The organism is Caulobacter segnis (genome assembly GCF_031454995.1).
Classification (GTDB): domain Bacteria; phylum Pseudomonadota; class Alphaproteobacteria; order Caulobacterales; family Caulobacteraceae; genus Caulobacter; species Caulobacter segnis_E.
The window spans coordinates 1,073,805-1,128,769 of the sequence record NZ_JAVDRV010000001.1; the positions used below are offsets into that span (position 1 = coordinate 1,073,805).

The following is a 54,965-nucleotide window of genomic DNA, read 5'->3' on the forward strand; positions in this document are numbered from 1 at the left end:
CATGCCCATGGTCACCACCAGCCGGGCGCTACGGCCTTTCAGCTTGCTGTTTCGGCCGCGTGGACCGACCTGGAAGCCGAAGCCGCCACGATAGACCTGCTCAAGCAGCGCCTTCAGCCGCGCCGGAACCCCGCCCAGCCACAGCGGGAAGACGATCACAAGGTGCTCGGCCCGGATCATCGCGGCCTGGACCTCCTGAATCGCGTCGGACGGCGGCTCGGCGAAGGCGGCGGCGGAGGTCAGGACCGGCGCCTCGACCGCGCCCAGATCCAGACGCCGCGCCTCGTGGCCGGCGGCCGTCGCGGCGGCGGCGTAGGCCTCGCACAAAACCGCGCAGAAACGGTCCGCGCCGGGATCGGGATGACCGTTCAGGATGAGGATGCGCTTGGCCACGGGGACAACTTGATCCGCCGCCAACGCGCCGCCTTGAGACTTGTCAAAAGGCCTACAGCACCGAGCAACTGGTGATCTGACTGAAGGCCTCGAGCGCCGCCGCGCCGACCACGCTGGTGCCGAAGCGATCCAGCTCGGGCGACCAGACCGCCACCGTCGCCTTGCCGGGGACCACGGCGACAATGCCGCCGCCGACGCCGCTCTTGGCCGGCAGGCCGACGCGATAGGCGAAGTTGCCGACGCTGTCATAGATCCCGCAGGTCAGCAGCAGGGCGTTCAACCGCCTCGTCAGCCGATCCGGGAAGATCGTCTCCTCGGCCACCGGCGAGAAGCCGCCCGCCGCCAGCGGAAGGAAGGCTCGCGCCAACTGCCGGCAGCTCATGGCGAGCGCGCACTGACGGCTGTAGGCGGCGACCACCGCCTCGGGCTCGTGCTCGATCGTGCCCTGGCCGCGCATCAGGCTGGCGATGGCGCGGTTCTGCCAGGCGTGGGCCAGTTCCGACGCCGCCACGGCGGGATCGATCTCCAGCCGCTCGCCGCACAGGAAGCCGCCGAAGTCGCGGACCAGGGCGGCCGGATCGCGGGTGACGTTCATCAGCACGTCCGTCACCGCCAGGGCCCCGGCGTTGATGAACGGGTTGCGCGGCACGCCCCGCTCGGCCTCGAGCAGGGAGAGATGGTTGAACGGCGTGCCCGACGGCTCCTTGCCGACCCGGGTCCAGATCTCGTCGCCGATCCGGTTCAGAGCCAGGCCCAGGGCCAGGACCTTGGTGATGCTCTGCAGCGAAAAAGCCTCGTCGGCGTCGCCGATCACGTGCTCGCCGCCGTCGACCGTGCGCACGGCCATGCCGAACTTGGTCCCCGGCACGCAGGCCAGCTGCGGGATGTAGTCGGCGGGCTTGCCCTTGCCGAAGTGCGGCTTCACCAGCACGGCCACCTCGGCCAGCACATCGGGGATCGAGAGCGCCTTCATCCTCGTCCCCGTCCAGCTCAGGCGAAGGCCGCGAAGTAGCGGTTGATCAGGGCCTCGTAGGCGCCGGCCAGCTGGCGGACCTCTTCGACCGGAACCCGCTCGTCCACCTGGTGCATGGTCGAGCCGACCAGGCCGAACTCGACCACCGGGCAAAGCGCGCGAATGAAGCGGGCGTCGCTGGTGCCGCCCGTGGTCGACAGCTCCGGCGCGCGGCCGGTGGCGTCGCCGACCGCGGCCACGATCACGTCGGTGAACGCGCCCGGCTCGGTCAGGAAGGCCTCGCCGCTGATCTTGCACAGCGCCTCGACCCGGCCCGAAAAGCCCTCGGCCGCCTCGCGGCACTCCCGCTCGATCCAGGCCGCCAAGTCCTTGCCCTTGTGGGCCGGGTTGAAGCGGATGTTGATCCGCGCCTTGGCCGAGGCGGGGATGACGTTGGTGGCGGTGTTGCCGACATCGACCGTGGTCACTTCCAGGTTCGACGGCTGGAAACCGGTATAGCCCTCGTCCAGCACCCGGCTCTGCAGGCGCGAGAGGATGTCGACCATCACCGGGATCGGGTTGGCGGCACGATGCGGGTAGGCCACGTGCCCCTGCTTGCCGTCCACGGCGATCCAGGCGTTGATGCTGCCGCGCCGGCCGATCTTGACCATGTCGCCCAGCAGGTTGGCCGAGGTCGGCTCGCCGACGATGCAGTGGTCGATGATCTCGCCCTCGGCGGCCAGGGCCTCGACGACCTTGACGGTGCCGTCCTCGGCGACGCCCTCCTCGTCGCCGGTGATCAGGAAGCTGATCGAGCCGGGATGGTCGGGGACGTTGGCGACGGCGGCGACGAAGGCGGCGATCGCGGACTTCATGTCGACCGCGCCGCGGCCAAAGAGGATCCCGTCCTTGATCTCGGCCTCGAAGGGACCCGCGGTCCAGGCCGCGCCATCGCCGACCGGCACCACGTCGGTGTGGCCGGCGAAACAGAGGTTCGGCCGCGCCGTCCCGCGCCGGGCGTAGAGGTTCTCGATCTCGCCGAACTTCATCCGGCGGCAGGAAAAGCCCAGGGCCTCCAGCTGGCGCTGCAGCGTGTCCATCGCGCCCGCGTCGGCCGGGGTCACCGACGGGCGCCGGATCAGGGCCTGGGCGAGTTCGACAGGATCGATGCTGACGGAAACGGGCGCGGGGCTGTTCATGATCCTGCCTTTAGGCTTCCCTCCGTCACGACGCAAATCCAGCAAGGCGCTTCCCCAAGCCTTTTCCTCAAAGACACGACCATGCCCAAGATCGATCTCGCCTCGGCTCCCACCCGCATCGGCACGGCCTATCCGCCGCCGTTCAACGAACCTTGCCTGCGCCGTCATCGCACCAAGCTGGGCGACGCGGTCGGGCTCTCGCAGTTCGGGGTCAACCTGCTGCGCCTGCCGCCGGGACAATGGTCCAGCCAGCGCCACTGGCACACCGCCGAGGACGAGTTCACCTGGGTGGTCGAGGGCGAGGTGGTGCTGGTCGAGAACGACGGCGAGACGGTGCTGAAGGCCGGCGACTGCGCGGGCTTCAAGGCCGGCGTCGCCAACGGCCACCACTTCCAGAACCGCTCGGACCGCGATGTGCTGCTGCTGGAGATCGGCTCGCGACGGCCCGACGAAGACGGCTGCGACTATCCCGATATCGACCTGGTCTTGCGCGAGGGCGAGGAGATCTACCGGCATCGCGACGGAACGCCCTACGACACCGAAAGCGGTCGCAAGCGCTAGGCCCACGAGGCGGCCTCGAACACGGCCAGCTGAGCGGCGAAGGCGCGCTGGAAGGCCGGACGAGCCTCGGCCCGGGCGACATAGGCGGCGAGGTTCGGATAGTCGGCCAGCAGGTTGGCGCTCGCGGGGCGGCGCAGCACCGTGACCATCATCAGGTCGCCGGCGCTGAACGGGCCGTCCAGCCAATCGGCGTCGCCAAGCCGTAGGGAGAGGTCCTCCAGTCGTCGGCGCACCTCCTGCTCCAGGGCGGGCTGGCGGGCGTCGAACCAGGGCTTGTCGCGCTCCAACAGGAAGGCGCGCTCGCGCTCGACGATCGGCGGCTGAACGGTGCTGACGGCGGCGAACATCCAGGCGATGGCGCGGGCCCGGGCGTCGGGCTCGGCCGGCAGCAAGCCCGGGTGACGCTCAGCCACCCGCAGGACGATCGCCCCGGACTCGAACAGCACCAGGCCGTCCGCTTCGTAGGTCGGGATCTGGCCGAAAGGCTGCAGCGCCTTGTGGGCGGGCTCCTTCATCTCGGCGAAGGTGACCAGCCGGACGTCATAGGGCTGGCCGACCTCCTCCAGCGCCCAGCGCGCCGGCATGTCGCGCGCCAGCCCGCGTCCCCGGTCGGGCGAGGCCTTGAAAGCTGTGAGGATCGGTTTCATCGGCGCGTCTCCCTGGCTCTTGATAGGCCAAGGACGCGCGCGCTACGAGCGTGCCGACAGGCGTGCGCGAGCCTCGGGCGGAACCTTCACCGCATCGATCGGTTGAGGCTCGCGTATCGCAAGCGGTGGGGATGTTTATGGGCGTTTCAACGCGCGTCGCGGCCTTGACCGCCATGCTTCTGGCGCCGATGGCCGCCCAGGCGCAGGACATCTACATGGGCACGGTGGCGGTCGAGCGGGACGCCGTCGTCCTGACGCGCTGCGATCTCGTCCAGAACCGCTATGTTCTGCGAGACCGAAAAGGAAAGCGCGCGCGCCCCGTCGCCGACCTGCGCGAGCGCCTGAAGACGCTAAAGGCGCCGGTTTATGTCGAAGCGATCGGCGACTACGCCGAGCAGGGCGACGACAACGCGCTGGACGTGATCAGCCTCGAGAACATCGAGGCCGGGAAGTCCTGCCACCTGTCGGACGCTCTGAGGGGCCCTTAGGCCGCGCGGCGGGCCTTCTTGACCTTGGCGATGGCGCGGTCGCGGCGCAGGCGCGAGAGGTGGTCGATGAAGAGGACGCCTTCCAGGTGGTCCATCTCGTGCTGGATGCAGACCGCGAACAGGCCCTCGGCCTCCTCGACGACCGTCTCGCCCTGGTAGTTCATGTAGCGCAGGGTGACCTTGGCCGGGCGCTCGACCTCGTCGAAGTACTCCGGCACCGACAGGCAGCCTTCCTCGTAGACGAACATGTCCTCGGAAGTGGCCAGGATCTCGGGATTGACGAAATAACGCGGCGCCGGTTCCTCGCCCTCGCGGGCCAGGTCCATGGTGATCACCCGCACGGGCTCGCCAACCTGTACGGCGGCCAGGCCGATGCCGGGCGCGTCGTACATGGTCTCCAGCATGTCATCCATCAGGGCGCGCAGCTCGTCGGTGACGATCTCCACCGGGGTGGAAATCTTCTTCAGGACCGCCAGATCGGCGGCGTTATCGACGGTGAGGATGCGACGGATAGCCATGATCTTCGTCAGGTAGGCGCGTCATTTCCGAGGGTCAAGGTGGGAGATTGCCCCACGGCGGGCTCGGCGCTCAACTTCGTGAGAGGACGCACGCCCTGATCGATCGCGGCGGGCTCGTCGATCTTCTTGCCCTCATGGTCGACGGAAAGGTCCTCGAAACGCCGGGCCTGGGTCAGGACCTGGCTCTCCAGCGAGCCGACGAACTGGTTGTACTTGCCCACCGCGCTTTCCAGCGCCTTGCCCATGGCGCCGGCGTGGGCGCCCATGACCGAGACGCGCTTGTAGAGCTCGCGGCCGACCTCGACGATGCGGGCGGCGTTCTTGGCCTGGTCCTCGGCGCGCCAGCCATAGGCCACGGCCTTGCAGAGCGCGAACAGGGTCGTGGGCGTAACCAGCACCACGCGGCGGTCCATAGCCTCGGCCATCAGCTCGGGCAGGCGGTCCAGGGCGGCGGCCAGGAAGCCGTCGCCGGGCACGAACATCGCCACGAAGTCGGGCGAGCCCTCGCCGGCGAACTGGTCCCAATAGGCCTTGGACGACAGGCTCTGCATGTGGGCGCGGACGCTGGCGGCGTGGCGGACCATGGCGGCCTCGCGCAGGACTTCGTCGGTCGCCTCTTGTGACTCGAGGAAGGCGTTCAGCGAGCACTTGGCGTCGATCACGAACACCCCGCCGCCGGGCAGGGTGACCTTGACGTCGGGACGGCGGCGGCCCTCGTCGCTGTCGACGCTGAACTGCTCCTGAAAGTCGAAGCGGCTGTTGAGGCCGGCGGCCTCCAGCACGTTGCGCAGGGTCTGCTCGCCCCAGCGCCCTTGCACGCCGGCCCCGCGGCGCAGGGCGGCCGACAGCTTGCGGGCCTCGGCCTGGGTGGCGGTGGAGGCCTCCAGCAGGGCCGCGATCTGGGCCTTGAGGCCGCCGGTCTCCTCGGCGCGGACCTTCTCGACGGCGTTCACCTGGGCCTCGAACTTGGCCAGGGTCTCGGCGACCGGCTTTAGCTGAGCCTCCAGCCGAGCCTCGGCCAGGCGCTCGCGGCTCTTGGCGTTCTCGTCGGCGCGCTTGATCAGCTGCTCGGCGATGGCGTTGGCGCTCTGGGCGGCCTGGGCCTTGATCAGCTCGATCTGGGTGGCGCTCTGGTCCTCGAGCAGGCGGTGGCGCTCCTCGGCCTGGGTCAGGCGCTCGTTCAGCAGCCAGGTCTCGGCCTCGGCCTTGGCGGCGCGACGCTGCGCGGTCACGGCCCAAAGCCCCAGCGCCACGGCCGCCAGGGCAAAGACAAGGGCCAGGATCGGATAAGGATCGGAGAAGTTCATGCTCCGTTCCTACCGGGAGTCGGCGGCGGCATAAAGGCCGCCGCCGCGCGCGATCACTCGTCGCCGTCGGCGATGTCGGCGATCAGGCCGTTGATCGGCTCCTCGTTGAAGCTGGTCACGTTGTGGCCCTTGTCGTGCACGCCGACCTTGGCGACGTGCGGGGTTTCGACTTCGGCCTCGGGGGCCTTGTCCTCGGGCGTGCTCATTTAATCCATCCCTCCACTGTCGCATCGGCGGTCCCGACGCGATGGGGCCAAGCTTGGCGCGGGAAAGCGTGACTGTCAGCCGGATTTCCCACCCGCCGACGTGATTTCGTCAGGCTGGCCGGCGAGCGCGCAGGGCCTGGGCGATGGTGCCGTCGTCCAGCCAATCCAGGTCGCCGCCGACCGGCACGCCTCGGGCCAGCATGGTCACCGGCACGTTGGTCTGGGCCAGGCGGTCGGCGATGTAGTGGGCGGTCGTCTGGCCGTCGACCGTGGCCGGCAGGGCCAGGATCACCTCGGCCACCTCGCCGCCCCCGACCCGCGCGACCAGCTCGCCGATCCGCAAGGCCTCGGGCCCGATCCCGTCCAGCGCCGACAGCAGCCCGCCCAGCACATGGTAGCGGCCCTTGAACGAACCGCCGCGTTCCATGGCCCAGACCGAGCCGACCTCCTCGACCACGCACAGCAGCCGCCCGTCGCGAGAACCGTCCGCGCAGACCGCGCAGGGATCGGTGACGTCCAGCGAGCCGCAGGTCGAGCACGCGCGAACCTTGGCCTGGGCCTCGGCCATGGCCAGGGCCAGCGGCGCCAGCAGCGTGTCGCGCTTCTTGAGCAGGGCCAAGGCCGCCCGCCGGCCCGAACGCGGGCCCAGCCCAGGCAGCTTGGACAGCAGGGCGATCAGACGCTCGATCTCGGGTCCGGCGGAGGCTCCCACTCGTTTTCCTTCAAGCCCTTTCCAACGGAAAGGAGGGTTAGAACTTCATCCCGGGCAGGCCGCCCATCAGGCCCGCCATCGGACCGGCGGCTTCCTGCATCAGCTGGGCCTGCTTGGCGTCCAGCTTCTTCTTGGCGTCGGCGTGGGCGGCGACGATCAGGTCGGCGATCACCTCGCCCTCGCCGGGTTCGATCAGGCTCTCGTCCAAGGTCACCTTGGCCAACTCGCCCGTACCCTTCAGCGTCACGGTCACCATGCCGCCGCCCGAGGTCCCCTCGACGGTGCTTTCGGCCAGGCGCGCCTGGGCGTCCTGGAGCTTCTGTTGCATGGCCTGGGCCTGCTTCATCAGGCCGCCGAGGTCTTTCATGGTCTTGGTCTCCAATTTCGAATTGCCCTCCCCTCGATGGGGAGGGGTGGGGGTGGGGCGATACGGCGGCGGATCGTGCTCCGTCCTGAAACGCCGTCACTCCCATCCCCGCCCTTCCCCCATCAAAGGGGGAAGGGAGATTCCGCGACTATCCCTCTTCCTCGTCCGGCTCCAGCGGGGCCGCCTCGGGGGTGAGGACCTTGCGGATCTCTACGATCTCGGCGCCGGGGAAGGCCGACAGCACCGAGGCGACGAACGGGTCCTTCTTGATGGCCTCCAGCGCCTCGCGCTCCTCGCGCTTCTGGCGCTCCATCATGCTCTCGGCCCCGCCGCCGCCCTCGGCGGCGACCAGCCAGGGCTGACCGGTGTGCTCCTTCAGGAAGCGAACGAGGCGCCCGGCCAGGTTTCCAGGCGCGCCGGGGGCGGCCTCGAAGGTGATGGCGCCAGGCCGGAAGTTGATCGGGCGGACGTACTGCTCGACATCCAGGCGCAGGCCGATGTCGCGACGGGCGGCGATCAGGGCCATCACGTCGTCGAACGAGGCCAGCACCGGCATGGCCTGGGCGCCCGGCGCGGCCATGGTCATCGGGGCGTGGGCCGAGGCCGTGGCGCCAGAAGAACCGCCGCCGACCGACACGCCGCCGCCAGGTCCGCCGCCGCCGATCGGATTGCCATCGCGCAGGGCCTTCAGAGCCTCTTCCGGACCCGGCAGGTCGGCCGCGTAGCACAGACGGATCAGGGCCATCTCGGCCGCGGCCATGGCGTCGGGGGCGCGGCGCACCTCCTCATGGGCCTTCAGCAGCATCTGCCACAGGCGCGACAACGTGCCGGCCGAGGTATGGGCGCCGATGGCGGCCAGGCGCGCGGCCTGCTCCTTGGGCATCGACAGGGCGTCGGGGCCAAGCGCCTTGGACACCGCCGAGGCGTGGCAGTGGTCCAGCACATCGAGCATCACCACCGCCGGATCGGCGCCAAAGCCCCAAAGGGCGCGGAAGGCTTCCAGCGCGTCCTTGGTCTTGCCGGCCATCACATGCTCGTAGAGCGCGATGGTCTGGCCGCGATCAGCCAGACCCAGCATGTCGCGGACCACCGTGGCCGTGACGGTCGCGCCGCGCTCGGTCTGGACGATGGCCTGATCCAGCAGCGAGAGACCGTCGCGCACCGAGCCCTCGGCCGCGCGGGCGATCAGGGCCAGGGCGTCCATCTCGATCCGCGCGCCTTCCTTGGCGGAGATGCGGTCGAAGTGCTTGACCAGCACGTCCGGCTCGACCCGGCGCAGGTCGAAGCGCTGGCAGCGCGACAGGATCGTCACCGGAACCTTGCGGATTTCGGTGGTGGCGAAGATGAACTTGGCGTGCGGCGGCGGCTCTTCCAGCGTCTTCAGCAGGGCGTTGAACGCCGCCGTCGACAGCATGTGCACTTCGTCGATGATGTAGACCTTGTAGCGCGCCTCGACCGGGGCGTAGCGCACCCCGTCCAGCAGCTCGCGCATCTCGTCGACCTTGGTGCGGCTGGCGGCGTCCAGCTCCAGCACGTCCATGTGCCGGCCCTCGATGATGGCGCGGCAGTGGTAGCCCTCGGTGGTCAGGTCGACCGAGGGTCCCTTGACCGTGTCGGTCTCGTAGTTGAGCGCCCGGGCCAGCAGGCGCGCGGTCGTGGTCTTGCCGACGCCCCGGACGCCGGTGAGCATGAAGGCGTGGGCGATGCGGCCGGTGGAGAAGGCGTTGGCCAGGGTGCGGACCATGGCCTCCTGGCCGATCAGGTCCTCGAACGTACGCGGCCGGTATTTCCGCGCCAGCACCGTATAGGCGTCGCCAGTCTCGGCGGGCGGCTCCTGGACGACCGGGCGCGCCTCTTCCGCCGCCGCGGCGGGCGCGGCCGGAGGTCCGCCGAAGATATCGGCGGTGTTCTCGTCCCGCTCGGCGGGCGCCTCGTCCCACGGCGGCGCGGAATCAGGCGTGAGGTCGTCGTGGTCGGCCATGGTCCCAGTGTAGTGGCGCGAAGGGCGCGGCAAAAGACCCGCTCCAAGCGGACCGGCCATCTGCTGACAGATTTCGCGATTTTAGGGGAAGGTGGAGACCGGACAGCGACCCGAAGGGGATCTCGTTGTGGCTGCTGCCTTCCGGCCCTGACCAGGTTGGCGAGGACTTCGTCCGAGCCGATCTCCGAAGCCTATATCGCGACTCATCGCGAAGGATGCAAGGCTGACGATTCTCAAAGGCCGCGCTAGAGAGTGTCCATGCCTCTCTCGATCATCACCAACACCTTCGCCGGCAACCCCCTGAACCGCGACAGCGAGCGGCGCGGCGACGAGGCCTTCCTCGCCGAAAAGCTGGCCGATCCGGAATCGCTGGCGGTGGCGCTTTGGAACGGCAAGCCGCTGGTCGAGGATATCCTGGACGCCGACGGCCAGCCCAAGGGCGTGCAGATCGCCTACCTCCGCGCCGACATGGCCCAGGACCTGGCCGGCGGGAATGAGAAGCTGCTCTATATGGGCCTCTGGAAGGACATCGCCGTCTTCGCCGTCGATATCGAGGGCGCGGCCGACCCGGCGGAGGGACCGCTACAGGGGCTGGGCCGGTTCGAGGAGCTGCGCGGCGCCGCCGCGACCATGCCGCCCGCCGACGCCGGCATCCTGGCCACCGCGAAGTCGATGTTCGAATGGCGGCGCCGCCATCGCTGGTGCAGCGCCTGCGGCCAGAAGACCGAGGTCGCCGACGGCGGCTGGAAGCGCATCTGCCCCGCCTGCGACGCCGAGCACTTCCCGCGCACGGACCCAGTGGCGATCATGCTGGCCATCCACGATGGCAAGTGCCTCCTGGGCCGCCAGGCGGCCTGGCCTCCGGGGATGTTCTCGGCCCTGGCCGGTTTCATCGAACCGGGCGAGACCATGGAAGAGGCCTGCGCCCGCGAGCTGGAGGAAGAGGCGGGCTTGAAGGCCGTCGCCGTCCGCTATCACTCCAGCCAGCCCTGGCCGTGGCCGTCATCGCTGATGATCGGCATGATCGCCGACGTCGACAGCGACAAGGCCGCGCCCGACCAGACCGAGCTGGAAGAGGTCCGCTGGTTCACCAAGGAAGAGGCGATCCGCCTGATGAAGGGCGAATTCGAAGGCGGCCTCTTCGCCCCGCCGGCCCTGGCGATCGCCCACCAGCTGATCAAGGCCTGGGCGGAGGGGTAGGCGATAGATCCTCTCCCCAAGGGAGAGGTGTCGGCGAAGCCGACGGAGAGGGAAGAGGCCGGCTCGGCAGCACTTCCCCCTCCGGTCGCTTCGCGACCACCTCCCCCGCTAGGGGGAGGATTTAGAGCCCGCCTCACCTAAACGGCGGCTCGTCGAACGCCCGCAGCTTGCGCGAGTGCAGGTTCGGCCCCTCGGCGTACAGCAGCTGGCAGGCCAGGATCCCGATCTGCAGGTGCTGGCTGATCGCCCGCTCGTAGAAGGCGTTGGCCTGGCCGGGCAGCTTGATCTCGCCGTGCAGCGGCTTGTCGGACACGCACAGCAGCGTCCCGTAGGGCACCCGGAAGCGGTAGCCCTGGGCCGAGATCGTCGCCGACTCCATATCGATGGCGACCGCGCGGCTCTGGTTGAAGCGCAGGGCCGAGAGGCTGTGGCGAAGCTCCCAGTTGCGGTCGTCGGTGGTCACGACGGTGCCGGTGCGCAGGCGCTTCTTCAGCTGGTCGCCGCTGTCGCCGCTGATCGCCTTGGCCGCGTCGTAGAGGGCGCGCTGCACCTCCGCGATCGACGGGACGGGGATCTCCGGCGGCAGCACCGCGTCCAGCACGTGGTCGTCACGCAGATAGGCGTGGGCCAGGACGTAGTCGCCGATGGTCTGGGTGTCGCGCAGGCCGCCGCAGTGGCCGATCATCAGCCAGGCCTGCGGGCGCAGCACCGCAAGGTGGTCGCAGATCGTCTTGGCGTTGGATGGACCGACGCCGATATTGACCAGGGTCACGCCCGAGCCCCCCGGCGCCATCAGGTGGTAGGCCGGCATCTGGTGCTTGCGCCAGGCCGACTCCGCCACCGCCATCTCGGGATTGACCGTGTTGGCGGTGATCGTCACCCCGCCCGAGCACGACAGGGCCGTGTAGGGGCTGTCCGGCTTCTTCAGCTGCTCGATGCCCCAGCGCACGAACTCGTCGACATAGCGATGATAGTTCGTGAACAGGATGAACTGCTGCACGTCTTCGGCAGGAGCGCCGGTGTAGTGCTTGAGCCGCGCCAGCGAGAAGTCGGTGCGCAGGCCGTCGAACAGCGACAGCGGCCGAGTTTCCTCCAGCGCGGGGCTCCAGACGCCGTCGGCGATCTCGTCGCCGATGAAGGCCAGGTCCGTCGTGGGGAAGAAGCGGGCGATGTCCTCGCTACGGACGTCCGCCTGGTTCAGATCGATCGTGGCGTCCAGGACATACGGATAGGGGATCTCCTGGCGCGAGCGCTCGACCTCGATCTCGACGTCGAAATCGTCCATCAGGAGGGTCAGCTGCTCGACCAGATAGTCCTTGAACTGGGCCGGCTTGGTCACGGTCGTCGAGTAGACGCCGGGACGGCTGACGCGGGCGTAGGAGCGGGCCAGCTTGGGCGGCAGCGCCTCGGGATCGTAGGTCAGCCGCAGCTCGGGATAGGCGAAGGTCCCATCGAACCGCGCTTGCGGGTCGGGACGCGTTCCATTTTCGAGATAGGCGCGCAGGGCGGTCCGCAGAGCGTCGACGGCGCGTTCGTATTCGTCATTGAGCCGTTCGACGACGGCGATTGCTTTTTCTTGGTTTGACATGACGCCTTATAGCGACGTTCCGCGACATTGGCGAGACACCGGCCCCCGCTCCTGGGAATGATTTATTACTTAGCGCAAGACTTAGGCGCCCCAAAGCCCGCCGACTGGGCGGCTCGCGGCCTGTTTATCTCGCTGCGCGCGAGACAAGCCGCGACGCACAAGCGCAAGAGCATGGACGAAGCCGCTCGCGTCGGCCACAAGGGCGGAATTGCTCAAGACGGGGGCGGATGGCGGCGGGGCCGTTCTCGCGCGTCGTTCCCTTCGCAACCAGACATACCGTCGACGCCCGCCAAGGCGATTGGTGGGGGCGCCAGGGGGACTGAATGAACAAACGCTTCGCCTTATTGATCATCGGGGCCATGGTTCTCGGCGTCGCCGTGGGCTGGTTCATCAACCAGACGATGGACCCGACCCAGGCCAAGGCCGCCGCCAACAGCCTGTCGCTGGTCACCGACATCTTCCTGCGCCTGATCAAGATGATCATCGCGCCGCTGGTGCTGACCACCCTGATCGCCGGCATCGCCCACATGGAAGACGCCGCCGCCGTCGGCCGGATCGGCGCCAAGACCATGGCCTGGTTCATCACCGCCTCGTTCGTGTCGCTGCTGCTGGGCCTCCTGATGGTCCACCTGCTGGATCCGGGCGCGAACCTCAATCTGGCGCACATGGACATCGAGGGGACCAAGACGGCGGCGACCACCGACGCCTTCACCCTGAAGGGCTTCATCACCCACCTGGTGCCGACCTCGATCTTCGACGCCATGGCCAAGAACGAGATCCTGCAGATCGTCGTCTTCGCCCTGTTCGTCGGCACCGCCGTGGCCTCGCTGGACAACAAGGCCCCGCAGATCCTGGAGCTGGCCGAGCAGGCCGCCCAGGTGATGCTGAAGGTCACCGGCTTCGTCATGAAGCTGGCCCCGCTGGCCATCTTCGCGGCCCTGGCCTCGACGATCGCCACCCAGGGCGTTTCGATGCTGGCCGTCTACGGGAAGTTCGTGCTGGGCTTCTACGCCACCATGGGCGTGCTGTGGGGCCTGCTGTTCCTGGCGGGCCTGCTGGTGCTGGGCAAGCGGGTGATCCCGCTGTTCGGCGTGATCCGCGACCCGGCCCTGCTGGCCTTCTCGACCGCAAGCTCGGAAGCCGCCTATCCGCGCATCCTCGACAGCCTGCCCAAGGTGGGCGTGCGCCGCCGCATCGTCTCGTTCGTCCTGCCGCTGGGCTATTCGTTCAACCTCGACGGCTCGATGCTGTACTGCACCTTCGCCACCATGTTCATCATGCAGGCGCACGGCGTGCACCTGACGATCCAGCAGCAGATCTTCATGCTGCTGCTGCTGATGGTGACCTCCAAGGGCATCGCCGGCGTGCCGCGCGCCTCGCTGGTCGTGATCATGGCCACCCTCACCTACTTCGGCCTGCCGGAAGCCTGGATCGCGCTGGTCCTGGGCGTCGACCACCTGCTGGACATGGGCCGCAGCGCCACCAACGTCGTCGGCAACAGCGTCGCCGCCGCCGTGGTCGCCAAGTGGGAAGGCGAGCTGGACGAGATCGATCCAGAGGCCGAAGGCGCCACGATCTAACGTCGCTTTCGACGCGCTTTCGAACGGCCCGCATCCCATCGCGATGCGGGCCGTTTTCGTGTCCGGTTCATAGTGTACAGTAAAAACTTGACTCCGGCCCAGCGAGGTCCAATCTCAAGCGGGAGGGACTAGAAGGACGACGTCATGCGTAAAATCGCTCACATCGCGCGCGCGGCCTTGGTCGGGCTCGCCATTTCCACCCCGCTGGCGCTGAGCGGCCCGGCCGCCGCCCACCAGGCGACCGAGGCCAAACCCGCCAAGCCGGCCCGGCAGTGCTTCTACCTGTCCGATTGGCGCGGCTGGACCGCTCCAGACAAGGACACCCTGTACCTGAAGGTGCGGGGCAAGGACGTCTACAAGGTCGATCTGGCCTATGGCTCCAACCAGCTGACCTGGCCGGGCACGCACCTGGTCTCGATCGTTCGGGGCGTGGACAGCGTCTGCGGGCCGCTGGACCTGGACCTTCGGGTGTCGGACGGCTTCGGCATGGCCATTCCGATCCGGGCCAAGACCATCACCAAGCTGACCCCGGAACAGATCGCGCTGATCCCCAAGAAGGACCGGCCGTAAGTCAGGGGCTTAAAGGACGGCCGCGTTCGGCGACGCCACGATCAATGGCGTCAGCGGGCGCGGGTCACCCCCTCAACGCTTCCGGACGCTGGCTTCGGGCGTGAAGAAGCTCCCCTGCATGGGAATGGCGCACGGCGTCTTGCCCAGCCGCACCTCGCCCTGGCGATCCTTCGGCTTGGCGCCCAGGCCGAACTTGATCGAGCAGTTCAGGACGCGGAAATAATCGCCGTCAGGCTGCGCGCCCCCAGGCTTGGGGTCGCCATAGCCGCGCCCCGAGGGCCCCGCCGCGACGACCGCGTCGTAATAGGCGCGCTTCCCGGGGTCCATCGGCGCCGGATAGCTGGGCGCGTTCGCCTGGAGGCGGCCCAGCTTCTCCTCGCACCGCTCGCGGTCCTCGCGCGACTGGCTCGCGCCGCGCGCGCATCCCGCCCCGGCCCGAAGCGCCGCGCGCAGGGCGTCGGAAGCGACCGCCGGTCCAGAGACGGCGCCGACGGCGGTGACGGACGCGGCCGTACCGTTGCTGGCCGCCTCGACGGGCGTGGACACGGAAGTGGCGATCGGCGCCGACGCGGAAGGCGGAGCGGCCCGGGCGGGGCGCGAGGCCTTGGCTGGCGCCGTCTTGACCTCGGGCCGCGTCAGCTCGACCGACATCAAGGACAGGTCAGGGCCGGCGGCGACCAGCGTCGGCGCCGTGGGCCACGCCAACCAAGCCAGCACCACCGCGTGCAGCGCCAGTGACAAGGCGGCCAGGACGCCCCATCGGCGTGACCGCCCCCGAACACCCCGCATCGCTCTCCCCCGCGCAGACCCCGTCCGCGCGCCAGGACGCCTTTACGTTGTGTCGGAAGCGAGGCCGCGCCATGGCGCGAATGGCCAACAAAAAACCCTCTCCCGATGGGGGAGAGGGTTCCAAGCGCTACTCCGCCGGAGTCAGGTCCGTGCGCTTCTTCATCATCTCGTCGAAGCTGGTCCAGACGCCCTCGGCGCCGTGCCACGAGCCCTTGGTGGCGGCCTTGGAATATTCGGTCGCGCGGGCCTCGAAGAAGTTGGCGTGCTCGACGCCCGACAGCAGCGACTGCAGCCAGGGCAGCGGGTTCTCCTTCACGCCGTACACTTCCGGCAGCTGCAGCTGGCGCAGGCGCCAGTCGGCGATGAAGCGGATGTATTGCTTGATGTCGTCCGGGGTCATGCCCTGGATTTCGCCGGCCTCGAAGGCCAGGTCGATGAACCGGTCTTCCAGGCCCACCACATGCTTGCAGCAGTCGACGATGTCGTCGGCCACGGCCTTGGTCACCGCGCCGGTTTCCTTGTTGAAGGCGTGGTACAGCTTGATGATGCCGTCGCAGTGCAGGCTCTCGTCGCGGATCGACCACGAGACGATCTGGCCCATGCCCTTCATCTTGTTGAAGCGCGGGAAGTTCATCAGCATCGCGAACGAGGCGAACAGCTGCAGGCCCTCGGTGAACCCGCCGAACATGGCCAGGGTGCGGCAGATGTCGGCGTTGGTCTCGACGCCGAAGGTCTGCATGTAGTCATGCTTGGCCTTCATGGCCTCGTATTCCATGAACGCCGAGAACTCGGTCTCGGGCATGCCGATGGTCTCGAGGAGCAGGGCGTAGGCCGCGATATGGATCGTCTCCATGTTCGCGAACGAGGCCAGCATCATCTTCACTTCGGTCGGTTTGAACACCCGACCGTAGCGCTCCATGTAGTTGTCCTGCACCTCGACGTCGGACTGCGTGAAGAAGCGGAAGATCTGCGTCAGCAGGTTCCGTTCCTTGTCGTTCAGCTTGACGGCCCAGTCCTTGAGGTCCTCGCCCAGCGGCACCTCTTCCGGCATCCAGTGGACCTGCTGTTGCTTCTTCCAGAAGTCGTAGGCCCAGGGATAGCGGAACGGCTTGTAACCGCCCGAAGGGGTCATCAGGCCAGGCAGGATCAGCGACGACGGAGCGGACATGACAGAGCCTCGGAGCGAGAATCGAGCGGACGGGTTAGGTAAGGTACGGCAGGCCGGAGCCCGACGCACGCTCAGAGTGCCCCACTACATTTAGTGTGACAATGGGTCGCCGGCACAACATAGGGGAGGATCTGTGGACAAGCCCTTCACGATTTTCAGCGCCCTCGGCTCGGGCGGCGTGCCCGTCGAGGCGGCCATGACCTTGATCGGATTGCCTTTTGAGGTGATCGAGGCCCCGACCTGGGAAGGCGAGGCGCAAACGGCCAAGGTCGCCGCGATCAATCCCCTTAAGCAGATTCCGGCGCTGGTCACCCCCGACGGCGAAACGATCACCGAAAGCGCCGCCATCCTGATCTGGCTGGCCGACCGCTATCCGGCCGCGCGCCTGGGCCCCGCGATCGAAGATCCGGCCCGAGCCCAGTTCCTGCGCTGGATGACCTTCATCCCCGCCTCGATCTATTCGCTGTTCTGGGTGCGCGACGATCCCTCGCGCCTGGGCGGTCCCGATCCGGAGGTCCAGGCGCGGATCAAGGCCGCGACGGCCGAGCGGATCCTGGACTGCTGGCGGATGATGGAGAGCCAGGTCGCGCCGGGGCGCTATCTGCTGGGCGACGAGCTCAGCGTACTCGACCTCTACGTCACGGTGGTCAGCCGCTGGGGGCCGCGCCGCGTGCGGTTCTACGAGGCCGCGCCGCGGATGAGCGAAGTGGTGAAGCGGGTGGACGCGGACCCTAGGCTGGCGGGGTTCTGGGAGCGGCGGTTTCCGTTCTTTGAGGGCTGGGAGCGGTTGGGGCAGCAGGGGTGACAACGCTTGTTACGTAACGCAGATTGACATCCCAGCCACTTCGCGTTACGTAACAGACATGACCCTTTCGAACTCAGAGCGCCAAGCGCGCTTCCGGCGCAAACTGCGGGATGACCGCACCGGCTTGGAACATCTTGTCGAAGTATGGCGCGCTGCGCGGCGGTCGCTTCTTCAGCAGCGTGACATGCTGGAATCTGGTGAACTGCGCACACGCACAAACAATATCGATGACACGCCTGCGACTACCAATCGGGTTCAAGAGGCCATAGAGAACTTCGACAGACTGATCGCTACCTACTCCCCCCAAGCTCGAACCGGAGCTCCCCTCGTTGATGCCGGCATAATGGCCGCAACGCGCGTGGGAGCCTCTGTCCGTATAGCAATGGCAGACCTCGAAGACCGTACCGACGTTAAGCCGGAGGAGGAGCCATTGCGCCAAAGCATCCTCGCGCAAATGCGAGCCACGGCGGAGCTTCAAGAGGAACATATTCGTCAGCTTAAGGCAGAACCGACGGGAATATTTTATAATTCTAGGTGAGCCCATTGCGGCTTTCAGCCAAAAGCCGGCTCCACATTTACTCAGCACCGTAACCGGCGCGGGGCTCCACAGCAGTCGAACTGCCGACCACCGGTCGGTGCGATCCTTAAATCTCTTGGAGGCTGGAGCGTGCGGGGCTGGGCAGGTCAGTCAAGGACGACGCTCCGCGTCGCCGCGCGGCGGCCGCCCGGAGGGTGGTCCTTGAGTGACCTGCCCAGCCCCGCGATCGTCTCGCCGTGAGATTTAGGGAGGGCTCCTTCTCCGGGGGAGAAGGGGGGCTCAAGCGCACACAAACCCGTGTCATCCCGGAAGCCTCAAAGAGGCTATCCGGGACCCAGGGGTGAAGGAACGCCGTGGGGGCCGCCCCTGGGTCCCGGCTCTCCGCGCTACGCGCTGCGGCCAGGATGACACGGAAGTGCAGACCAGAAGCGCCCCCAGCGCACGTTCATGCCCCTCCGCGCGCCGCGCGCCTCCCCCGCCGCAACCCCATTCCCCAAAACCGCTCTTTACGCGGCCCAGCTTCCTCGCTATTCACCCCGCCGATGCAAGTCCGCGCGACCAAAATTACCACCCCAAAAACGACCCGCCTCGGCGGGGCGTGGTCGGGCGTGCGCGCGTACTAGCGAGCATCCCGCAACCAGCCCCGCCGATGCGCGGGGCGGTTCTCATCACCAGAGACCTCTAGCTCCCCGCGCTCCGCACCTTTTAGGAGACGCAAGACCGTGAGCTTCAAGTTTTCCCGTTCCCATCCGCCCCACGTCGGCGTCGTCGGCGCCACGGGCCTCGTCGGCGGCATGATGCGCGAGCTGCTGGCCGAGCGGGATTTCCCGCTGGCCTCCCTGCGCCTGTTCGCCTCGGCGCGGTCGGCCGGGACCAAGGTCGACTTCAAGGGCCAGCAGATCGTGGTCGAGGACGCCGCGACCGCCGACTTCTCCGGCCTCGACATCGTGTTCTTCTCGGCCGGCGGCTCGACCTCGCGCGCGCTGGCCCCCAAGGCCGCCGCGGCCGGCGCCGTGGTGATCGACAACAGTTCGGCCTGGCGCTCGGACCCGGACGTCCCGCTGGTGGTGGCCGAGGTCAATCCGCACGCGCTCTCGAGCATCCCCAAGGGCGTCGTCGCCAACCCCAACTGCACCACCATGGCCGCCATGCCGGTGCTGAAGCCCCTGCATGACAAGGCGGGGCTGAAGCGCCTGACCGTCAGCACCTACCAAGCGGCCTCGGGCGGCGGCATGGAGGGCATCGAGGTCCTGTCCGAGCAGCTGCGCGCCGGCGCGGCTGGGGACCTGGACGGCCTGGCCCGTTCGTCCGACGCCGCGCCCCTGCCCGAGCCGCGCAAGTGGGCCGCGCCGCTCGCCTACAACGTCGTGCCGCTGAACTACGTGCTGGGCGAGGACGGCTACACCGAGGAGGAGCTGAAGCTGCGCGACGAGAGCCGCAAGATTCTCGAGCTGCCCGGCCTGCCGGTCTCGGGCACCTGCGTGCGCGTGCCGGTGTTCACCGGCCACTCGCTGTCGATCAACGCCGAGTTCGAACGCCCGGTCTCCGTGGCCGAGGCCATCGCCCTGCTGGGCCAGGCGCCGGGCGTGGTCGTCGACGCCGTGCCGAATCCCCTGGCGGCCACCGGCCAGGACCCGGTCTTCGTCGGTCGCGTCCGCCCCGACCCGACGGTCGAGCATGGCCTGGCCCTGTTCGTCGTCGGCGACAACCTGCGCAAGGGCGCGGCCCTGAACGCGGTGCAGATCGCCGAGGTCATGCTGGGCTGAGAATCGCCAAGCCAAAAAAACTCGTCATCCCGGAAGCCTCGAAGAGGCTATCCGGGACCCAGGGGCGGTGCGCATGGCCCCTGGGTCCCGGCTCTTCCCCCGGCTCAAGGCCGGGGTTCGGCCGGGATGACACGGGTTAGCGTTACCGCTCTTCGTCGCGTCTCCGCCCCTCCGCCCCAACATCTTGTGCCCCCCTTGTGAACGAACGCTGGTCGTCCGGGGGCGGATGTCCAAGGGCGCCTTGCGACGCTCCGTCGCGGGTGAAAAAAGTTGGTCCTTGCAACCCCTTGATCCTGCCTCACAAGTTCCAGCCGTTCACAGCTTGTTAACGAAAAACTCCTTCCAACACCGTTGACGAGTCATTCACCACTGTGGCCCCATATCTGGGCTGAGGGGGCTCCTCAGCCACAAGATATAGCGGCTGGGCGGGGTGAGACCCTTCTCCGGAACACGCTGATTGAGCAATGGAATTTGGTCATGAACGGCAGTGAAGCGGCGAAGACGACCCTCCGTAGAGAGGCGCAACTGGCGGCGATCAAGCCCGCCAAGCGCCCGCAACTGGCCCTGGTCCGCAAGGTCCAGGTCGACCGCTCGCGCGACGCCCTGCTGACCGACTTCGGCAAGACCACACTGGAAGACCGCTACCTGCTGCCGGGCGAGAGCTACCAAGACATGTTCGCGCGCGTCGCGACGGCCTTCGCCGACGACGCCGACCACGCCCAGCGCGTCTATGACTATATGAGCCGCCTGTGGTTCATGCCGGCCACGCCGGTGCTGTCGAACGGCGGCGCCGATCGCGGCCTGCCGATCAGCTGCTTCCTGAACGCCGTGAACGACAGCCTCGACGGCATTCTGGGCGTCTGGAACGAGAACGTCTGGCTGGCGGCCAACGGCGGCGGCATCGGCACCTACTGGGGCGGCGTCCGCTCGATCGGCGAGAAGGTGAAGGGCCAAGGCCAGACCTCGGGCATCATCCCCTTCATCCGCGTGATGGACTCGCTGACCCTGGCCATTTCGCAAGGCTCGCTGCGTCGCGGCTCGGCCGCCGTCTATCTCGACATCCACCACCCGGAAATCGAGGAGTTCCTCGAGATCCGCAAGCCGTCGGGCGACTTCAACCGCAAGTCCCTGAACCTGCACCACGGCATCAACATCACCGACGAGTTCATGCACGCGGTGCGCGACGGCCATAAGTTCGGCCTGCGCTCGCCCAAGACGAACGAAGTCCTGCGTGAAGTCGACGCCCGCGCCCTGTGGCAGAAGGTGCTGGAGCTGCGCCTGCAGACCGGCGAGCCCTATCTGATCTTCTCCGACAGCGTGAACAACGCCATGCCCTCGTTCCAGCGCGAGCTGGGCCTGAAGGTGCGCCAGTCGAACCTGTGCAGCGAGATCATGCTGCACACCGGCACCGACCACCTGGGCAATGAGCGCACCGCCGTCTGCTGCCTGTCGTCGGTCAACGCCGAGACCTTCCTGGAGTGGCGCGACCACCCGACGTTCATCGAGGACGTCATGCGCTTCCTCGACAATGTCCTGCAGGACTTCATCGATCGCGCGCCGGACGCCGCGGCCTCGGCCGCCTACGCCGCCATGCGCGAGCGCTCGGTGGGCCTGGGCCTGATGGGCTTCCACTCGTTCCTGCAGAGCCAGAACGTTCCGTTCGAAAGCGCCCTGGCCAAGAGCTGGAACATGCGGATGTTCAAGCACCTGCGCCGCGAGGCCGACAAGGCCTCGATCAAGCTGGGCGAAGAGAAGGGCCCCTGCCCCGACGCCGCCGATCGCGGCTCGGTCGAGCGCTTCTCGCACAAGCTGGCCATCGCCCCGACCGCCTCGATCTCGATCATCTGTGGCGGCACCTCGGCGGGCATCGAGCCGATCCCGGCCAACATCTACACCCACAAGACCCTGTCGGGCTCGTTCGCGGTGAAGAACCCCTATCTGGAGAACCTGCTCGCCGAGAAGGGCCAGAACACCGACGCGGTGTGGGGCTCGATCCTGGAACACGAGGGCTCGGTCCAGCACCTGGACTTCCTGAGCCAGGACGAGAAGGACGTCTACAAGACCGCCTTCGAACTGGACCAGCGCTGGGTGATCGAACTGGCCGCCGACCGGACGCCGGAAATCTGCCAGAGCCAGTCGGTCAACGTCTTCCTGCCGGGCGACGTCGACAAGTGGGACCTGCACATGCTGCACTGGACCGCTTGGGAGCGCGGCGTGAAGTCGCTGTACTACCTGCGCTCCAAGTCGGTGCAGCGCGCGGCCTACGCCGGCGCCGAGGACAAGGCCGAGGTCGCGAACAGCGGCTTCGACGTTCCGGAAAAGACCGACTACGACGAGTGCCTCGCTTGCCAATAGGGGCGCGCCAGTAAGGCCTGTCACAAAGACTCGATAAAAGAGCGGCGGCGCGATGGGGATCGCGCCGCCGCTTTTCGTTGGGGCCAACGGAACCCGCCCGCGTCCAGGCTGTTCACCACGTGCGCTTTCGTCACGGTGGACAGACCGCCGGAAGCGCGTAGGCTGGACTTCCGTTAGGATTGGGGAATCCGGGATGCGGACCGCTGGGGAGCGAACCGTCCTGTGTCTTGCGGCCGTTCTGGCCGTGGTGACCGGCCACGCCGGGGCCGCCCGCGCGGCTCAGAAGGCTGGCCCGGCTCCGGCCGCCAAGCCCAATTTCCAGGTGAAGCCCGAGAGCCTGCGACCGCTGAATCCTGCCGCCGGCTTCAACGCCCGCGACGCCGGCGCGATCGAGCCGGCGCTTGAGGGCGGCTTCTCGCTTCCGTCCGCCGCCGGCGGCGGCGTCCGCCTGCTCGACACCGATCGCTTCTACCAGGGCGTTGGGCCGGTCAGCTGGCGCTCTAGCGCCTTCAGCCATCAGGCTCAGCCCGGCGGACCGATCGACTCCGTGCGCGTCTCGATGGCCGGCGCCGCGCCGACGGCCGCCTATGCGCCGCTGAGCCTCTCGCGTCCGGACGCCTATGAGCTGCGCGAGGTGGACGTGACCGTCACCCGCGGCTGGCCCTCGGCGGTGATGCTGACAGGCCGCAAATACGCCCTGGACGTCACCCCGCACGCGGGCCTGGGCTTCGGCGGGGCCGGCGGCTCGGCCGAGGCCGGCGCCACGGTGCGCCTCGGCAAGAAGAGGAACATGGGCGATCGGGTCACCGACGCGCTGGGCGTGCGCGAAGGCGACGCGGCGTTCGGCGACCGGGGGCGCTGGTACATCTACGCCGCCGCCAGCGGCCGGGCCGTCGGCTTCAACATGCTGCGCGGCCAGAACGGCGACTGGAGCCGCGCGGGCCTCACCCAGGACGCGACCAGCCGCCTGATCGGCGACAGCCAGGCGGGTGTCGCCTGGCGCAAGGGGCCGATGCAGGCCTCGCTCGGATACATCCACCGCGAGATCAAGGCCAAGGAAGGCATCATGGGCCTGGCGACACAAAAGGACGACGTCGTCGCCCTGTCGTTCAGCCTGAAACCCAACTGGTAGAGACCAAAACGCCTATTGGGCTTGTGTTTCCGGCCGCTTTCATGCAGCAAGCGCCCCACCTGTTCACTGCCCCAGCGAGACCATGAGCGAGAGCGAGCCCCCGCGCCGCAAGACCCTGAGCCTCAAGAGCCCGGTCGCCGCCCCCGGCGGACCGCCGCCTCTGGAGCGCATGGTCAAGCCATCGGCTCGCACCACCGTGTTCACGCCGTCGGCCGCGCCGCCGCCTCCGCCCCCCCCGCCCGCGCCGGTGGGCGACTGGAAGTGCAAGCCCTGCGGCACGCGCTTCGACCCGCCGACCGAACTGGCCGACGAGGAGCATGTCCGCTGCCCGTCGTGCAACGCCCGCCTGGGCCTGGCGTCGGACTTCCGCGCCGACCCGCCGAACGTGGCGAAGCTGCGCGCGCGGTATCTGAAGAAGGCGTGATAAGCGCCTAGCGAGCAGCGCTGGCCTGGGCCTCGCCCTTGACCGGATCCGCCCGCGCTCCCAGCTCCGCCATCAGGCGCGCGGTCAAGCCGGGTCGGGCGGTCTCCGTCGCGCAGGCGACGACCGGCGCCAGGACAGCGACCCTGGCCGTCGACAGGAACGCCTCGTCGCTGGCGTCGCCGCAGGCCCAGTCATAGATCGCGCCCAGATAGTTGGAATAGATCGTCCGGCCCAGACGCGTCGGATCCACCGAAGCCAGGAGCACGCCGGCCGAGCGGGCCTGAGCCATCGCATGGACGACGACATCGGCGGGCTCGCGGCCCAGGCGCGTGCCGTTGAAAAGCACGCGCGGAATCCTAACCAGCACCTGGCGATAAAGGGCCGCGTCGGCGACGTACATTTCCGCCGAGATGCTCGAGGCCTCTAGCGCCAGATCGATTCCGTTGGCGAGACTGCGGGAGAGGGCCGCCTCGATACGATCGACCGCCACGTTCACCACGGCCAAGGCGATCGCGTCCAGACCCCCGATCAGATTGTAGATGGTCTGAGGCGCCACCTCGGCGCCGGCGGCGATCTGGCTCAGCGAGACATTCTCGATACCGCGCTCGCGCCACAACGCGGAGGCCGCGGCGATGATCTCCGCGCAACGGCGCGCCTTCCCCCGCGCCCGCAAGGCGAGCATCAAGTTTGGATTAGGTTCCAATTCCATTGCCATAAGCATTTTTAGACATTATTCCAATTTTTAACAACCCGACCGCGCGCCGAGCGCCGCCTGTGGAAAGCACCGCCTTGGGCCTCTTTGACTCCCATTCCGCCCTGATCGCCCGTTACAACGCCGCCCGCGCCGCGGGCCCCATGCCAACCGGCGTGGTGATGGACCGGCTGCTGTCGGCCAGCGAAGCGATCATCAACGGCAAGCGGACAGTCACGGTCGGCACCCACAACTATCTGGGCCTGGCCTTCGACGAGACGTGCATCGAGGCCGCCGTCGCCGCCGTGCGGGGCGAGGGAACCGGCACCTGCGGCTCGCGGATCGCCAATGGCTCGTTCTCGGACCACGTGGCCCTGGAACATGAGCTGGCGGCGTTCCACGGCATGCGCCACGCCATGGTGTTCTCGACCGGCTACCAGGCCAATCTCGGGATCATCTCGACCTTGGTCGGGGCGGGCGACTTTCTGCTGCTGGACGCCGACAGCCACGCCTCCATCTACGACGCCTGCAAGCAGACCCAGGCCAGCGCCGTCCGCTTCAAGCACAATGACGTCGCCAGCCTGGAGGCGCGCCTGCGCCGTCTGGCCGACGAGCCCGGCGTCAAGCTGGTGGTGGTCGAGGGTATCTATTCGATGCTGGGCGACATCGCCCCGCTCAAGGCCGTCGTCGCCGTCGCCAAGCGATACGGCGCGCTCGTCCTGGTCGATGAAGCCCATTCGATGGGGGTTCTGGGCCAACGCGGCTGCGGTCTGGCCGAGCAGGAGGGTCTGCTGGACGACGTGGACTTCATCGTCGGCACCTTCTCCAAAAGCCTCGGCGCGATCGGCGGCTACTGCGTCTCGAACCACGAGCGGTTCGACATCCTCCGCATCGCTTGCCGGCCCTACATGTTCACCGCCTCGCTGCCGCCGGCGACCGTGGCCTCGGTGCGCGCGGCTCTGAAGGCCGTGCGCGAACGTCCCGAGCTGCGCGCCAGGCTGTGGCGCAATGTCCGCCAACTGTACGACGCCCTGGGCGGCGCGGGCTTCCAGCTGGGCCCAACGCCCAGCCCGATCGTGGCGGTCTGCCTGCCCTCGGACGAAACGACCATGGCCATGTGGCGGGCGCTGTTGGACGAAGGCTACTACGTCAATATCGGCCTGCCGCCCGCCACCCCCTCGGGCGAGAGCCTACTGCGCTGCGCGATTTCGGCCGCCCATTCGGGGGATCAGATCGAGGGTCTGGCCAAGACGCTGATCCGCCTGGGCCACGCTTTCGGAGTGCTGCCAGAGGTCCGCTGCTCGGCCGCCCGTTGAGCCCTAAGGCTCCAGCGGCGCTCCCGCGCTGATCGGCTCCTCGCGGATCATCACGCCTGTGCCCGCCGCCGGCGAGGCCGCCAGCGGCTTCTTGAACAGACCGCGCCACAGGCTCTGTTCCTCGACCGCGCTGGTCCAGGCGGTTCCGGCCATCGCTTGGTCGACGCCCGCGTCGTAGATGCGCTTCATCAGTCCCGTCTCGAACTTCAGAAGGTTGAAGCCCTCGAAACTGCCGGGGATCGAGGCCACCGACAGCGGCAGGTTGTGGCGCGTGCAGAAGCCGGCGGCCAGGCTCAGCGCCTGGCGGTACGAGAAGCGCAGCATGGTGTCGAAGCTGCGGCTCATGATCGAGGCCACGCCCGGCGGCGTCGACTGCGGCGCGGGGTCCAGCACCGTGTTGACGATCACGTGCACGCGGCCGCGCCGGAAGCGGGGGCCCAGGTTGCGCCAGTGCAGCAGGGCGTCGGGCATCAGGAACAGCGGCGCGGCCACGCCGCCATCGACGTGCATCTCCTGGTGTGGCCGGCCGTCGACCTCGACGTCGATCAGCTTGGGCGGGAAGATCCCCGGAACCGAGGACGAGGCGACCAGCAGGGTGCGGAACAGCTTCAGCGCGTCGTCCCCGCCTCGCGTGGCGATCTCGCCCAGGTCCCAGACCACGGCCCGCTGGCTGTCGAGATTGGTGGTGGCGATCAGTAGACGCCGGCCCTTCAGGTGCTCGGCGGCGACGGCCTCGACCATGGCCGTGTCGACGAACGTCTCGACCAGACGGTCCAGCGACTCGCCCTTGAAGATGCTGGGACCCAGGGCCGAGTTCAGACGGCGCAGGCTGAGCAGCTCGGCCGCGTGGCCGCCGACATAGGCGTCGGTCAGACGCTCGTCCCAGGCCGAGCCCAGGAAGGCCAGCGGCGCGATCAGGGCGCCCGTGCTGACGCCGGTGACGATCGCGAAGTCGGGGCGGCGGCCAGCCTTGGAAAGGCCGGTCAGCACGCCCGCGCCATAGGCACCGCCGGCGGCGCCGCCGGACAGAGCCAGGATGTTGAACTCGTCGCGACCCAGCAGGGACCTCAGGGGCGCCAAGCGGTCGGCGGCCTGACGCAGGGCGTCGTCGGCCTGGTCGACGCTGAGGCGCACGCCCGGGAAGCCGGCGGCCTCGACATGGCGGTCATTGGGCGGGGCGGGCAGGCGCTTGCCACGCAGCGGATCGGTCCGGAAGAAGCCCTGGAGGCTGGCCTTGCCGGAAAGCTCCTTGTCCACGCCCTTCTCCAGCTCTTACCGCGCGCTGGACAGCACGACGCCGACCAGAACGGCGGCGTAGTGCAGACCCGCGCCGCCGATCACATGGCCATGCCAGATGGCGCGACGGAACTTCAGGCGGCGCATCAGGTAGAAGATCGTGCCGGTGGAATAGACCACGCCGCCGATGGCCAGCAGCAGCAGGGCCACCCACGACAGGCCGTCGATCATCGGCTTGATGGCGACCAGGACCAGCCAGCCGAGGGCCAGGTACAGGCCAACCCAGAAGCGCTTGTCCAGGCCCGGCAGGAACAGCTTGGCCGCCACGCCGGCGCCGGCGACGGTCCACACCGCCGTGGTCATGCCGATGGCCCACCAGCCGTGCAGGTTCTGGGTGGTGAAGGGCGTGTACGAGGCGGCGATCATCACGAAGATGCCCGCGTGGTCGAAGCGACGCAGCAAGGGTCGCCAGCGGGCCTTGGCGAAGTTGTAGGCCGTCGACAGCGACAGCATCAGGATCAGGCCCACGGTGTAGACGCTGACCGCCGCCACCTGCTTCAGGTCTCCGAGACCAAAGGCCAGACCCAGCAGGATGCCGCCGCCCAGCAGGGCGCAGGCCAGACCGGCCAGATGGACGATCAGGTCCGCGCACTTGGCCGCCGGCGTCGGATAGTGCGTCGCCTCCGGCGCGCGCGCGACGAGGTCGGTCGTTTGGATGGTCGTGGTCATGGCCCCGCTCTAGTCCGGATGCAGTACGCCCAAACGGTAAGTTCGTTCCGTGACATATAAGCGTCGATCACTATGGCCGCGAAAGGGCCGAGGCGACACGATGGCCACGAAAAAGCGGTTCAGGTCAAAAGGCCGCGGCCGCCGTCGAGGAGCAGCTTGCCGCCGACCAGCACCAGCAGGACGTAGATCACCTTGTAGAAGCCCTCGGCCGGCACGCGGCGCACGAGCCAGACGCCCGCCCAGGTCGAGACGATGGCCAGCGGCAGAAGCACTCCCGCGGTGGCCAGCACGGTGGGCGTGAACTGGCCCAGGGCGACATAGGCCGGGACCTTCATCCAGTTCACGACGGCGAAGAAGATGGCGCTGGTGCCGATGAAGGTGTCGCGCGGCAGGTGGCGCGGCAGGACGTAGATCTGAAACGGCGGGCCACCCGCGTGGGCGATCTGGCTGGTGAACCCCGCGGTCGCGCCGCAAAGAACGCCGAACCAGGGACGACCAGGTGTCGCCTCCACCCGCTCGGCGCCTTTGAGCGCTCGCTCGGCCCACAGGCGTTGCGAGGCGAAGACGATGGCGATCGCGCCCACCGCAGCCTCGACCGCCGACTCGTTGACGAGGGCCGCCAGCGCCCAGCCCAGGAAGATCCCAACCGCGGCGGCGGGCAGCATCAGGATCAACAGGCCCTTGTCCCAACTCTTCCGGAACGCCCAGACGCTGACCACGTCCTGAACCAGCAGGATCGGCAGCACGATCGAGGCGGCCATGACCGGCGACACCGCCAGCGACATCAGCGGCACGACCACCACCCCGATGCCCGCGAAACCGCCCTTGGTCAGGCCCAGCAGGATCACGCCCGGAATGGCGACGGCGTAGAATAGCGGATCGGTCAGCATCGGGCGGTGTTACAGCCTCGGAGCCCGCGGCCCAAGAGATCGCGCCAAAGAGAAAGGGCCCGGCGTCGCCGCCGGGCCCTCCCAAGTCTTCAAGTCGTCGTCGATCTTAGAAGTTGATCGAGATCGTCGAGCGACGGTTCAGCGGTTCCTTCACGCCATCGCCGGTGGCGACGGCCGGAGCGCTTTCACCCTTCCAGTCGACGCCCAGGACGTCCTTGGAGACGCCTTGCGAGACCAGAGCGTCGGCGACGGCCTTGGCGCGGCGCTCCGACAGCTTGATGTTGTACTTCGGCGAACCCGAGGTGTCGGTGTGGCCGACGACGATGATCTTCGTCGCCTTGCCGTCGTTCGAGTACTTCGCGGCTTCCGTGACCACCGATTGCGCTTCCGGCGTCAGGACCGATTGGTCGAACGGGAAGTACACGATGAACTCGCGAGCCTCGTACTGCGGCGGCGGCGGAGGCGGCGGCGGCGGGGGAGGCGGCGGAGGCGGGGGCGGAGGCGGGGGAGGCGGGGGCGGCGGGGGCGGCGGGGGCGGCGGCGACGCGAACGAGTAGCGCAGACCCACGGTCAGCGACTGGTCCTTGTACTGGCCTTGGAACTGACCCGGCGCCAGCGCGCCCGTCGTGTTCGAAGCCCAGGTGTGCTCCTCGCCCGCCAGGTAGCGGTAGGTAACGTCGATCTTCAGCTTGTCGGTGGCCTTGATCGAAGCGCCCGCGATGGCCTGCCAGGCGACCGCGATGTCGTCGTCGTCGACCGACAGATTCTGGATCGCGACGTTGGAAGCGGTGATCGCGCCAACGTTGCTGAATTGGCCCAGCGTCTTGACGTCCAGGCGATTGATGCCGACGCCGGCGCCCACGAAGGGGTTCAGCCAAGCGTTGGGAGCGAAGTCATAGATGACGTTCGCCATCAGGGTCCAGGCGTCAACCGAGCCGTCCGGCGAACCGCAGCCCGGCGCGGCGGCCGAGCGGATCACGCCGGGGGTGCAGAGACCGGCCGGAACACGGACGCCCGGGCCGCGGACGCCCTCGAGGTCGCCCGGACGATAGCCGCCTTCGACTTCGGCGCGCCAGTGCGGGTTAAATTGATAACCCAGGCGAACGAAGCCGGCCCAGTCGTCCTTGGACTTCCAAGCCCAATGATACGTGGCGCCGTCGGGCGCGCTGCGATCGGATTCGCTCTTGAGGCCTTGCGGCCAGTGGTAGCCAAGATCGACCGCGCCGTACCAGCCGGTCTCTTGGGCCGAAACGCCCGACGCGGCGAACACCGCGGCCAGAGCGGCTCCCGCCAGGAGGTTGAGTTTCATTTTTGAAGAGCCCTCTATTGCCCTGCCCAGGCCGGAAACCCGAGCCTAGCGCTGTTATACCAAGGCGAACGCCACGGGAAAGTGTCGGCGAAGACACACTCGTCAGGTTTCGCCCCCCTGGTTTTTCAAGGGAAAGCTCCACAAGACCGCCCCTCAGAATCACGTCCGAGCGTGTCCGGCGACCTCCACGGAATGGAAGCGTCAGCTTTGTTGGGTTCGCACGTGAAACGATTGCGCGCAAGGTTCTGTCTTCAGGAAATGGCCAAGCATTCGCCGAATGTCGCCAAAAAACCGCGCCCTTTTCGCGGTTCTCGCCAGAGACCGGCTCAGGACACGCCAACAACCCTGGCCACGATCTCCTAGGCCTTCGCCGTCACGAGCCAGCATGCGGACCCCATGACCGCCGCGCCATTCGGCGCGAACGGCGCCAGAGCCTCCTCGACGGCGGACTTGACCTTACGGCGCGAAACCTCATCCGCCGATTTGAGGATCGGGTTCAACGGTCCGACCCTCAGGCTCATGGTCATCAGCTCGTCGAACGATAGCGGGCTGGCGACATCCAGCGGCGTGATCGTCACGTCACGCCAACCGCTGGAGGACAGGATCCTCTGGACACGCTCGGGATCGGCGAACGCGAAGCGGCCCGGCGCGTCCTTCTCGAAACGAGGCGGTTCCGGCAGAAATGGCGCGGCGGCGCGCAGGGGGATCAGGGACAGAGGGTTCTCCTCCGGGGCGCGCCAGGCGGCGAAGACCAGCCGACCGCCCGGCGTCAAGGCGCGGCGCAGATTGGCGAAGGCGGCGACGGGATCGGGGAAGAACATGACGCCGAACCGCGAGACGACGGCGTCGAACGCGGGGGCGAACCCATGGACCTGGGCGTCCGCGAGCAGGAACTCGACGCCCTCGATCCCATCCTCGCCGGCCCGGCGGCGGGCCAGCTCGACCAAGGCGCCGGAGATGTCGACGCCCACCGCGCGGCCCGTCGGCCCGACCCGCCAGGCGGCCGCGAAGGTGGTCGCGCCCGCGCCGCAGCCGACGTCCAGCACCGACTCGCCGTTCACCAGCCCCGCGGCCTCGACCACCGCCTCGGCGATTGGAGCCATCAGCCGGTCCAGCAGCGCCTGATGCTCGACCCACACCTGGCCCGCGCGGTCCCAATAGGCCGCCATGTCCCGATCGGCGCTCGCGTTCATTCTCGTCTCCTCATTGCCAGAACCATCCGGCCCGACGATCCTGCATGTTCAAGCGCACTTGAGGTCAAGCGGTGTTCGACATCGACATTTCCGAGTTGTCCCAACGATCGGGCGTCAAGGCCTCGGCCCTACGGTTCTACGAGGAGAAGGGCCTGATCGTCTCGACCGGCCGACGCGGCCTCAAGCGCCTGTTCGCCCCGGAGACGGCCGAGCGCCTGTCGTTGATCGCCTTGGGCCGCGCCTGCGGCTTCACGCTGGACGAGATCGCCGACCTGCTCGACGGTCCCGATATCGACCGCGCCCGCCTACGCGCCCAGATCGCCCAGTTGGACCGGCGGATCGAACAGCTGACCCGCATGCGAGAGGGCCTGCGCCACGCCGCCGATTGCAAGGTCCCGATCCTGACGGATTGCCCGCGCTTTCGACGCATCGTGAAGGCGGCGGGCCACCACCGGCGGCGGCGGCGGGCCGAACCCGTCTAGACCCCTTTTCCGACACGCGCGAAACGCTCGTTGGATCGGGAGGACGTTAGGCGCCTAACGCAGCGACGCGTCGCGCAAGCGCCGTCGCTTGCCGCCCAAGGCGTCGGGGCGATTGAGTTTCTTGCGATATTCGTCGCGGCGCTCGTGGATCGAGGCGATCACAAGGCCCATAGGCACGCCGATGTCGACCAGAACGGCTTCTGAAAGCTGCAGAGAGGCCTCGATCGTCTCGGGCACGGCGTCGGTGGCGCCCAATTCGTAGAGCCGCGCGGCGTGGCGCGCGTCGCGGGCGCGGGCGACGATGGAGAGCTCGGGACGCGCGCCGCGCGCGGCGGCGACCACCGCCTCGGCCGCCTCGGGCGCGTCCATGGTGACGACGACCGCCCGGGCCGTGGCCAGGCCGCAGCGCTCCAAAAGCTCAACGCGGGCGGCGTCACCATAGTAGACGCGCCGCCCTTCGCGGCGGCCTTGCTCGACCAGACGGGCGTCGCGATCGACCGCGATCCAGGGCAGGTCGTGACGCGCCAGCATGTCCCCGACGAGCTTGCCGACCCGGCCATAGCCGATCACCAGCACCTGCCCCGTCGGCTCCGGCCCCAGGCGATCCGGCCCGGCGGCCGCGCCGGGCGCTTCGCTCACGGGCGCCGGCGCGCCCTTGCGTCCCAGTCGCTGGCCCAGGGCGGCGAGACCGGGGATCAGGAACATGGTCAGGGTCGCCGAGACCAGCACCGCCTGGCCGATCGCCGGCGAGACGACCCGCGCGCCCATGGCGTTATCGAGCAGCACGAAGGCGAACTCGCCGCCGGCCGCCAGGATCAGCGCCGCCTCGGTCGCGGCCTTGCGCCCCAGGCCCATCAGCAGACCAATGCCGAACACCACGACCGCCTTGACCACGAGCAGGCCCGCGACCGTCCCCAGGATCACCACGGGCTTGACCACCAGCAGCGACAGGTCGAGGCGGATGCCCAGCGACACGAAGAACAGGCTGAGCAGCAGACCCTTGAACGGCTCGATCTTGACCTCGACCTCGTGACGATACTCGGTCTCGGCCAGCAGGATGCCGGCGACGAACGCGCCCAGCGCCATCGACAGGCCCGACATCTGGCTGACCAGGCCCGCGCCGATGATGACCAGCAGGCACGCGGCCATGAACATCTCTTCGCTCTTGGCCTTGGCGACCGACTTCAGCATGGGCCGCAGCGCCACGCGGCCGACGAGGACGATCACGCACAGACCCAGGGCGGCGGGCGCGAGCGACAGAAGGTCGGCGGCCCGGAACTCGCCGTGGCCGCGCCCGACGATGGCCAGGGTGATCAGGATGGGGGCGACCGCCAGGTCCTGGAACAGCAGGACCGAGAAGGTGGCGCGTCCGGCGTCCGAATGCAGCCGCCGCCGCTCGGCCAGCACGGGCACGGCGATGGCGGTGGAGGACAGGGTGAGCGCCGCGCCGATCGCGAGGGCGGCCGCGGGCGGCTGACCCAGCAACATGGCGCCGCCGGCCAGCACCAGCGAACAGCCAAGGACCTGCGCCGCGCCCAGGCCGAAGACCAGCTTGCGCATCAGCCGCAGCCGCTCCCACGACAGCTCCAGCCCGATCATGAACAGCAGGAACACGACGCCAAACTCGGCCAGCTGGGCGATTTCGGCGGGGTTGTCGACGGTGACGTAGTCCAGCCAGGGGGCGGCTTGGATGAAGCGACCCAGGCCGAACGGACCCAAGATCACGCCGGCCAGCAGGTAGCCGAGAATGGGATTGATCTTCAGGCGCTTGAAGATCGGCGCGACGATGCCGGCGGTCGCCAGGAACAGGACCAGGTCCTTATAGCTCTCCGCTGAAACCCCGTGCTCCACGCGCCCTCCCCTTACACTCCGGTCCTAGAACGATCTCTTGAAGCGAACACCCGGTCCGGCTTCGTCCGCCATGATCAGGATCACGCCCGCCGCCTCGATCGCGTCGATCAGCAGCCTTTCGGTGCTATGGTGCAGGGTGTGGCGCTCGGTCTCGAAGTCCTTGACCGTGCTGCGCGAAACGCCCGCCCGATCGGCGAGTTCTCCCTGGGACCAGTTGATCAGGCCTCGGGCGGCCCGGCATTGCGCTGGAAGGAGAATTTTTGCGTGCGGCATCTAGCGGCCTCGGGCATCTTCACCCATATTGGTTGAGTACGCCCGAAAGAGATGACCGTCAAGGAGGACCTTTGCACCATACCTCGCTGATCGCCACCATCGTCGCGGGCCTAGGCCTAGCCTTCGTCTTCGGCGCCATCGCCAACCGGCTCAAGCTGCCGGTTCTGGTCGGCTATCTGCTGGCCGGCGTGGTCGTCGGGCCGTTCACGCCCGGCTATGTCGCCGACCAGGAGCTGGCGCCGCAGCTGGCCGAGATCGGCGTGATCCTCTTGATGTTCGGGGTCGGCCTGCACTTCTCGCTGAAGGACCTGATGGCGGTGCGCAAGATCGCCATTCCGGGCGCGGTCGTGCAGATCACCGCCGCGACGGTGATGGGTCTGGGCCTGGCGTTGGCGATGGGTTGGGGCGTTGGCGCGGGGATCGTGTTCGGCCTGGCCCTGTCGGTGGCCTCGACCGTGGTGTTGCTGCGCGCCCTGCAGGAGCGGCGGCTGATCGAGACCGGCCGAGGCAAGATCGCGGTCGGCTGGCTGATCGTCGAGGACCTGGCCATGGTGCTGGCCCTGGTGCTGCTGCCGGCGCTATCGGGCGTGCTGGGCGGCGAGGCGCCGGCCTCGACGGCCGCGGGCGGCGGGGTGCTCGGCGCCTTCGCCCTGACGATCGGCAAGGTCGTGGCGTTCGTGGCCTTCATGCTGATCGTCGGCCGGCGGGTGATCCCGTGGATCCTGCATCGCATCGTCCACACGGGCTCGCGCGAGCTGTTTCGCCTGGCGGTGCTGGCCATCGCGCTCGGCGTGGCGTTCGGCTCGGCGACGCTGTTTGGCGTCTCGTTCGCCCTGGGCGCCTTCTTCGCCGGCATGATCATGGCCGAGAGCGAGCTCTCCCAGCAGGCCGCCAACGACACCCTGCCGCTGCGCGACGCCTTCGCGGTGCTGTTCTTCGTCTCGATCGGCATGCTGTTCGATCCCAGCGTGCTGCTGCGCGAGCCGCTGGCGGTGCTGGCGACCCTGCTGATCATCGTCGTGGGCAAGTCGATCGCCGCCCTGATCATCGTCCGCGCCTTCAAGCGGCCGATGAGCACGGCCCTGACCATCTCGGCTAGCCTGGCCCAGATCGGCGAGTTCTCGTTCATCCTGGCGGGCCTGGGCGTCTCGCTGAAGCTGCTGCCCGACGACGGCCGCGACCTGGTGCTGGCCGGGGCGATCCTGTCGATCCTGGTCAACCCGCTGCTGTTCGCGATCCTCGACCGGATCCTGCCCAAGATGATCGCCAAGGAAGCCAAGGCGCGCGGCGAGCCGCCGCCCGTCTCGGCCGCCGCCCAGCCGCACGCGGTGCTGGTCGGCTACGGCCGGGTCGGCAAGGTCGTGGCCGAGGGCCTGAAGGGCCGCACGCCGCTGGTCGTGATCGAGGACGACGTCGAGCGCGCCGAGGACCTGCGCCGCGCCGGCTTCGAGACGGTCGGCGGCAACGCGGTCAAGCCCGAGGTGCTGCTCGAGGCGGGGCTCGACAAGGCCACCCACCTGTTCGTCGCCGTGCCCAACCCGTTCGAGGCCGCGCGGATCATCGAGCAGGCCCGCGCCGCCAACCCCAAGGCCCTGATCGTCGCCCGCGCCTATACCGACGCCGACGTCGCCCTGCTCAAGCAGATGGGCGCCTCCCACGCCCTGATCGGCGAGGACGAAATCGCCCGCGGCATGCTCTCGCGCGCCCCGCGCAAGCTGGCGCCGGCGACGGCGGGCGGGCACTGAGGCGGGGAACGAGCGCCCGAAAGGTCCGCTTCGCGGCGGATGGAAGCCTCAGGCGCGCGCGACCCAACCACGAAAGGTCAGGGCGGCGTAGAACAGCCGCGGATCGCTGAAACCGGCGGCGCGCAGACTATCGATCTCCGCCTCGGGGGACAGGATCGGCAAACGCTCGCCGATAACGCGCGCGCCTCCGGTCAGGGGATCGAAAGCCACGCCATTGCTCGCCGCGAACGCGCCGAAGCGGTCGAACCACAGGTCCCGCTCGGGCCCGTCCGGCGCGCTGTGATGCGCGACCACGAACCGCGCCCCGGGCTTCAGCCTGCGTCGGATCTCGGTCAGGGTGGAAAGCCGGTCCTCGAGCGGGACGAAATGCAAGGTCAGAAGGCAGCACGCCGCATCGAAGGGGCCTGGCGGCGCCGAGACGACGTAGCCTTCGCGCAGGTCCGCCCGGTCCGCGAATGGCCCCAGCGTATGGGTCGCCAGCTTCAGCATCTCGGCGGATGGATCGACGCCGACGAAGCGCCAGCCAGGTTGCGCCTCGGCGAACGCCCGCAGCTCCAGTCCCCCGCCGGCGCCGACCACGAGGACGCGCCCATCCGCCGGGGCGGATTCCGCCATGAGCAGCCGCGTCATGCGATGCAGGTCGCCAAAACCCGGCACAAGGCGCGGCGGGGTTTCGGCATAGCGCGCGACCGCCGCCGCGTCGTCGAAGCCGTTCATCGTCGATCCAGCCCGCCGCGCGCCGCGTCCATGACCAAGGCCCGGTGCGCGGCCACGCCGGCCATGACGCCTGCGGCCGAGGCCAGCGTGGCGTTATACATCTCGGTCGCCGCGTCGCCGGCGGCGAACACCCCCGGCACGCTGGTCTGCCGCGTCGGATCGACCTCGATGTAGGGGCCGGTCATGCCGTCCGCGAAAGCGCAGCCCAGTTGCTCGGCCAGCGGGCTGGCCATTCGCGTGCGCGGCGCGGTGAAAACCACCTCGGCGGGGACCTCGCGCCCGTCGGCCAAGACCAGACCGCGAATGTCAGTCCCCTCTCCGACCAGCTCGACGACCGGCGCGCGTTCGATCTCCACGCCCCGCGCGCCGAGCAACGCCGCTTCCTCGGCGGTCGGTTCGAACACCCCCTGCGTATAGAAGGTCGTGGGCCCCCAGTCGGGCAGGATCATCGCTTGGTGCGCCGCGCCCGCAGCGTTGGCGATGACGGCGAGGCGGCGGCCCCGCGCCTCGTAACCGTGGCAGTACGGGCAATGCAGCACGCTCACGCCCCAACGGTCGATCATCGAAGGCAGCGGCAGCGTATCCCGCACCCCGGTGGCCAGGATGAGCTTGCGGCCCCCGACCCGCGAGCCCTCCGACAGGGCCAGGGCGAACCCGTCCTCGTCGACCGAGGCGGAGAGGGCCTCGGCCTGGAGAACCGCGACGGTCGGGTATCGCGTCAGCTGGTCGAGCCCCTGGCGCATGATCTCCGCCGGCGCGACCCCATCCTGCCCCAGGAAGCCGTGGGAGGCCGCCGCGAAGCGGTTTCTCGGGCGGCCCGCGTCCACGAGCAGCACGCCGCGCTGGGCGCGGGCCAGCTGCATCGCCGCGGAAAGGCCGGCGAAACCGCCGCCGACCACGACGACATCGTATCGATCCATGGCTCACACTCGCAACTTTTAATGTTGCGTGAAACATAGAGGGCGGATCCAAACATGCAACTTATATTGTTACGAGCAAATTCGCGCTAGGATCGGGCCATGCCCTCAGACACCCGCCTGTCCCGCATGCTGCACGTCCTGATCCACATGGATCGTATCGGCGGGCCCGTGACCTCCGAGGTCATCGCCAGGATGCTCGACACGAACCCGGTCGTGGTGCGGCGGACCATGGGCTGCCTGCGGGCGGCGGGCTACCTGACCTCCATCAAGGGTCACGGAGGCGGTTGGGCGCTGGCCCGGCCGCTCGACACGGTCAGCCTGCGCGACATTCACGAGGCGCTGGGCAGCCCCAAGCTGCTGGCCATCGGTCTCGCCGACGACAATCCCAAGTGCCTGATCGAACAGGCCGTCAACGAAGCGCTGAAGGACGCCATGGCCGAGGCCGAGCGCCGTCTGCTCGCGCGTTTTGGCGAGGTGACCCTTGGCGCCCTGTCGCGCGACATCGCCCTGCCCGCCGGCTGAGTGGGAGCGGCGGCCGGCATGGCTCGCCGCCTCCACGCCGTTTTTCGCTAGCCACCGCGCGCCGCGCCCGCTAACGCGGCGTCATGATCCAGCCACACGCCTCGGGCGGCTACATCCTCGAAGAACTGTCGGTCGGCATGACGGCCGAGAAGCGCGTGACCGTCACCGAGGAGCGCATCGGCCTGTTCGCCGAGGCGTCGGACGACTTCAACCCCGTCCATATCGACGAGGCCTACGCGGCCAAGACCGCCTATCGCGGCCGGATCGCCCATGGCCTGTTGTCCGCCTCGTTCGGTTCGGCCGTGGTCGGAACGATCCTGCCGGGCGCGGGCTCGATCTATCTGTCCCAGACCCTGGCCTTCCATCGCCCCGTGCGGATCGGCGACGTCGTCACCGCTCGCGCCACCGTCGCCGCGATCGACGAGGTCAGCGCGCGCGTCACCCTGCGCTGCGAGGCCCTGGTCGGCGAGGACCTGATCATGGATGGCGAGGCGATCGTGCGCGTCCCCCGCCGCCGCCGTCCCGCCAAGGCCTGACGCTCTCCCCGGATTGGGCTTGGCCCAGGGGCAAAAGTTTCCGTGACGACGAACGCCAGAAGCCCTTGGCGCGGCGCTTCCGCGCGCGAGCGCGACGGACGCCGCCTATCCGAGCGACGGCCGTCCGTCTCCCAACATGAACTTTTTTTAAGGGAGCAAATATTTCGCTCCGTTGCAGATTGCCGCCAGAGCCTGTCCGTTTTCCGATGAAAATCGGAAAACGGAGAACAGGCTCGGCCTCCTCAATTTAGAGCGTGGCGGCCGCCAAAACCGCTCACACTTTCGGCTGCCACGCTCTGGCTCACTCCAACGGACGCGATTTCCATGAAAAGAGTTTTGTTCGGCGCGGCGGCCCTCGCGGCCCTGTCCCTGTCGGCTTTCGGGGCGCGAGCTCACGAGCAGCACGCCTGTATCGACGACGCCTGCGTGACGCAGTCCCTGCTGCCCGCGGGTGTCGCGGGCGCCGCCGGCGACACGACGTCGCTGGAATCCCCGCGCTATGGGACCTGGGGCTTCGACATCTCGGGCATGGACACCACCGCCAAGCCCGGCGACGACTTCTACAAGTTCGCCAACGGAACCTGGGACGCCAAGACGGTGATCCCGTCGGACCGCGTCCGCTACGGCAATTTCGACAAGCTGGCCGAGCTCTCCGAGGCCCGCACCCGCGCGATCATCGAGGCCGCCGCCGCCGACAAGGCCGCGACCGGCGAGAAGGCCAAGATCGGCGCCGCCTACCGCGCCTTCATGGACGAGGCGGCGATCGAGAAGCTGGACGCCAAGCCGATCCAGCCCTGGCTGGACGGCGTCAAGACGGTTAAGACCAAGGACGAGTTCACGGCGCTGATGGGCAAGAGCTCGACCACGCCCTACGCGGACCTGATCAGCGTGGGCGTCGGCGTCGACGCCAAGAACCCGCTGCGCTACGCCGTCTACGCCGGCACCGGCGGCACCAGCCTGCCCGACCGCGACTACTATCTGGACGCCAAGTTCGCCGACAAGAAGGCCGCCTATCTGGTCTATGTCGAGAAGATGCTGACCCTGGCCGGCTGGGAAAAGCCCGCCGAGAACGCCAAGGCCGTCGTCGACTTCGAGACCAAGCTGGCCGAGGCCTCGTGGACCCGCGTCGAACGGCGCAACCGCGACAAGACCTATAACCCCGCCACCCTGGCCGAGCTGCAGGCGATGACGCCGGGCTACGACTGGAACCGCTACCTGGTGGGCACGGAGCTGCCGAAGGTCGACCGCTTCATCGTCACGACCAACACCTCGTTCCCCAAGTACGCCAAGATCTATGCCGAGACTCCGCTGGAGACCCTGAAGGCCTGGCAGGCGTTCAAGGTGACCGACGGCGCGTCCCCGATGCTGTCCAAGCGCTTCGCCGACGCCCAGTTCGAGTTCCGCAACAAGACCCTGGCCGGCCAACCCGAGCAGCGTCCGCGCTGGAAGCGCGCGGTGAGCCAGGTCAACGGCATGCTGGGCGAGGCGGTCGGCAAGGAGTACGTCGCCGCCTACTTCCCGCCGGAGTCGAAGGCCAAGATGCTGGACCTGGTGGCCAATGTCCGCTCGGCCCTGAAGACCCGCATCGACAACCTCGACTGGATGGGTCCGGAGACCAAGGTCAAGGCCCAGGACAAGCTGGCCAAGTTCACCGTCAAGATCGGCTATCCCGACAAGTGGCGTGACTACTCCAAGCTGGAGATCAAGGAAGGCGACGCCTACGGCAACATGATCCGCGCCGGCGCGTGGGACTACCGCCACGACGTCGAACGCCTGAACCAGCCGGTCGACAAGACCGAGTGGGGCATGACCCCGCAGACGGTCAACGCCTACTACAACTCGGTCAACAACGAGATCGTGTTCCCGGCCGCCATCCTGCAGGCGCCGTTCTTCCACCCGGACGCCGACCCGGCCATCAACTACGGCGGCATCGGCGGCGTGATCGGCCACGAGATCGGCCACGGCTTCGACGATCAGGGCCGCAAGTCCGACGGCGACGGCGTGCTGCGCGACTGGTGGACGGCGGAAGACGCCGCCAAGTTCAACGCCCAGGCCGACAAGCTGGGCGCCCAGTACTCGGCGTTCGAGCCCTTCCCGGGGATGCACGTCAACGGCAAGCTGACCATGGGCGAGAACATCGGCGACATGGCCGGCCTGACCCTGGGGCTGGAGGCCTACCACCTGTCGCTGAAGGGCAAGCCTGCCCCGGTGCTGGACGGCTTCACCGGCGACCAGCGCATCTATCTGGGCTGGGCCCAGGTGTGGCGCGGCAAGTCGCGCGACGACGCCCTGAAGCAGCAGATCGCCAGCGATCCGCACTCGCCGGGCTACTACCGCGTCAACGGCACGATCCGGAACCAGCCCGGCTGGTACTCGGCCTACGACGTCAAGCCCGGCGACAAGCTCTACATCCCGCCGGAAGAGCGCGTGAAGATCTGGTAATCGCCAGGCTTCACCTCTGAACGGGAAGGCCGCCGGGAAACCGGCGGCCTTTTTCATGCGCGCTGTCCAGCGGCGTCACCCGTCTTGGCCGGGTCGGCTGGTCGACAAATCATGTTCGGGCTAAGCCTTGCCGCGCACGCCTCGCGCGTTAAAAGACCCGGCACACAGTCGAGGCTCCATGCCGCAGCACGGCCAACAGATCGGACAGACGCCGGACTGGCTTCCGCACGAGCGCCCCTTCCTGCCCGGCTCGCCATCGACGCCGCACTTCCCGGTCCAGTTCCGGATCATCCACGGTCTGATCAGCCTGCTGATCGGGGTCACGGGCTCGCTGGGCCAGGCCCTGATCCAGGTCAATCTGCCGGCCATCCAAGGGTCGCTGGGCCTGACGCCCACGCAAGGCGCGTGGCTGACCACGATCTACATCATGACCAACATCTCGATGAACCTGCTGCTGGTGAAGTACCGCCAGCAGTTCGGCATCCGCCGGTTCGCCCTGGTGTTCCTCGGCCTCTACACGGTGGCCGCTTTCGCCCACCTCGCGCTCGACAACTTCGCCATGGCCCTGGTCCTGCGAGCCATCAGCGGCGTCGGCGCGGCGGCCCTGACGGCGCTGGCCATGTTCTACATGCTGCAGGCCTTTCCCGCCTCGTTCCGGATCGGCGCCCTGGTGCTGGGCGTCGGCGTCTCGCAGCTGGGCTCGCCGCTGGCCCGGGTGATCTCGACCAGCCTGCTGGACGCCGGCTACTGGCATGGGCTCTACGCGCTGGAGGCCAGCCTCGCGGCCCTGTGCCTGGCCGCCGTCTGGCTGTTCCGCCTGCCCCAGGGCATGCGTATCCACGTGTTCGAAGGCGTCGACGCCCTGACCTTCGCCCTGCTGGGCGGGGGCCTCGGCCTGATCGTCGCCGTTCTGGGCCTGGGCCGCATCGTCTGGTGGTTCGAGGCGCCGTGGCTGGGCTGGTGCCTGATCGCCGCCGTCGTCCTGCTGGCGGCGGGCGGCCTGGTCGAGCACCGCCGGGCGCACCCGCTGATCGACACCCGCTGGGTCGCCACCGGGACCTTCCTGCGCTTCTGCCTGAACGTCGCCCTGGTGCGCGTCATCCTGTCGGAGCAGACCGTCGGCGCCGGCGGCCTGATGCAGGCCCTGGGCTTCGCTCAGGAGCAGCAGAGGCTGCTTTACGCCATCGTCCTGGCCGCCACGGCCGCCGGCGTCGTGATCAGCGCCGCCACCCTGACCCAGAAGACCCTGCCCGCGCAGTTCCTGGGCTCGATCCTGCTGATCGCCGTCGCCGCCTTTCTGGACGCCCAGTCGACGCCCCAGACCGGCCCCGGCGAGCTCTTCTTCAGTCAGGCCCTGCTGGCCTTCGCCGCGGCCATGTTCCTGGGCCCGTCGTTCATGTTCGGCATCGGCCAGCTGCTGACCCGGGGCCTGGGCTCGATCATCACCTTCTCGGTGATGTTCGGCGTCGCCCAGAACCTAGGCGGCCTGTTCGGCGCGGCCATGCTGGGCACGCTGCAGACCGTCCGGACGCAGCAACACGCCGTGGGCCTGGCCGAGCGCCTGACCGGCGCCGACCCGACCGTGGCGGCGACCTTGCAGGCCTATGGCGGGGTCTACGCCTCGACCCAGGCCGACCCGGCCCTGCGCGCCGCCGACGCCAGCGTGCTCTTGACCCAGCAAGTGACGCAGCAGGCCACCGTCCTGGCCTTCAATGACGTCTTCCTGGTGGTGGGCGTCGTGGCCCTGGTTCAATTCTTCTACGCCGGCTTCCTGTTCGTCCGTTTGGCCTTGCGTATGAAGGCCCAGGCCAGCGCGTCGCCGCCCGCCAACGTTCCAGCCCGAGAGACCGCATGACCGACGCGCCCCAATCCGCGCCCCAGCCGGAAGACCGCGCCGCCGCCGCCGCGCCGCCGCCGGCCCGGCCCAAGCCGCCCAGCGCCTATGGGATTCTGGTCACGGGCGCCGTCACCCTGGCGGTGATCCTGTTGATCCTGTTCCTGTGGAAGCTGCCGCCGTTCGGCGGTTCGACGCAGCGGACCGACAACGCCTATGTGCGCGGACAGGTCACGGTCGTGGCGCCCCAGCTCAGCGGCTATGTCGTCCAGGTCTCGGCCCACGACTTCCAGACCGTGCGCAAGGGCCAAGCGCTGTTCACGATCGACCAGCGCATCTACGCCCAGCGCGTCGATCAGGCCCGCGCCACGCTGGCGGCGCGCGAGGCCGACCTCGCCAATTCGACCCAGGCGCAAGCCTCGCGCGAAGCGGCCCTGAAGAGCCGCGAGGCCGACATCGGCTCGGCCCAGGCCCAGGTCGAGCGGGCCCGCGCCGACATGGCCCGCGTCGCCGAACTGGCGACGGACGGCTCTGTGTCCCTGCGCGAGCGCGATCAGGCCCGCGCCGCCCTGCGCGCCGCCGAGGCCACGCTGGTCTCGGCCCGCGCCGGCCGCGAGATCGCCCGTCAGGACATCCGCTCGGTCGGCGTCTCCCGCGAGGGCCTGCGCGCCGCCGTGGCCGCCGCCAAGGCCGCCCTGCGCCTGGCCGAGATCGATCTTTCCAACACGATCGTGGCCGCGCCCGCCGACGGCCAGCTGGGCCAGGTCGGCGTGCGCCACGGCCAGTGGGTCACCGCCGGCACCCAGCTCGTCTCGCTGGTGCCGCCGCGGCGCTGGGTGATCGCCAACTTCAAGGAACGCCAAGCGGGCCGCATGCGTCCGGGTCAGCCGGCCAGCGTCACGGTCGACGCCCTGGGCGACCAGCGCTTCACGGGCAAGGTCGAGCAGGTCTCGCCCGCCACGGGCTCGGAGTTCAGCATCCTTCCGCCCCAGAACGCCACGGGCAACTTCACCAAGATCGCCCAGCGCCTGCCGGTGCGGATCGTGCTCGACGCGGGCCAGCCGGACCTGGCCCGTCTGCGTCCCGGCATGTCGGTGCAGGCCGAGGTCGACACCGCCGGCGAGGGTCGCCGCTGATGCGCCGCGCCCTGATCGGCTTGGTGGGCTTGAGCGCCCTGGCCGCCTGCGCCACGCCCGGCCCCAGGACCGCGCCGCCGCCCTCGGCCGCGGTCACGCCGCCGGCGACCTGGCGCGCCTCGGCGCCGTCGTCGGAGGACGTCGCCGCCGCCGACTGGTGGAAGGCGTTCGGCGATCCGCGCCTGTCGGACCTGGTCGCCGCCGCCCTGGCCTACAACGCCGACCTCGGCGCGGCCGAGGCGCGGGTGCGCGAAGCCGAGGCCCAGAGCCTTCTGGCCAGCGCCGCCCTGCTGCCGTCGGTCAATCTGTCGGCTGGCGTCCAGAAGGAGCGCAAGCTCAACGCCTTTGGCCAACCGAGCACCACCCTGGCCGAGCAGCCCCAGCTCCAGGTCGCCTACGAGGTCGATCTGTGGGGCCGTGTGCGCGCCGCCAACGCCGCAGCCCGCGCCAGCCTTCAGGCCAGCCGCGACGCCCGCGACGCCGCCCGCCTGTCCGTCTCGGCCGCCGTGGCGCGGTCCTATGTGGCGCTGCTGTCGCTTGACGCCCAACTGGCCACCGCCCGCGGCACCCTGGTCTCGCGCCAGGAAGCCACCGTTCGCGCGCGCCGCCGCGCTCGCGAGGGCGTGACCTCCGATCTCGAGCTTCGCCAGGCCGAGGGTGAACTGGAGGCCGCAGCCCAGCGCGTTCCGGCCCTGGAGCTGGCGATCCGTCGCCAGGAGGCCGCCCTGGCCCTGCTGGTCGGCCAGACGTCCCAAGCCATCCCGCGCGGGACGCTAAGCGCCCTCGTCATTCCGCAAGCCGGCGCGCCCCTGCCCTCGACACTGCTGAACCGGCGTCCGGACATCGCCCAGGCCGAGGCCACGCTGGTCGCGGCCGACGCCAGCCTGACCTCGGCCCGCGCGGCCTTCCTGCCGCAGGTGCGACTGTCGGCGGCCGGCGGCGAGCTGTTCGTCGAGCATCTGGATCCGGTGACGGTCTGGAGCCTGGGGGCCAGCGTCCTGGCCCCGATCTTCGACGGGGGCCGCCTGCGGGCCCAGTCCGACGCCGCCGCCGCCCGCCGCGACCAGGCCGCCTTCGCCTATCGCAAGGCCGTGCTGACCGCCTTCAGCGAGGTCGAGAGCGCGCTCGAGGGGACCGGCCGCCTGGCCGAGCAAGAGGCCGCCGCCATGCGCCAGCGCGCCGCTGCGGCCTCGGCCCTGGATCACGCCCGCAAGCGCTATCAGGCCGGCTATGTCGCCTATCTGGAGGAGCTGGACGCCCAGCGCGGCCTGCTGGCGACCGATCTGGCGCTGTCGCAGGTGCGCGAGGCGCGGCTTCAGAACGCCGTGGCGCTGTACCAGGCCCTCGGCGGGGGCTGGACCGAGACGGCGCGCTAGGGCCCGACGTCTCGGCGGCCGATCCCCGCCATCGGCGGCCCCTAGGACGGCCTGACTTGAAGCGGCGCTGGCTGGCGCAGCAAGGCCAGGAGGCCTAGCCCCGTGGCCGAGGCGGCCGCGCCGGCCAGCGCCACCGCTGGAAACCCGAGCCCGGCGCCGATCACGCCGCCACCTAGCGCCGCGCCGATCGCATTGCCCAGGTTGAAAGCGCCGATGTTCACCGCCGAGGCGAGGTTCGGGGCGCCGGACGCGGCCGCCATGACCCGCATCTGCAGCGGCGGCACGAGGGCGAAGCTGGCTACCCCCCACAGGAAGATCAGCACCGCGGTGGCGCCGGCGAAGGGCATGGCGAAGGCAAGAGCGACCAGCAGGGCGGTCAGCGACGCCAGGGTCGCGATCAGGGTCCCTTCCACCGATCGGTCGGCGAACTTCCCGCCCAGCCAGTTCCCCACCGTCAGCCCCACGCCATAGGTCACCAACATGGCGGTGACGAAGCCGATCGAGGCATGGGTTTCCCGCTGCAGGATCGGCGTGATGTAGGTGAAGACCGTGAACATGGCGCTGGAGCCGATCACCGTCAGGGCCAGGGCCGCCAGCACGGGCCCGCGCCCCAGCACCTTCAGCTCGGCCAGGGCGTTCCCGCTCGCCGGCGCGGCGACTTTCGGCAAGGTCAGGCGTAGCGCGATCATGGCCAGTATGCCCAATCCCGCTATGCCCCAGAAGGACACGCGCCAGCCGATCTGATCTCCCGCCCAGGTCGCCAACGGCACGCCGACGACATTGGCGATGGTCAGGCCCATGAACATGGTCGCCACCGCGCCGGCGCGCTTGTTCTCTGGCGCGAGATCCGCCGCGACGATCGCTCCCACGCCGAAGAAGGCGCCGTGGTTCAGCGAGGTGATCAGCCGGGCCGCGAGCAGCATCCCGTAGCTGGTCGAGACCGCCGCCAGCACATTGCCGACGGTGAAAATCGCCATCAGTCCAATCAACAAGGTCCGCTTGGGCACGCGGCCGGTGGTCAGGGTCATCAGGGGCGCGCCCAGCATGACGCCAAAGGCGTAGGCGCTGATCAACAGCCCCGCGACCGGGATGGAGACACCCAGGTCTCCAGCGATGACGGGCAGCATGCCCATGGGGGCGAACTCGGTGACGCCGATGCCGAAGGCGCCGACGGCCAGGGCCAGGATAGGAAGGTTCGGTTTCATGTCGCGGTGTCTCGGACGAGCGGTGGATCCAGACGGGCGAACCCGTCCTGGCGGTAATCGGGGCTGCGCGGATAGGGCGGGGTCGCGGCGCTGGCGGCGTCGAGCCGAGCGACCTGGTCAGCCATCAGGCTCCAGCCCGCCGCGCCCGTACCGAAGCTGAGAATTGGGACCCGCGATCCTGACGACCCGAGTTGGCGATAATCCATGGCGCGCTCCATTGCGATGCTGGCGCACAGATGGACAGGAAGCGGATGCGATGTTAGCCCGGCCAAGGGCCAAAGACTTTTGATCTGGACGCAAAGATGCAATCGATCGGCTCGACAGACAGGGCTCGCGAGCTGGAGGTCTTCGTCGCCGCCATTCAGAGCGGCAGCTTTTCGGCGGCGGGTCGAAGGCTGGGCCTGAGCCCCTCGGCGGTCAGCCGAACGATCTATCGGATCGAGGCTCGGCTAGGCGTTCGGCTGATCCTGCGCACCACGCGGGTGCTGACCTTGACGGCCGAGGGACAAACCTACCTTGGAGCGGCGCGCCGCATCTTGGCCGACCTCGACGACACCGAGCGGCAGATCGCCGACCAGGGCGCGCCGCGCGGACGCCTGCGGGTGAGCGCGGCCTTGTCGCACGGTCGCCTGTGCATCGTGCCGCTGCTGGGCCAGTTCGCCCAGCTATATCCCCACATCCTCGTCGACATCAGCTTGACGGACGCCATCGCCGATGTCGCCGGCGGGCAGGCGGATGTGGCCATTCGGTTCGGCATCCTGCCCGACAGTCCGCTGACCGCGCGACGCATCGGCGAGACCGGGCGCACCATCGTGGCGTCGCCCGACTATCTGGCCCGGCACGGGACGCCACGGGTTCCCGAGGATCTGCACGACCACAACTGCCTCAATTTCAATTTCCGCCGCGCGGAGCCCATCTGGCCGTTCCGCAAGGACGGGCGCGACTATGCCCTGACGGTCAATGGCAGCATCGAGGCCAACAACGGCGAGACCCTCGCCCAGCTGGCGATCGCGGGGGTCGGGATCACCCGCGTCGGTAACTTCAGCGTCGCCGATGACTTGGCCGCCGGTCGGCTGGTGCCTGTTCTGGACGCCTTCAATCCCGGCGACGTCGAGCAGATACACGCCGTCTTCGTCGGCGGGACGAACATGCCGGCGCGCGTGCGAGTCTTTGTCGACTATATCGCCAGTCGCCTTCGCTGACGCACGTCCGACGGCTGGCGAAGGAACCGCCGGCTAACGGCTCGCGGTCGCGATCCGAACGTCTGGAATCGGCGCCCATGCAGAGGGGGGCCGCGCGCGCCCATTCATTGCCCGCCTAGGTCCGCCTAGCCCCGTCGTCGCGCTCGGATAGGCGATATAGTCCCGGGCCCGCTAGGCCGCGATCGGGGAGCAGCCGCCGCCGCCCAGTGGCAGGGCCTCGTATTCCTTGAGGAGCTCTTCGAGCATCGCGCGTAGTTCGGGATCACGCTCGCGCTTCAGCTTGGCGCGGAACAGTTCGATATTCTTACGGCGAATGAACTCGTCCATGGCCATCTCCCGAAGTCTCCCAAACGCGAGACAGGATGGCCCGAGATTCTTCCGCGCGCGCCGCGGCCCGACGACGCAGCACCGCCGGATCGCGAAGGTGATTTTTGACGAAGATGTAAAAAATAGAAACGGGAGCCCAGATACACCAAACCCGTCGCGGGGGATAATCGCGACGGGCTGGCTATCTTCTCGATCATTCGATCTAGGCGGGCGTTTCCTCCCCGAAACGCCGAAGAACGGGAGCTCTCTGTTGGGCTCGTTTCGTCCTTGCAGTGTGTAGAAACGTCAAATTCGTGACGCTGTCAACGCGTCAAAGCCGTTTTCCGCAACGGTTTGGACGAATTTTTGACGCCGTTGGCGTAGTTTGGACTGAAAAGTCGGTTTTACCCTCGGATTCCGACGGTATTTTTGACATTTAAGTCAAAACTTACCTTTCGAGCGCCCCCACGAAACGGTCCAGCACCGCCGAGCGCGACTCGAACACATAGTCCGGACGCGACACGGTCACCGGCTCGACCCCGGCCTCGGCCAGGGCGGCGGCGGCGTCGAACAGGTCAGCGGTCGCCAAGAGGGCGCCGTTGGCCCGGCGCGAGCCGCCCCTGGCGACGAAGCCGGCCACCGCGTCCTGGGCCGCGCGGTCCTGCTCGGCCGGCCAGACCAGGGTGGCGAGCTTGCCCGCCCGGCCCTTGGCCTCGACCACCGACAGCAGGCGGCGCAGGGCGTCCAGCTGCTCGCCGTTCCAGCCGGCCAGCAGCGAGGCGGTCAGCTGGGCCTGGCTCTTCAGGATCACGCCATCGGACAGGATCTTCAGGCCGTTGGCGGCCAGGGTCGCGCCGGTGGTGGTGATGTCGACGACCAACTCGGCCGCGCCGGCGGCGGGCGCCCCCTCGGTGGCGCCGCTGCTCTCGACGATCCGGTAGTCGGCGACGCCGTGGCGGGCGAAGAAGGCGCGGGTCTGGGTCACGTACTTGGTCGCCACGCGCAGGCGGCGGCCGGTGCGGGCCAGATGCGCGTGCCCGACCTCGTCGACGTCGGCCATGGTGTCGACGTCGAGCCAGCTCTTGGGCGCGGTCACCACCAGGTCGGCGCGGCCAAAGCCCAGGGCCCGCAGCAGCATGACCCGGCTGTCCATGTCGTCGCCGCGCTCGCGCAGCAGATCCTCGCCGGTCACGCCCAGGTGCAGGTCGCCGCTATCGAGGCCCGCGGCGATGTCGCCGGCCGACAGCAGGCGCACCGAGACGCCAGGCAGGCCCGACAGCTCGGCCGAATAGCCGCGCGCGCCGCCGGTCATCTCCAGCTTGAAGCCGCATTCGGCCAGCCAGGCCTCGACCTGGTCCTTCAGGCGGCCCTTGGACGGGATGGCGAAGATCATCGGTGAACTGCTCATTCGCCGCCTCCCGCATAGGCGCGCGCGGGACGGACCATGAAGCCGACCGCGCCGGTGTTGGTGGTGGAGACGCCCAGGCGCCCCGGCAGCCCGTCATAGCGACCGCCGGCGGCGATCGGCCGCTCATCGCCCAGGCCCGCCGAGCGGACCTCGAACAGATAGCCGTCGTAATAGCCGAAGGCGCGGCCGAAGGCGGCGGCCAGGGTCGCGCGCTCCAGCGGCACGCCGCCAGCGGCCATGCCGGAAAGACGCGCGCGCCAGCCGCCGACGGCGGTCTTCAAGCTCCCGTCATTGGGACCCGCCAGGGACGCAATGGCGTCCAGCGCCGCGTCCGGACGATCCGAGACGGCCAGGAAGGCGCGGACCTTAGCGGCTTGCTCCGCGTCGAGACGACCGGCCTTGGCGGTCTCGGCCTTCTCCACGAGGCGGCGGGCGATCTCGGCCGGGCGGCGGCCGCCGACGGGCTCGATGCCAGCCAGGGACCACAACTCCTGCAGCACGGCGGAGGCCTCGGCCTCGGTTAGGCCGGCCAGCAGGGCGGCGATGCGGCTCTTGTCGTCGTCGGACGAGGCGGCGACGTCGCCGTCCAGCTCAGCCTTCAGCTGGCGCGGCTTGGCGAAGGCGCGCTTGAGGCGGGCCGCCAGGGGCGCGGCGAGATCCAGGCTGTCGACGAAAGCGGCGAACAGCGAGACATCGCCGAGGATCAGCGAGAGATCCCCGCGCCCGCCGGCGGCCGAGGCCGCCCAGGCCAGGGCCGCCATCTCGGCGTCGGCGGCGACCGGGTCTCCGGCCTCGAAGGCCTCGATGCCGATCTGCAGGAACTCCTCGGCGCGGTCGCTGCCGCGCGGGGCGACGCGGAAGGCCTTGCCCTCGTAGCGGTAGCGGCCCGCCGACGCGCCGCCCGCGAAGTGCTGCCGCGCCACCGCGACGGTGAAGTCGGGGCGCAGGGCCGCCTCCTCGCCGCCGTCGCCGGAGACCACGAACAGCCGCGAGCGCATGGCCTCGCCGGCCAGGTCCAGCAGCAGGCCCAGGGGCTGCATCACCGGCGCGTCGGCCGGCGCGGCGCCGGCGGCCAGAAGCGGAGCGCGGATGGCGTCGAGCGCCTCCGCCGGAATGGAACGCTCGAGCCTCACCTTAGCCCCCGATGATCTTGCGAACGGCGTCGACCAACTGGCCGCGCGGAATGGTCTGCTGGCCGGGACGCTCGGCCTTCCAGGCGGCGTTGTCGGCGACGCCCGAGGCCAGCTCGCGGCCCAGATCGAGGTCCTTGATCGTCACCGTGCCGGCCGCGATCTCGTCGCCGCCCAGCATGATGGCCGCGGGCGACAGGCGCCGGTCGGCGTACTTCATCTGCGGCCGCATGCCCGAGGTCCCCAGATAGACCTCGGCCGGAATGCCCGCCGCGCGCAATTCTCCGACTACGGAGAAATACTCCGGCATGTGCGCGTCGTCGAAGGCGATGACCACCACCGGCCCCCGCGCCGCCCCGCCCGGCTCGCGCCCGGCCGCCCGCAGCGCCGCCGCCAGGCGCGACACCCCGAACGAGAAGCCCGTCGCCGGCGTCACATTGCCGGTGAACCGCGCCACCAGGTCGTCATAACGCCCGCCGCCGCCGATCGAGCCGAAGGTCACCTTGTTCCCCTTCTCGTCGGTGGTGGAGAGCAAGAGCTCGGCCTCGAACACCGCGCCGGTGTAGTATTCCAGCCCCCGGACGATCGACGGATCGATGAACGCCTGGTCGTCGGCGATGCCCAGGCTGGTCAGGGCCGCGTCGATCCGCGAAAGCTCCAGGAGGCCCTCGTCGCCCTCGGCCGAGCCGCCGATCACCTTGGCGATGTTGTCCAGCGTCGCCGAACGACCGCCCGAGGAGCCGGCCTGGACGAAGTCCAGCACCTGGTCGACCGCCTGCCCTTTGAGGCCCGCGCCCTTGGTGAAGTCGCCGCTCTCGTCCAGGCGGCCCTCGCCCAGCAGCAGCCGGACGCCGTCGACGCCCAGGCGGTCCAGCTTGTCGACCGCGCGCAGCACGGCCAGCTTCTGGCCGGCGCTGTCGGCGCCCGCGGCGGTCAAGAGGCCGTTCAGCAGCTTGCGATTGTTGATCTTCAGCACCGCCGCGCCGCGCGGCAGGCCTGCGGCCTCCAGCCCCTCGACGGCCATGGCGATGATCTCGGCGTCGGCCTCCGGACGGGCCGAGCCCACCGTGTCGGCGTCGCACTGGATGAACTGGCGGAAGCGCCCCGGCCCCGGCTTCTCGTTGCGCCACACCGGCCCGAAGGCGTAGCGGCGGAACGGCTTGGGCAGGGTCTCCCAGTTCTGGGCGGCGAAGCGGGCCAGCGGCGCGGTCAGGTCGTAGCGCAGCGCCATCCACTGCTCGTCGTCGTCCTGCAGCGCGAAGACGCCCTCGTTGGGCCGGTCGCTGTCGGGCAGGAACTTGCCCAGGGCGTCGGCGTATTCGAACGCCCCGGTGTCGAGCGCCTCGAAGCCGTAGCGCTCATAGACCGCCGACACCGCCTCCAGGATCGCCCGCTCGGCCCGCAGGTCGCGCGCGCGCTTGTCGGCGAAGCCGCGCGGGCTGCGCGCCTCGGGGCGGAAGTCGGTGTTGGTTTCGGAGTCGGTGGTCATCGTCGGTCCTAAGGTCTTCTAGGCTTCGACGGATGGCGCTTGAGCCAAGCCCCATCCGCCTAGCCCTTCCTGCGGAAGGGCGTCGGCTGTTTTTTACTTAGGAGCGCGTCTTGACCGCGAAGCCGGAGGCCACCTTCGCGGGACGCGCTCCGCGGGGCTCAGGCTGGGGGCTTGCTTTAGAGCGAGCGGACCCGGCCGATCCCGCGAGGCGAGGTCGGATGGTGGTGGTGGCCGTGATGGTGCGGCGTGCGGGTCATTGCGGGGGCGGTGTAGCGGATGGAGGCGGTGAGGGGAAGGGGGAGGAGGGATTCCAAGCCTAAGTCAGCTACTCGCCCTCTGGAGCCCCCACCTGATTAGAGGGGCTCATCCAAGCCAACCTGCTGAGTTAGGACGAGTTCGATCATCAAAAGGCGCAACACTTGTGAAAACACCTCCACGCACTTTGTCAGATAAGCAGTGTAGGTCATCTGCTGCTCTGGTCCCGTACCTCCCTTTCCCGCTCGATATGAAATTGTCTGGCTAAACGCATCGAATTCCATTCCACCGTGATGGGACGCGTTACGAATTTGATTGTCGAACTCCGCCGTAAAAGTCGCAAGAGCAACATCCGCCACGAAGCAATTCGCTCGACCAGACTTATCAATCTCGTAATATCTTTTTAGACTAAGCTCGGAAAATCTATCGAATTTTCTACCCGATAGGACATTGTTCACGAGAGCAATAAAATCTATTTGATCAGCCAGTATTTCAAATCCGTTGCCATAGAACATCTTTGTCTTGTTGAAATCAGTTGACGTAACACGGAAGTGAGCATCGGGAAGCACCCCGCCAGCCATCAAGAACTGCACTTGAGAAAATTCGGAATATGAGTCAAAATATTCTGATACTATCGATAGGTACTTACGCCCCCTCTTGGTAGCCATTTGCGAATTATAGTGAGCCACAAGCGCTGAAAATTCGGGCTTGCGAGTAGCTTCATCGATACGTGCCGCAGCAAAACGAAACGACTCCATACCAGCTCGGCCCATAATCTGAGACGCAAGCCTGTAAAGCCAGTCTGCCAACCCTTGAAGTGGTTGATCTGGATAAAAAGTCTCCGTCGCTTTCCGAATAATATTTCGCGAGAACACATCCTGCCCTCGCCGCCGAAGCGTCCATGCCCGCTTAAGCTCAGTCCATTCTGCAAAATAATCTGGCCGCCTGTAGGGGCGCTGCCTTAATCTGGGATCGTCAAGGGACACTGGCTGAAACGCCCCCCCCATCTCTTCCGCCTTTTTCGCGAGAGCGTGCATTTGCGACATACGTGGGAAGACTTGATCCCGCCCCTGGTGTTCTGGGCGTATAATAAAATTGGGATCGAGGTTTACGATCTCAGATCCCCAGACATTCTCAGACAGTTCGCAATTTGCAACGGGGACTGTACGCGTTCCAATCCGCTCAAAGTCCACCTCCAGAGCGACCTCAATGTCCTCGCCACAGTTGCGGCATGGGAACTTGTGAACATGGCGCGTTTCGTGCCCCATCCCAATGCGTACGACGTGATGGTGGTCACAGGTGCTGCAAGTCAGAGCGGAGCGGATGATCATAGTAACGGCATGAGTAAGACGTCACCCAGAGTAGAACAAGCTAGCCACTTCGCATTAATCTGGTATTGGCAGCCATCTTCTTACATCTCACGGCGAGACGATCGCTGGGCGGGCCGGGTTGCTCAAGGACCGCCCGGAGGGCGGCCGCAGAGCGGCGGCGCGCAGCGCCGTCCCCCGGGACCGGCTTCGCCGGCCCGAGGGCATGCCTTTGACCAACCCGGCCCGTCCAGCACGCTGCAGCCTCCAAGAGATGTAAGGCTTGGCCCGACCTGGGGCGGTCGGGGGGACTGAGCGCCGCCACGCTCCCTCTCCCATGGGGAGAGGGTTGGGGTGAGGGGGTACGGCGTCCGACGGCGGGCCGGCACGGCGTCAGCCCCCGTAACCCCTCACCCTCCCACCGCCGCGCGGCGGGCCCCTCCCTCTCCCTGAAGGAGAGGGATTCCGACAACGCCCCTACTTCCCCAGCCGCACCGGGAACAGCGCCCTCAGGGCCGGGTCGCGCAGCCACAGGCCGCCCCACAGGAACAGACCCAGATAGACGCTGAACAGCACGTGGCTGAACAGCGGGCTCTCGGCGCGGATCTGGGTGGCCATGGCGCCGCCCAGCAGGCCCGTGAACAGCACCGCGCCCAAGAGGCGCGTGGGCGGGATCAGGTAGAGCACCAGGCACGTGGCCTCGATGATCCCGATCGTCAGGGTATGGCGCGGGTCCCAGCCCAGCTTTTCCAGGGTCCGCGTCGCCGCCGGGTGATGCAGCAGCTTCGGCGCGACCGAGGCGCCGGCGATGAACAGGGCGAACGCCCCCGACAGCATCCACCCGGCCCAGGTCGTGATCTTCTCGCGCATGCGTGTGGTCCCTCCGTTCGGGCAAGGACGGATGACGGGCGCGCGGGCCGACAGGTCATATGAGAATCTCTCCTCCCCCATCGGGGGAGGGGGACCCGCGAACGCGGGTGGAGGGGGCCTCGCGCGGCGGGGTTACATCCTGTGGTCGGCGGCGACGTCGCTTGCTCGGCTGGCCCCTCCACCGCCGTTCGGCGGTCCCCCTCCCCCAGAGGGGGAGGAGAAATAGAGCCCTATACGCAGCCGCGTATCCGGAATCGAATCCCACGAAATCAACGACTTCTCACTTTTACAGCTCAATCTGTCCTCCCTCCCCAAACCGGCGCCCATACTGGTTCTCGCCCCGTCGCGGGGGAGGCCGTCCAGCTGGCGACCGAACGGGCGGCGGGGGTGGTCGAGCGGGATGCGGTCCGGCTCGGCGTCGCGGGGCCCGGCGGGCCGGCGGAAGGGCGACAGCTCCGGACGGGGCGGCTCCTTCCGGCGGTCGGGCCGGGGGCCATGCTCGCGACGACGGGATGATCGCGCCAGGCGCGGGCTGAAATCGCCCGCGCGGTCCGGGAGGGTCGCTTTCCCTCCCGCCCGCCGGAGGCCTCTTTCGGAAGCGGGTTAAAACCCCGCGCGCCGAGGGCTTTCGTCCAAACGATCGCGCGGAGCATCCGGGTCTCGTCGAAACGGTAACTCCAACATCCATCCGGGCGCGCCCCGGAGCTCCGCCGCCTCCCCAGCCCGCCGGCTTTTCCGGCGGAAGACCGTCGCCGCATGTCCAAACCGATGAGAGAGGAACCTCGCATGTCCAAGCACAGACCCCCGGCCTCGCCGGTTTCACCCCAAACCAGCGCCATGGCCGACGCCGTCAACGCCGACAGCTCCATCGAGGCGATCCGCGCCGAGCGGTCCCGCGTCTTCGACGAGCTGATGCGGCGGCAGGAATACAAACTGCTCCAGGCCGTGAAGGCGCGACTGGAGAGCCTGCCGCCCGTCCCCGAGCCGCGCGCCCCGCCGGCCAACGAGGGCTGATCCCGGCCGGCGCCTATACACGAAGTCTTAAGACTTTCGGCCTGCCGGGCCAGCTTTATCCACAGGGCGTCCGGTATAAACATGACGGACCTGTAATCTATCGGAGATGTAATCCACCTTTCACGCTTGTAACTTGAGATGAACCGGAGCGACGGCCACAGCTTTCCTCGTGAGGGGAAATCGATGACCAAGACCGCGCTTCTGGCGACCGCCGCCACCGTGTTGCTCGCCATCGGCGCGTCGGCCCAGGCCGCCGAGACTGGCGCGACCGGCGAAGCGGGCAAGCCGGGCGACCAGGCCGCCGCCGTGGCGCCGGTCCCGACGGGTCCCACCTC

Annotated in this window: 55 protein-coding genes, 1 other RNA gene and 2 pseudogenes (2 of these 58 cut by a window edge); 25 read left to right on the forward strand and 33 right to left on the reverse strand. The window is 68.5% G+C overall.

The window, feature by feature from the left end:
* The 3 genes in view from J2728_RS04970 to dapE are tightly spaced (at most 52 nt apart) and all read right to left on the reverse strand, a layout consistent with a single transcriptional unit that may run on beyond the window.
* Window positions 1-393, reverse strand: partial view of an NAD(P)H-dependent oxidoreductase gene (locus J2728_RS04970; RefSeq protein WP_309997122.1) — the 5' portion only. The gene continues 186 nt to the left of window position 1, outside the view; the window shows 393 of its 579 coding nt (coding positions 1-393); it begins with the start codon at window positions 391-393; its stop codon lies off the left edge, out of view.
* A gap of 52 nt (window positions 394-445) precedes the next feature.
* The gene (locus tag J2728_RS04975; protein WP_309997124.1) at window positions 446-1,366 is read right to left on the reverse strand and encodes a glutaminase; all 921 of its coding nucleotides are present in this window, start codon (window positions 1,364-1,366) and stop codon (window positions 446-448) included.
* A 17-nt stretch (window positions 1,367-1,383) separates the two neighbouring features.
* Window positions 1,384-2,544, reverse strand: a complete 1,161-nt coding sequence (gene dapE / locus J2728_RS04980; protein ID WP_309997126.1) for a succinyl-diaminopimelate desuccinylase — start codon at window positions 2,542-2,544, stop codon at window positions 1,384-1,386.
* A gap of 81 nt (window positions 2,545-2,625) precedes the next feature.
* Between dapE and J2728_RS04985 the strand changes: the two genes are divergently transcribed.
* Window positions 2,626-3,105 carry a cupin domain-containing protein gene (locus J2728_RS04985; protein ID WP_309997128.1) on the forward strand — a complete coding sequence of 160 codons (480 nt, stop codon included), beginning with the start codon at window positions 2,626-2,628 and terminating at the stop codon, window positions 3,103-3,105.
* On the opposite strand, the gene J2728_RS04990 is transcribed toward J2728_RS04985, so the two are convergent.
* On the reverse strand, window positions 3,102-3,752 hold the full coding sequence (locus J2728_RS04990; RefSeq protein ID WP_309997130.1) for a glutathione S-transferase family protein: 651 nt from the start codon (window positions 3,750-3,752) through the stop codon (window positions 3,102-3,104). The genes J2728_RS04985 and J2728_RS04990 overlap by 4 nt on opposite strands.
* A gap of 137 nt (window positions 3,753-3,889) precedes the next feature.
* Between J2728_RS04990 and J2728_RS04995 the strand changes: the two genes are divergently transcribed.
* Window positions 3,890-4,240 carry a hypothetical protein gene (locus J2728_RS04995; RefSeq protein ID WP_309997131.1) on the forward strand — a complete coding sequence of 117 codons (351 nt, stop codon included), beginning with the start codon at window positions 3,890-3,892 and terminating at the stop codon, window positions 4,238-4,240.
* Here J2728_RS04995 and def read toward each other — a convergent pair.
* The 7 genes from def to ffs form a co-directional block, all read right to left on the reverse strand.
* Entirely contained in the window at window positions 4,237-4,758 is a 522-nt protein-coding gene (gene def / locus J2728_RS05000) for a peptide deformylase (protein ID WP_309997133.1), read from the reverse strand. The genes J2728_RS04995 and def overlap by 4 nt on opposite strands.
* Window positions 4,759-4,766: 8 nt before the next feature.
* Complete coding sequence (locus tag J2728_RS05005; RefSeq protein WP_309997135.1) at window positions 4,767-6,065, reverse strand: DNA recombination protein RmuC; 1,299 nt, start codon at window positions 6,063-6,065, stop codon at window positions 4,767-4,769.
* 53 nt (window positions 6,066-6,118) lie between these two features.
* The gene (locus J2728_RS05010; RefSeq protein ID WP_309997137.1) at window positions 6,119-6,271 is read right to left on the reverse strand and encodes a hypothetical protein; all 153 of its coding nucleotides are present in this window, start codon (window positions 6,269-6,271) and stop codon (window positions 6,119-6,121) included.
* A gap of 109 nt (window positions 6,272-6,380) precedes the next feature.
* A complete protein-coding gene (recR, locus tag J2728_RS05015) occupies window positions 6,381-6,983 on the reverse strand; it encodes a recombination mediator RecR (protein ID WP_309997139.1) in 603 nt (200 codons plus the stop codon).
* Between the two features lie 37 nt (window positions 6,984-7,020).
* On the reverse strand, window positions 7,021-7,350 hold the full coding sequence (locus J2728_RS05020; protein WP_299015788.1) for a YbaB/EbfC family nucleoid-associated protein: 330 nt from the start codon (window positions 7,348-7,350) through the stop codon (window positions 7,021-7,023).
* 148 nt (window positions 7,351-7,498) lie between these two features.
* Window positions 7,499-9,331 carry a DNA polymerase III subunit gamma/tau gene (locus J2728_RS05025; protein ID WP_309997592.1) on the reverse strand — a complete coding sequence of 611 codons (1,833 nt, stop codon included), beginning with the start codon at window positions 9,329-9,331 and terminating at the stop codon, window positions 7,499-7,501.
* 89 nt (window positions 9,332-9,420) lie between these two features.
* Window positions 9,421-9,518: signal recognition particle sRNA small type (gene ffs / locus J2728_RS05030), an RNA gene on the reverse strand.
* A 71-nt stretch (window positions 9,519-9,589) separates the two neighbouring features.
* On the opposite strand from ffs, the gene nudC reads away from it, so the two are divergent.
* Window positions 9,590-10,531 (forward strand): NAD(+) diphosphatase, encoded by a 942-nt coding sequence (gene nudC / locus J2728_RS05035; protein WP_309997143.1) that lies wholly within the window; start codon window positions 9,590-9,592, stop codon window positions 10,529-10,531.
* A gap of 133 nt (window positions 10,532-10,664) precedes the next feature.
* Here nudC and J2728_RS05040 read toward each other — a convergent pair whose 3' ends face one another.
* Complete coding sequence (locus J2728_RS05040; protein WP_309997145.1) at window positions 10,665-12,119, reverse strand: AMP nucleosidase; 1,455 nt, start codon at window positions 12,117-12,119, stop codon at window positions 10,665-10,667.
* A 323-nt stretch (window positions 12,120-12,442) separates the two neighbouring features.
* Here J2728_RS05040 and J2728_RS05045 point away from each other — a divergent pair, with 323 nt between their 5' ends.
* Together J2728_RS05045 and J2728_RS05050 are read left to right on the forward strand one after the other, a co-directional pair.
* Entirely contained in the window at window positions 12,443-13,699 is a 1,257-nt protein-coding gene (locus tag J2728_RS05045; RefSeq protein WP_309997146.1) for a dicarboxylate/amino acid:cation symporter, read from the forward strand.
* Between the two features lie 144 nt (window positions 13,700-13,843).
* On the forward strand, window positions 13,844-14,269 hold the full coding sequence (locus J2728_RS05050) for a DUF6491 family protein (RefSeq protein WP_309997148.1): 426 nt from the start codon (window positions 13,844-13,846) through the stop codon (window positions 14,267-14,269).
* A 72-nt stretch (window positions 14,270-14,341) separates the two neighbouring features.
* Here the strand turns inward: J2728_RS05050 and J2728_RS05055 are convergent, their stop codons facing one another.
* Both J2728_RS05055 and J2728_RS05060 read right to left on the reverse strand, forming a co-directional pair.
* Complete coding sequence (locus tag J2728_RS05055) at window positions 14,342-15,058, reverse strand: hypothetical protein (protein ID WP_309997150.1); 717 nt, start codon at window positions 15,056-15,058, stop codon at window positions 14,342-14,344.
* Between the two features lie 127 nt (window positions 15,059-15,185).
* A complete protein-coding gene (locus J2728_RS05060) occupies window positions 15,186-16,226 on the reverse strand; it encodes a ribonucleotide-diphosphate reductase subunit beta (protein ID WP_309997151.1) in 1,041 nt (346 codons plus the stop codon).
* A gap of 133 nt (window positions 16,227-16,359) precedes the next feature.
* Here J2728_RS05060 and J2728_RS05065 point away from each other — a divergent pair, with 133 nt between their 5' ends.
* A complete protein-coding gene (locus tag J2728_RS05065; protein ID WP_309997153.1) occupies window positions 16,360-17,031 on the forward strand; it encodes a glutathione S-transferase family protein in 672 nt (223 codons plus the stop codon).
* 73 nt (window positions 17,032-17,104) lie between these two features.
* Here the strand turns inward: J2728_RS05065 and J2728_RS05070 are convergent, their stop codons facing one another.
* Window positions 17,105-17,518, reverse strand: a complete 414-nt coding sequence (locus tag J2728_RS05070; RefSeq protein ID WP_309997155.1) for a hypothetical protein — start codon at window positions 17,516-17,518, stop codon at window positions 17,105-17,107.
* A 773-nt stretch (window positions 17,519-18,291) separates the two neighbouring features.
* On the opposite strand from J2728_RS05070, the gene J2728_RS05075 reads away from it, so the two are divergent.
* The 5 genes and pseudogenes from J2728_RS05075 to J2728_RS05095 all read left to right on the forward strand — a co-directional run bounded on the left by J2728_RS05075 (window position 18,292) and on the right by J2728_RS05095 (window position 23,246).
* Window positions 18,292-19,335: an aspartate-semialdehyde dehydrogenase gene (locus J2728_RS05075; protein ID WP_309997157.1), complete on the forward strand. Its 1,044-nt coding sequence runs from the start codon at window positions 18,292-18,294 to the stop codon at window positions 19,333-19,335.
* 24 nt (window positions 19,336-19,359) lie between these two features.
* Window positions 19,360-19,470 (forward strand): annotated as a pseudogene (locus tag J2728_RS05080) (hypothetical protein); the annotation flags it as partial.
* 336 nt (window positions 19,471-19,806) lie between these two features.
* Window positions 19,807-21,690, forward strand: a complete 1,884-nt coding sequence (locus tag J2728_RS05085) for a ribonucleoside-diphosphate reductase subunit alpha (RefSeq protein WP_309997159.1) — start codon at window positions 19,807-19,809, stop codon at window positions 21,688-21,690.
* A gap of 193 nt (window positions 21,691-21,883) precedes the next feature.
* A complete protein-coding gene (locus tag J2728_RS05090) occupies window positions 21,884-22,822 on the forward strand; it encodes a lipid A-modifier LpxR family protein (RefSeq protein WP_309997162.1) in 939 nt (312 codons plus the stop codon).
* A gap of 82 nt (window positions 22,823-22,904) precedes the next feature.
* Window positions 22,905-23,246, forward strand: a complete 342-nt coding sequence (locus J2728_RS05095) for a hypothetical protein (protein WP_309997163.1) — start codon at window positions 22,905-22,907, stop codon at window positions 23,244-23,246.
* A 7-nt stretch (window positions 23,247-23,253) separates the two neighbouring features.
* Here the strand turns inward: J2728_RS05095 and J2728_RS05100 are convergent, their stop codons facing one another.
* Window positions 23,254-23,928 carry a TetR/AcrR family transcriptional regulator gene (locus J2728_RS05100; protein WP_309997593.1) on the reverse strand — a complete coding sequence of 225 codons (675 nt, stop codon included), beginning with the start codon at window positions 23,926-23,928 and terminating at the stop codon, window positions 23,254-23,256.
* Window positions 23,929-24,035: 107 nt separating this feature from the next.
* Here J2728_RS05100 and spt point away from each other — a divergent pair, with 107 nt between their 5' ends.
* Window positions 24,036-25,253: a serine palmitoyltransferase gene (spt, locus tag J2728_RS05105; protein WP_309997165.1), complete on the forward strand. Its 1,218-nt coding sequence runs from the start codon at window positions 24,036-24,038 to the stop codon at window positions 25,251-25,253.
* A gap of 3 nt (window positions 25,254-25,256) precedes the next feature.
* Here spt and J2728_RS05110 read toward each other — a convergent pair whose 3' ends face one another.
* From J2728_RS05110 to J2728_RS05130, 5 genes are all read right to left on the reverse strand, one after another.
* Window positions 25,257-26,510, reverse strand: a complete 1,254-nt coding sequence (locus tag J2728_RS05110) for a patatin-like phospholipase family protein (protein WP_309997167.1) — start codon at window positions 26,508-26,510, stop codon at window positions 25,257-25,259.
* Window positions 26,511-26,525: 15 nt separating this feature from the next.
* The gene (gene trhA, locus J2728_RS05115) at window positions 26,526-27,218 is read right to left on the reverse strand and encodes a PAQR family membrane homeostasis protein TrhA (RefSeq protein WP_309997169.1); all 693 of its coding nucleotides are present in this window, start codon (window positions 27,216-27,218) and stop codon (window positions 26,526-26,528) included.
* Between the two features lie 119 nt (window positions 27,219-27,337).
* Complete coding sequence (locus tag J2728_RS05120; RefSeq protein WP_309997170.1) at window positions 27,338-28,108, reverse strand: sulfite exporter TauE/SafE family protein; 771 nt, start codon at window positions 28,106-28,108, stop codon at window positions 27,338-27,340.
* 106 nt (window positions 28,109-28,214) lie between these two features.
* Window positions 28,215-29,417, reverse strand: coding sequence for an OmpA family protein (locus J2728_RS05125; protein ID WP_309997172.1), 1,203 nt, complete (start codon window positions 29,415-29,417; stop codon window positions 28,215-28,217).
* A gap of 359 nt (window positions 29,418-29,776) precedes the next feature.
* On the reverse strand, window positions 29,777-30,610 hold the full coding sequence (locus tag J2728_RS05130; protein WP_309997173.1) for a class I SAM-dependent methyltransferase: 834 nt from the start codon (window positions 30,608-30,610) through the stop codon (window positions 29,777-29,779).
* 71 nt (window positions 30,611-30,681) lie between these two features.
* Here J2728_RS05130 and J2728_RS05135 point away from each other — a divergent pair, with 71 nt between their 5' ends.
* Window positions 30,682-31,092: a MerR family DNA-binding protein gene (locus J2728_RS05135; RefSeq protein ID WP_309997175.1), complete on the forward strand. Its 411-nt coding sequence runs from the start codon at window positions 30,682-30,684 to the stop codon at window positions 31,090-31,092.
* A 54-nt stretch (window positions 31,093-31,146) separates the two neighbouring features.
* Here J2728_RS05135 and J2728_RS05140 read toward each other — a convergent pair whose 3' ends face one another.
* Together J2728_RS05140 and J2728_RS05145 are read right to left on the reverse strand one after the other, a co-directional pair.
* Window positions 31,147-32,943 (reverse strand): cation:proton antiporter domain-containing protein, encoded by a 1,797-nt coding sequence (locus tag J2728_RS05140; RefSeq protein WP_309997177.1) that lies wholly within the window; start codon window positions 32,941-32,943, stop codon window positions 31,147-31,149.
* A 24-nt stretch (window positions 32,944-32,967) separates the two neighbouring features.
* A complete protein-coding gene (locus J2728_RS05145) occupies window positions 32,968-33,216 on the reverse strand; it encodes a helix-turn-helix domain-containing protein (protein WP_309997179.1) in 249 nt (82 codons plus the stop codon).
* Between the two features lie 71 nt (window positions 33,217-33,287).
* On the opposite strand from J2728_RS05145, the gene ybaL reads away from it, so the two are divergent.
* A complete protein-coding gene (gene ybaL, locus J2728_RS05150) occupies window positions 33,288-34,961 on the forward strand; it encodes a YbaL family putative K(+) efflux transporter (protein WP_309997182.1) in 1,674 nt (557 codons plus the stop codon).
* A 48-nt stretch (window positions 34,962-35,009) separates the two neighbouring features.
* Here the strand turns inward: ybaL and J2728_RS05155 are convergent, their stop codons facing one another.
* Both J2728_RS05155 and J2728_RS05160 read right to left on the reverse strand, forming a co-directional pair.
* Entirely contained in the window at window positions 35,010-35,678 is a 669-nt protein-coding gene (locus J2728_RS05155) for a class I SAM-dependent methyltransferase (RefSeq protein WP_309997184.1), read from the reverse strand.
* Window positions 35,675-36,598: an NAD(P)/FAD-dependent oxidoreductase gene (locus J2728_RS05160; protein WP_309997186.1), complete on the reverse strand. Its 924-nt coding sequence runs from the start codon at window positions 36,596-36,598 to the stop codon at window positions 35,675-35,677. The genes J2728_RS05155 and J2728_RS05160 overlap by 4 nt, the downstream gene beginning before the upstream one ends.
* A gap of 99 nt (window positions 36,599-36,697) precedes the next feature.
* Here J2728_RS05160 and J2728_RS05165 point away from each other — a divergent pair, with 99 nt between their 5' ends.
* The 6 genes from J2728_RS05165 to J2728_RS05190 all read left to right on the forward strand — a co-directional run bounded on the left by J2728_RS05165 (window position 36,698) and on the right by J2728_RS05190 (window position 44,444).
* Complete coding sequence (locus J2728_RS05165; RefSeq protein ID WP_309997188.1) at window positions 36,698-37,120, forward strand: Rrf2 family transcriptional regulator; 423 nt, start codon at window positions 36,698-36,700, stop codon at window positions 37,118-37,120.
* A gap of 83 nt (window positions 37,121-37,203) precedes the next feature.
* Window positions 37,204-37,656 (forward strand): MaoC family dehydratase, encoded by a 453-nt coding sequence (locus tag J2728_RS05170; protein ID WP_309997190.1) that lies wholly within the window; start codon window positions 37,204-37,206, stop codon window positions 37,654-37,656.
* Between the two features lie 324 nt (window positions 37,657-37,980).
* On the forward strand, window positions 37,981-40,098 hold the full coding sequence (locus J2728_RS05175; RefSeq protein ID WP_309997192.1) for a M13 family metallopeptidase: 2,118 nt from the start codon (window positions 37,981-37,983) through the stop codon (window positions 40,096-40,098).
* 178 nt (window positions 40,099-40,276) lie between these two features.
* Window positions 40,277-41,953: an MFS transporter gene (locus J2728_RS05180; protein WP_309997193.1), complete on the forward strand. Its 1,677-nt coding sequence runs from the start codon at window positions 40,277-40,279 to the stop codon at window positions 41,951-41,953.
* A complete protein-coding gene (locus tag J2728_RS05185; RefSeq protein ID WP_309997195.1) occupies window positions 41,950-43,068 on the forward strand; it encodes an HlyD family secretion protein in 1,119 nt (372 codons plus the stop codon). The genes J2728_RS05180 and J2728_RS05185 overlap by 4 nt, the downstream gene beginning before the upstream one ends.
* The gene (locus J2728_RS05190) at window positions 43,068-44,444 is read left to right on the forward strand and encodes an efflux transporter outer membrane subunit (RefSeq protein ID WP_309997197.1); all 1,377 of its coding nucleotides are present in this window, start codon (window positions 43,068-43,070) and stop codon (window positions 44,442-44,444) included. The genes J2728_RS05185 and J2728_RS05190 overlap by 1 nt, the downstream gene beginning before the upstream one ends.
* Before the next feature lie 41 nt (window positions 44,445-44,485).
* Here J2728_RS05190 and J2728_RS05195 read toward each other — a convergent pair whose 3' ends face one another.
* A complete protein-coding gene (locus J2728_RS05195; protein WP_309997199.1) occupies window positions 44,486-45,649 on the reverse strand; it encodes an MFS transporter in 1,164 nt (387 codons plus the stop codon).
* On the reverse strand, window positions 45,646-45,855 hold the full coding sequence (locus tag J2728_RS05200) for a hypothetical protein (protein ID WP_309997200.1): 210 nt from the start codon (window positions 45,853-45,855) through the stop codon (window positions 45,646-45,648). The genes J2728_RS05195 and J2728_RS05200 overlap by 4 nt, the downstream gene beginning before the upstream one ends.
* Before the next feature lie 96 nt (window positions 45,856-45,951).
* Here J2728_RS05200 and J2728_RS05205 point away from each other — a divergent pair, with 96 nt between their 5' ends.
* Entirely contained in the window at window positions 45,952-46,851 is a 900-nt protein-coding gene (locus J2728_RS05205; RefSeq protein ID WP_309997202.1) for a LysR substrate-binding domain-containing protein, read from the forward strand.
* Between the two features lie 171 nt (window positions 46,852-47,022).
* On the opposite strand, the gene J2728_RS05210 is transcribed toward J2728_RS05205, so the two are convergent.
* The 5 genes from J2728_RS05210 to J2728_RS05230 form a co-directional block, all read right to left on the reverse strand.
* The gene (locus J2728_RS05210) at window positions 47,023-47,178 is read right to left on the reverse strand and encodes a hypothetical protein (RefSeq protein WP_309997204.1); all 156 of its coding nucleotides are present in this window, start codon (window positions 47,176-47,178) and stop codon (window positions 47,023-47,025) included.
* Window positions 47,179-47,605: 427 nt separating this feature from the next.
* Window positions 47,606-48,565: an ATP phosphoribosyltransferase gene (gene hisG, locus J2728_RS05215; protein WP_309997206.1), complete on the reverse strand. Its 960-nt coding sequence runs from the start codon at window positions 48,563-48,565 to the stop codon at window positions 47,606-47,608.
* A complete protein-coding gene (locus J2728_RS05220; RefSeq protein WP_309997208.1) occupies window positions 48,562-49,698 on the reverse strand; it encodes an ATP phosphoribosyltransferase regulatory subunit in 1,137 nt (378 codons plus the stop codon). Before J2728_RS05220 ends, hisG begins: the two co-directional genes overlap by 4 nt.
* A 1-nt stretch (window position 49,699) precedes the next feature.
* Window positions 49,700-51,184, reverse strand: a complete 1,485-nt coding sequence (hisS, locus tag J2728_RS05225; protein ID WP_309997210.1) for a histidine--tRNA ligase — start codon at window positions 51,182-51,184, stop codon at window positions 49,700-49,702.
* Between the two features lie 353 nt (window positions 51,185-51,537).
* Complete coding sequence (locus tag J2728_RS05230) at window positions 51,538-52,476, reverse strand: hypothetical protein (RefSeq protein ID WP_309997212.1); 939 nt, start codon at window positions 52,474-52,476, stop codon at window positions 51,538-51,540.
* 351 nt (window positions 52,477-52,827) lie between these two features.
* On the opposite strand from J2728_RS05230, the pseudogene J2728_RS05235 reads away from it, so the two are divergent.
* Together J2728_RS05235 and J2728_RS05240 are read left to right on the forward strand one after the other, a co-directional pair.
* Window positions 52,828-52,926, forward strand: a pseudogene (locus tag J2728_RS05235) (hypothetical protein); the annotation flags it as partial.
* Between the two features lie 174 nt (window positions 52,927-53,100).
* Complete coding sequence (locus tag J2728_RS05240; RefSeq protein WP_309997213.1) at window positions 53,101-53,199, forward strand: hypothetical protein; 99 nt, start codon at window positions 53,101-53,103, stop codon at window positions 53,197-53,199.
* Window positions 53,200-53,223: 24 nt separating this feature from the next.
* Here the strand turns inward: J2728_RS05240 and J2728_RS05245 are convergent, their stop codons facing one another.
* Window positions 53,224-53,616: a DoxX family protein gene (locus tag J2728_RS05245; protein WP_309997214.1), complete on the reverse strand. Its 393-nt coding sequence runs from the start codon at window positions 53,614-53,616 to the stop codon at window positions 53,224-53,226.
* 786 nt (window positions 53,617-54,402) lie between these two features.
* Between J2728_RS05245 and J2728_RS05255 the strand changes: the two genes are divergently transcribed.
* Together J2728_RS05255 and J2728_RS05260 are read left to right on the forward strand one after the other, a co-directional pair.
* Window positions 54,403-54,630, forward strand: a complete 228-nt coding sequence (locus tag J2728_RS05255) for a hypothetical protein (RefSeq protein ID WP_309997216.1) — start codon at window positions 54,403-54,405, stop codon at window positions 54,628-54,630.
* A gap of 183 nt (window positions 54,631-54,813) precedes the next feature.
* Window positions 54,814-54,965, forward strand: partial view of a TonB-dependent receptor plug domain-containing protein gene (locus J2728_RS05260; RefSeq protein WP_309997219.1) — the beginning only. Its footprint extends 1,960 nt past the window's final position; the window shows 152 of its 2,112 coding nt (coding positions 1-152); the start codon lies at window positions 54,814-54,816; its stop codon lies beyond the right edge, outside the window.

Excerpts from the sequence above, each read along its gene's own strand:
- J2728_RS05120 (WP_309997170.1), bottom strand. The coding sequence starts at position 28,108 with ATGCTGACCGATCCGCTATTCTACGCCGTCGCCATTCCGGGCGTGATC.
- nudC (WP_309997143.1), top strand. The coding sequence starts at position 9,590 with ATGCCTCTCTCGATCATCACCAACACCTTCGCCGGCAACCCCCTGAAC.
- J2728_RS05045 (WP_309997146.1), top strand. The coding sequence starts at position 12,443 with ATGAACAAACGCTTCGCCTTATTGATCATCGGGGCCATGGTTCTCGGC.
- J2728_RS05090 (WP_309997162.1), top strand. The coding sequence starts at position 21,884 with ATGCGGACCGCTGGGGAGCGAACCGTCCTGTGTCTTGCGGCCGTTCTG.
- J2728_RS05070 (WP_309997155.1), bottom strand. The coding sequence starts at position 17,518 with ATGTTCCTCTTGAAGCTCCGCCGTGGCTCGCATTTGCGCGAGGATGCT.
- trhA (WP_309997169.1), bottom strand. The coding sequence starts at position 27,218 with ATGACCACGACCATCCAAACGACCGACCTCGTCGCGCGCGCGCCGGAG.
- J2728_RS05180 (WP_309997193.1), top strand. The coding sequence starts at position 40,277 with ATGCCGCAGCACGGCCAACAGATCGGACAGACGCCGGACTGGCTTCCG.
- J2728_RS05155 (WP_309997184.1), bottom strand. The coding sequence starts at position 35,678 with ATGAACGGCTTCGACGACGCGGCGGCGGTCGCGCGCTATGCCGAAACC.
- J2728_RS04995 (WP_309997131.1), top strand. The coding sequence starts at position 3,890 with ATGGGCGTTTCAACGCGCGTCGCGGCCTTGACCGCCATGCTTCTGGCG.
- J2728_RS05170 (WP_309997190.1), top strand. The coding sequence starts at position 37,204 with ATGATCCAGCCACACGCCTCGGGCGGCTACATCCTCGAAGAACTGTCG.
- dapE (WP_309997126.1), bottom strand. The coding sequence starts at position 2,544 with ATGAACAGCCCCGCGCCCGTTTCCGTCAGCATCGATCCTGTCGAACTC.
- J2728_RS05125 (WP_309997172.1), bottom strand. The coding sequence starts at position 29,417 with ATGAAACTCAACCTCCTGGCGGGAGCCGCTCTGGCCGCGGTGTTCGCC.
- J2728_RS05230 (WP_309997212.1), bottom strand. The coding sequence starts at position 52,476 with ATGCACGCTCTCGCGAAAAAGGCGGAAGAGATGGGGGGGGCGTTTCAG.
- J2728_RS05190 (WP_309997197.1), top strand. The coding sequence starts at position 43,068 with ATGCGCCGCGCCCTGATCGGCTTGGTGGGCTTGAGCGCCCTGGCCGCC.
- J2728_RS05100 (WP_309997593.1), bottom strand. The coding sequence starts at position 23,928 with ATGCTCGCCTTGCGGGCGCGGGGGAAGGCGCGCCGTTGCGCGGAGATC.
- J2728_RS05165 (WP_309997188.1), top strand. The coding sequence starts at position 36,698 with ATGCCCTCAGACACCCGCCTGTCCCGCATGCTGCACGTCCTGATCCAC.
- J2728_RS05025 (WP_309997592.1), bottom strand. The coding sequence starts at position 9,331 with ATGGCCGACCACGACGACCTCACGCCTGATTCCGCGCCGCCGTGGGAC.
- J2728_RS05175 (WP_309997192.1), top strand. The coding sequence starts at position 37,981 with ATGAAAAGAGTTTTGTTCGGCGCGGCGGCCCTCGCGGCCCTGTCCCTG.
- J2728_RS05020 (WP_299015788.1), bottom strand. The coding sequence starts at position 7,350 with ATGAAAGACCTCGGCGGCCTGATGAAGCAGGCCCAGGCCATGCAACAG.
- J2728_RS05050 (WP_309997148.1), top strand. The coding sequence starts at position 13,844 with ATGCGTAAAATCGCTCACATCGCGCGCGCGGCCTTGGTCGGGCTCGCC.
- J2728_RS05060 (WP_309997151.1), bottom strand. The coding sequence starts at position 16,226 with ATGTCCGCTCCGTCGTCGCTGATCCTGCCTGGCCTGATGACCCCTTCG.
- hisS (WP_309997210.1), bottom strand. The coding sequence starts at position 51,184 with ATGACCACCGACTCCGAAACCAACACCGACTTCCGCCCCGAGGCGCGC.
- J2728_RS05130 (WP_309997173.1), bottom strand. The coding sequence starts at position 30,610 with ATGAACGCGAGCGCCGATCGGGACATGGCGGCCTATTGGGACCGCGCG.
- J2728_RS05200 (WP_309997200.1), bottom strand. The coding sequence starts at position 45,855 with ATGGATTATCGCCAACTCGGGTCGTCAGGATCGCGGGTCCCAATTCTC.
- J2728_RS05205 (WP_309997202.1), top strand. The coding sequence starts at position 45,952 with ATGCAATCGATCGGCTCGACAGACAGGGCTCGCGAGCTGGAGGTCTTC.
- J2728_RS05255 (WP_309997216.1), top strand. The coding sequence starts at position 54,403 with ATGTCCAAGCACAGACCCCCGGCCTCGCCGGTTTCACCCCAAACCAGC.
- J2728_RS05040 (WP_309997145.1), bottom strand. The coding sequence starts at position 12,119 with ATGTCAAACCAAGAAAAAGCAATCGCCGTCGTCGAACGGCTCAATGAC.
- J2728_RS05245 (WP_309997214.1), bottom strand. The coding sequence starts at position 53,616 with ATGCGCGAGAAGATCACGACCTGGGCCGGGTGGATGCTGTCGGGGGCG.
- J2728_RS05145 (WP_309997179.1), bottom strand. The coding sequence starts at position 33,216 with ATGCCGCACGCAAAAATTCTCCTTCCAGCGCAATGCCGGGCCGCCCGA.
- J2728_RS04985 (WP_309997128.1), top strand. The coding sequence starts at position 2,626 with ATGCCCAAGATCGATCTCGCCTCGGCTCCCACCCGCATCGGCACGGCC.
- J2728_RS04975 (WP_309997124.1), bottom strand. The coding sequence starts at position 1,366 with ATGAAGGCGCTCTCGATCCCCGATGTGCTGGCCGAGGTGGCCGTGCTG.
- J2728_RS05005 (WP_309997135.1), bottom strand. The coding sequence starts at position 6,065 with ATGAACTTCTCCGATCCTTATCCGATCCTGGCCCTTGTCTTTGCCCTG.
- J2728_RS05195 (WP_309997199.1), bottom strand. The coding sequence starts at position 45,649 with ATGAAACCGAACCTTCCTATCCTGGCCCTGGCCGTCGGCGCCTTCGGC.
- hisG (WP_309997206.1), bottom strand. The coding sequence starts at position 48,565 with ATGAGCAGTTCACCGATGATCTTCGCCATCCCGTCCAAGGGCCGCCTG.
- J2728_RS04990 (WP_309997130.1), bottom strand. The coding sequence starts at position 3,752 with ATGAAACCGATCCTCACAGCTTTCAAGGCCTCGCCCGACCGGGGACGC.
- J2728_RS05160 (WP_309997186.1), bottom strand. The coding sequence starts at position 36,598 with ATGGATCGATACGATGTCGTCGTGGTCGGCGGCGGTTTCGCCGGCCTT.
- J2728_RS05010 (WP_309997137.1), bottom strand. The coding sequence starts at position 6,271 with ATGAGCACGCCCGAGGACAAGGCCCCCGAGGCCGAAGTCGAAACCCCG.
- J2728_RS05055 (WP_309997150.1), bottom strand. The coding sequence starts at position 15,058 with ATGCGGGGTGTTCGGGGGCGGTCACGCCGATGGGGCGTCCTGGCCGCC.
- J2728_RS05185 (WP_309997195.1), top strand. The coding sequence starts at position 41,950 with ATGACCGACGCGCCCCAATCCGCGCCCCAGCCGGAAGACCGCGCCGCC.
- J2728_RS05095 (WP_309997163.1), top strand. The coding sequence starts at position 22,905 with ATGAGCGAGAGCGAGCCCCCGCGCCGCAAGACCCTGAGCCTCAAGAGC.
- J2728_RS05210 (WP_309997204.1), bottom strand. The coding sequence starts at position 47,178 with ATGGACGAGTTCATTCGCCGTAAGAATATCGAACTGTTCCGCGCCAAG.
- def (WP_309997133.1), bottom strand. The coding sequence starts at position 4,758 with ATGGCTATCCGTCGCATCCTCACCGTCGATAACGCCGCCGATCTGGCG.